The organism is Sphingomonas xinjiangensis, assembly GCF_014199255.1.
Lineage (GTDB): Bacteria > Pseudomonadota > Alphaproteobacteria > Sphingomonadales > Sphingomonadaceae > Sphingomonas > Sphingomonas xinjiangensis.
The window spans coordinates 1-54,381 of record NZ_JACIJF010000016.1 but is presented as its reverse complement, the minus strand read 5'-3'; the positions used below and the strand labels follow the sequence as shown (position 1 = coordinate 54,381).

Below are 54,381 nucleotides of genomic sequence, written 5' to 3'. Positions count from 1 at the left end.
AGCGGCTGATCGCTGTCGCGCACGCGGAGCCGCTTAGCGGTGAGGGTAGCGCGGGCTTTCTCGATAAGTGCCGCAGCGCTGCCGATTGCAGTGCCCTCCAGGATGATGAGAAACTCTTCGCCGCCCCAGCGCCCCACTAGGTGCGGCGCACAGCAATCTTCGAGTGTTGTCGCAAGCAACTTGAGGACACGATCGCCGACGCCGCTGCCATGGACGTCATTGAGCTGGCGGAAGTGATCGATGTCGACCAGAGCCGCGCAGCAGCTTCCCTCGGCCGCTGCAGCAAGGTTCCGCTCGGTGCCTTCCCGGTTGTATAGTCCGGTGATGGGATCGCGGTTCTCTCCCCGCCCGATGGAGCTAAGCTCATCGCGGAGCGCCTGTGTGTGGCGGATCGCCTCTTCCAGCTTCTTCTCAGCCTCTGCGGTCTGGAGGATCATCGCTGCGACGATCGCGCGCGTGTTCAGATCCGGGGCGTCGAGTAGCGAAGCCGATGCCTGCACCAGGTTGCGGTTGAGCAGCGAGGTAGCGTCGAGCGTACCGCGGATGATGTCGAGCAGCCGCAGCGTGACCTGATCGAGCTTCGGTATAAGCTGACCAAGCGGGATTTCCGATGAGGGAGCCTCATTGGCGAAACTCGCGAGGTCTTCAGCGCTGATCCGCGTTCGGCGGTCGATCAGGTCATGGACCTTGGACGAGAAACTCGCCTCATCCCCGAACAGGTGGCGGTGCGCGAATGTATAGTGGGCTGGCGTGTGCTCCAGCTCGTGGTCGTCGAGGAAGCGCAGCACCTGCACCCCTGGTGCGTCGGTCTTCTCATTCATGGCTTCACTCCGGTTTCGAACGACGCTTCAGATCAGGCTACGAGGGCCAGAACCATTTCGGGTGCGGCGGGCCTTTCTGCTGCAACGCGGAAAGGCTGCATCGGATTGCCAGTTCCGACGACGAACTGATCGACACCGCTGGCCTCGCGGATCCTCACTGCGACGGCGTAGGCGTTCTCCAGGGAAGCAAGGCACGCGCGGCGCGGAGAGGGCAATATGCTGCTCATACGGGGGTCCTCATCAATGAGATTGAAAGGTAGGCTGGGGTAGGTGATGAACATCATCGAGCGCTCAGCGTTCGTTGTTGAACCTTCGCATACCGAGGGCTCTTTGGATGGATGGGGTCGGAAGCACTGCCGTGGCTTCCGGCCCCATCTGCTTTCTGCACCTCGCGTCGCAAGTTCGTGCTTTCGAGTACGATTACCCGGGTAGCGGGAAGGCTGGTCAAGAGGGCCGGAGCAGCTCCAATGCCGCACAAGCTTCAGCTGGGTAGGCGCTTGTCAGATTGCCGTGCAGTTTCTGGAAGTCCGCGAGGGCGAAGCGCCCGTCACGTCCAGGCCGAGTGATAAGCAAGGCACTGATGATGATGTCCTGGAGCTTCCGCACGTCCTTGGGCTCGCCGTCCTCACCATAGGTGACCGGAGGCGAGAAGCCCGCCTCGAGCCAGGTGCCTAGCCCTTCCTCGACAACGTTCAGATAGTCGGCTGCAGCGCCGATGCTCGCGTCATCGTCATCAACGCGAACGCCAAGCGTGAAGTAGGTCCCAAAGTCGTGAGGGTTTCGCAGCTCTACCAGAGCGCAGCCCGCCGGCGGCGAACCGTACTGCGCGATGATCGCGGCACGATATGCTGCGACCTCCAGCTTGTTGATCCGCTCGAAATCCGGTGTTTGGCCAAGTTGCGCGCAGGGTTCGCTCGCTGGCGCGCCGCCGATGTCGATAACACAGGGCATTGGGCTTCTCCCGGATCACCATGATCCGGCCATCCCCTCCCCCTCCACTCCGTCGCTAAAGTCGTGTACGCGACGCTGAGATGTCGTTGCGCTCATGCATCGATCAAGATCTTCTACAGACCTTGGGGTTCGACATGCTTCATTCCATCATCACGCTGGTTGCAGCCTTCCTTACACCATCGGCAAACGCGGCAGGGCCAACGTTCCCGTCCAAGTTCCATGGCGAATGGGCCCGTGTTCTGACGGACTGCAACTCGCGCGGCGGCGAGAATGTGTCAGGACTCACGGTCCGGGCCTCTTCGATCACCTATTACGAAGAAACCATGGAGCTGCAGCAGGTCCAGGTGAGAGGCGATAGCCTGACGTACACCGGCAAGTTGATCTGGGCTGACGGTGAGGACACGTCTAGCGGCAAGCTTCGCCTTTCAAGCGACGGTAGTCGCTTGTTCGGCGCATCTGACACCGAGAGCCTTGTGCGCTGTCCAGCGTGATGGTGAGCCAATAAGCGTGCTGGATGGCGTTGGAGGTTCAGATTGGCATTCACATAGAAAAAGGGAGAGGCCGAAGCCTCCCCCTTTGTTCAGCTGAACAGCTTCAGAAACGCTGGCGCGAGGCCGATCGCTGCGAGGATGAAGCCTACCGAGGCGATGACCCAAGTCTGCGCCTTTAGCTGGGCTTCTACGCCTGCGTTCGCTTCCTTGATTTTCACTGCCAGATACTCCTCAAATGCCTTCACAACCTCGGTTGCCTGATCGTCGCTCAAGTTAAGGGACTTCAGGGCTTTAAACAATGCGATGTGCATTCGGTTCTCCTTCTCGATGATTGGAGGTGAACACACGGCATGGGCTCCGGCGCTGGCTGTCAGGGACCGCGAAGCGGCCGCGCCAGCGGGGAGTGGGGGAGCCGATTTGCGCAGCAAATTGGGGGAACCGCTCATCCTTGATAGGCAGCGCGCACCCATGCCAAACTGCCACATTCAATAGAGAGAAAAACCACCACGGACGGTGGATCAGCCCGATCGGCAAAGCCGATCTGCCGGCAGCGCCGGCACGATGCGGTGCAAAGTACTTCAAACGTTCTGCTTGCGAGCGTCAATGTCTAGGGTCATCGTGTAAGCTATGCTGACGAATATATCAGTGCACGACTTCCTGACTGGAATGGCGGGAGGGTCGTTAAGCGTCCTATTGGTCGCTTTCGCGGGGCGCTACGTGACGTCCAAGTTCGCGCCCACGCTAGACACAAAGATCGTGGGTTTCTGTTTGGCCGCTGGAATGATGCTGGGCGGCGGTACTATCATTCGAGGTTCACCTGACCCGTCCGAAGTGGAAATTGCTGGCCGAGGAATCGCCTCCTTCTTGGTGCTCGCGACGCTATGGTTCGCGTGGTTTAAGCGACACGCAAAGCGGAACATCGAGTCACAATAAAGCGACACGCGCATCCAGGAACTCGTGGCGAGTTGATGCCTCAGTCCGAAATCAGGATTTCTTCGGGCTCGCCCGAAGCTGCTCTGAACACTAAAACGCGGCTGTAGTCGTTGGAGATTAGCAGCCGATCGGCACCTGCGGGAACGACGAAGGTCTGCTCGGTGCCATGCACCTGCTCAATCGTCTCCTGGGTCGGCTTGGTCTCGCCGCGCTCCACTCGCATCTCGGAGCACTTGTCCCATGCGACATACATGAACGGCTCGCCGTCACTCCAGGTGCCGCGGATGGTGCACACCGTCTTGTCTTTACCCTCAAGCTTCTGCCCAGCGACGTTAAACGTCTTGGTTGCTTGTGCAGGAACGCCTCCAAGGCCGAGGACCGCTGGGATCATCATCAGAAAGTACATCACTGATCGTCCTTAGTGGGCTCGTGCAGAGGGTGGTGAGGGTTGCTTAGATTTGCCGACTAGGTGGCCTTGAGGGTCCATCGGCATAATCTTGAAGCAGCTTTGCGCGCGTTCCCTCCGGTATGGTCGCGAACGGCTCCACCACAGCGATCGCCGCTTCAGGGGTGCGGAGCTCCCCATAGTCTGCGCCAACCCACACGATCGGATCCTCATCGGGAGACGCTGTGCTGAACACCTGTGCGAAGAACGTCTCCAGCGGTCGATCCCATCCGACAATGGCATGGTCCACGTCGTTTCGGTCGGCCCTCGGCTCAAGCTTGTATCGGCTCATGGTGCTCCCTCCCAAACGTCAGACTCAATAGTCACTCACCAGCATGATAGTCATCACGCGGCGCGTGACTGAAGCGTCGGCGGGATCTTCCGAGCCATACTCCAATGCCGGATCATAATAATCGATTTTGAAGCAGATCCGTTCGCCCGCGAACTCTAGTGAGCCGTAGTCGCGCTCAGGGCCGTCCCCTGGCTTGAACTCGTAGCGGCGGATCGCCTTCAGCAGGTTGGCGCCGGCGATCAAGCCGGTGACAGTATCGCCGCCGCCAATGCTCGCAAGACAGTTCTGGGTGAACATCGTCTTGGAGGTTCGATCTAATCCCACCCGGCATCGGTCATTGAGGTTCGCGATCAGGGTGATGCGGCAAGGTGCTGTCGTGTTCATGCTGCCTCCAGCAGGCCTGCGTTGAAGCGCTCGAGCCAGTCTTTCATCGTTGGGCGGTTTTCGAGCGGGAGCCGTGCGGCGGCGGCCTGAAACTCGATTAGTTGGGTTGGAGCCTGAGCGATGATCGTCTCGATCTCAGCCTCAGGAAGCAGGTTCTCGTGGCGGATGAACTCGGTCATCGAGCCTGGCCGAAAGCGCGTGCTGCGTCGCCAGAGCCCTTCGGCAGTATGGAGCCTGGGTGCCGCGCGTGCCTCCACAAGCACGATCATGCGGAAGCACCATGGTGGCAGGGCACGGACCTCTTCCGGTGTCATGCCGATGCAGATGAAGCAGGAAGACTTCGGCGGCACTGGAAGCCCTTCGGCCTCGATCCGAGCTTTGCAGCGGTCTCGGTTCCAGCCCCAGCGCCGCAATGGGTAGTCATAGTCGTAGTGCGGATCGTGAATCGTGACGGCATGCTGGTACCGGCGCGTGTCCTGTTTGCCGGCATCGAAGCCGATCAAGCGGACAACCTTCTCCCCACGGGCCCAAGCATCGATCGCCGGTTGCCAATTCCGCAAGAAAGCGTCCTGCGGGGCTTTCTTGTACTTCAGGCTGCAGCTCGATCCGCCCAGGCTCTTGCTCGGCACCGTCGCGTTGGTGAGGCACATCTCGAGGAGTGAGTAGTAGGGCGGCCAATGCTTGAACCGCTTGGGCGCGTAGCTGACGATCTCAAACTGGATACCGTGAGCGGCCATCCATGGTCGGATGATGTCCAGATAGGCGTAGGTAAGCGGGTTCTCGACGCCGGTGTCGGCAGTCAGCACCAGATCGGGGGCTTCACCCCGCGCGACTAGCTCGATCAACAATGCGGTGCTGTCGACGCCAACGCCGTAGGCGAGCACGGTCGGAGGGCGATTACGGATCATGAGCAGGCTCCTGCTAGGCTGACAAGATCACCAGCGCTGCCCGCGCCCTCCCCCTCCCCTCTTTTCCGGGCCTCGTGTCGAATCTGTTCAAGCGGGACGGCGGGAGGTCGCCTAGGGGAGCGCCGCGACCCGAGGGGTTCACTCGTTTTCGGTGAACCTTTTTACCTGAAGGCCTGGCAGCCCTGCTGTCGGGCCTTCTTTTTGCGACGTCATGTGGCGAGGCGTGTCGCCCCGCCAAAGGTGCGGAGGGCCTTCGCCATCTCCTGCCGCAGGCGGGCCTTGTTGCTGATGACGATCGCCGGATCGAGGATCTGACCATCGCTGCCAACAAAGCCATCTGCCGGCGCGCCGTCGGGCAGCTCAACCAGGATCAGGTGGCCGCGTGATGCGGCAGGGCCGGAATAACGGACGGTGAACTCGGCGAGCTTCCCGGTCAGGCCCTTCGCCAACTTGCTCCAGCGGATATGACCCGCCCCGACGTTCTCGCCTTCAGCAAGACCACGGTCGAGCCAAATCCGCAGATGCGTGCGTTGCTGTAGAAGCGTGTTGCGGGTGCGCTCCTGCGTCCGCGCCAGCGGCAGTGCAGCGCTCGCAAGATCCAGGATGCGCAGATAGTCGCCTTGTGCCGTCGTGAGGATGTCCTCGACCTCGCGGCCGTGCAGCAGCTGCCTGAGTTGTCGCAGGTGCTCGTCTCGATCAACGGCTCTGAGCGCGGCCGCCGATTGTCCCTGTGCCTCGCTCACGTCGAGGAAGCCCAAGGCCAGGCTCAGCACAATGATCGACATATCGGCAGCCGCGCGGGTGTTCAGGACCTCGCTAAGAAATCCGGTGCCGCCCGCGCCGACTGCCTTCACGTCATCGTCCGTGAGCATGATGAGCCGGTTTGACCAGCGTGTCGGCCGTGGCTGATCGGTAGGCTTTGGCCAGCTGCTCGGCAGCGGTCGTGCCGAGATCTCCGTCGGGGCGCACTGTGGCTGATTGCTCCCTCGCACCGCAGCCGTGAAGGACCGGCGAGCTGCATCAAACAAGTCGCCAATGTCGCCGCCGCCTTCGCGAAACCCTCGGTCGTAGGCTTCCCGGAAACTCACTTGCTCGCGGTGTGGCCAACCTGCGTGTGCAGCGTACCATCCATCGGCGTAGCGTAGGGCTTCGTCCCAGTCATAGCCGTGCGCGTCGCGACCTCGCAGGATTGCGAGGTCGCGCGCATCGATCGAACCTGAGGTCGCTTTCGCCTCAACAAAGGCGAAGTTGCGGGCACGCCGCTCCCGCTCTGACCTTGCCTGGATCTCCTCGTTGAGCGGCCGCATCGCGCAGGCACGCTCGCGTATGCGCGCCATGCGGTCCTCGGCTGCGGCGCTCGGCGGTAGGTCGGGGAATTCCGTCCAGATCCGAGCCAAGGCTCGCGCGTGATCCGCTGACCGGCCTCGCGTGAGCCATGTGGCCGGATCTGTGACGCAAAAGGGCTGAGCGTCCATCGCTAGTCCCTCCGGTAGCGGTCGCGTTCCTGTCGCGCGTGCTCACCAATCGCTCGATCGATGAGCGGCGTCGCTCTCGCGATCAGAAGTGGCATGTCTGCCGCGGCGAGGTGCGACATCGAGGCGGGCAAAAGCGAGTGGGCTTGGTGTCTCAACCGCCGTCCCACTTCGCACCTGAGCATTGCGTACACGCCAGTATCGCTGCGGTTCTCCCCGCAGGCGCGCCAGAACAGCCGCACCTCGATGAACAGCTGGGTCGGATCCTCTTCGTGACGATTTGTCAGCTCGAGGAGGATCGGTGCCCCAAAGCTCACCGATCGCAGCACGTCACTCGTCCACCAGGAAAGAGCGCGGGGATCTTGCTTCCAGCTATGCCGATCGGGCCCATCGATCAGCTTCAGACGACGGTAAGCGGCTTCGTACTCGTCCTGGATGCGACGGGCGAGCGCCTGCTGCGGTTTCAACGGCTCGGTCATGTCGGACACTCCCGGTCAGGCGAAGAGGGGTTCGGCGCGGTCGGGCAGCGCAATGTCGAGCTGCAGCTCATGCACGAGGCGCGAGGCGAACCGATCGGTATCGAGCAGGTCATTCACACCGGCGAAGTGGTTGCGGCCGCCGGTATAGTCGGTCCGGCCTCGGCAGGTCCTGAACAGGACCTCCTTGTCCATGCCGCACAGCCCGAGGCTCAGCTGGATGTAGAATTGCTCGGCGTGGAGTGTGATCTCGCCCGAGACGGCAATGCCGCCCTTGTTGGAGCGAACATCGTAGGTTCCCGATGCCAGGCCCATCACTTTGGCGAGCCGGCGCATGGCTTTGAGGCCTTCATTGTGGAAGAGCGCCTTGGCGGGTTCGTCATAGCTGACACCGCGAACCGCGAGCGTCGCCAGAACTGGGCTGCGCCGGAGATCGTTGATCCGGGTCATGCACGATGCGCGCAGCTGCGTTTCATCGGGGCGGGTGGCGCAAACCGACGAGAAGTGGCGCGCGAGCATGACGACAGCCGGATCGGTCTCCGCGTCCAAGCCGGCGTTGCGGCAATCCTCCATTGCCTTGGAAAGGGCATGAAGGGTCGTGCCGATGGTGATCAGTGCGCTAGGATCGAGGGCCTGCTGGTGGCGGAAAGCGACGTCGAACGACATGAGCGGTGCTCCGGGTTTCGAGCGCCCAATCGCGCTCTCCCGCTCTCGCCCCTCTCTCCTCTTTCACCTCGGAAGCATCGCGCTTTAACATCCATTTGCGATGCAAATGGGCGGCATGCGTTATCGCCTCTGGCCTTTGCGCTCGCATGCTAGCCGCTCGTCTTTTCGCCAGCGGCTAGGCTCGATGAAGGTGCCAGCATGAACGCCCAGGTGCTTCGCGCCCGCCTTTTCATATGCGGCCTCGTAGGCTCGTGCCCTCTCAGGGTCGTTCTTGAGGAATGATGTCGCAGGTACGGCGAAGCCTGCAGAGATCATCGCTTCGCCCATGTCCTGGCCGTCGACCGACACACTCGCGACAGGTCGGCCATAGCTCTGGTCGCCTGTGAGGTGGATCGTCGCGGTGCCTCGCTTGAGGAAGCGGGAGGCATAGTCCTGGGCGGCCTTGCCGCACGGCCAGCAGGATCCGTCACGCTCGCACATGGCGCGGCGTTCAACGGCATCGGCTCCAAACAGGCGGAAGTCGATCGACACGGTGTCGCCGTCGATCGCGCGGGCCTTCGCCTTGAAGTGGTCGGTGTCTCCGAATGAGCCTGCAAGTGCTTCGGGAAGGCGGGCGTCGCAGGCGCTCGTTGCCAAAGCGAGGAGGGCCGCGGCCACGCGAATAGCCGCTCGTCGTTGGGTGTTCATATAGCCTCACTGTTCTAGCTCATTGGGCGCGTGTGAAGACGGTCTTGTGGACCTTCGTTTCGGCGATCGCGCTCCATTGAAGCTGGCGGACGCCCCGGATGGAATAAGGTCCGTGTCCATCGGGACGGCGGAAGCGCAGCTTTCCACCGATCTTCGCAACGGTGAACTCATCACCTTCATACCCATCGATGAACGTAAGTGGCGAAGCGAGCTTGATCCGCATGCCGTCCTTCAACTCGCGCCGGCGCAGCGCAAGATTGGCCCGGCACCTGGCCCGCCATTCAATCGCATGAGGGTAGTTGGTCGGCGTCAGCAGATCCAAGATCCGCTCGGGGCACTCGGCCTCGCACGGTCCGACGGTTTCATCCATGTCCTTAAACCCAAAGTGCTCACCTGATCGAGCCTTGGGGTTCCAGCGCACCAGGCAGACAAGGGCTACAATGTCGCCCTGCTTCCCGTTCTTGATGACCTGGGCTGCGGCGTACCAGACCCGATTGTTGAGGCAGGATGAGGCCAAGACCTTCATTCCATGGCTTTGGCCTGCGCCAAGATCGCGGTGATAGGTGAACTGGTCATCGAGATACGCTTTCGGCGTGGCGTGTCCGCCCATGCTGAAGCGGGACATGAATAGCCATCCCATGTTGCTCTCCTGAAGTTAGGCGGCGGTCGCCAGCGCCTCACGCGCTGCGCCAAAATTGCGAAGGAAGGTGACAGCCTGCTCGGCCTTGCTCGACGCCAAAAAGATCGCAGACTTGTCCGCTTTCAAGACGTCGATCCAATGCCCGATGTAGCTGGCATGGTTCTCGTGAAGCTCGGTGGGCAATCCCAGCTCGGCGCAGACCATCGCGCTAGATAATTCGGCTACGAGTTCTTCGACCGCGTATGCCTTGTCGCCGAGGCGCTTGCCGAATGTGCGATCAAGTCTCGTCGGTCCGCCCGACCAATGGGCCGTTTCATGCGCTCGACACCCCCAATAGGCATCGATCGTGCGGAACGTCTCCGGCTTCGGCATCTGAATGCGATCGGGGAAGATCGCGTAATAGGCTCGGTCGCCACCGTGACGAACCTCGGCAGGGATAGGGTCGAAGAAGGCGCTGATCGCCTCCTGCCGCTCCGAAATGAGCTGCGGTGTCGGAGCTATGTCGCGGGGGTAATACCAAGGCGGCAAACCGTCGATCTCATCGGCATTGTAGACCAGGTAGCTTCGCAGGAACCGGATCATGCGGGAGGTCGCCTCGCCGGTCAGCGGAGATGTTCCGGCCTTACGGAAGGTCGACGCGTAGATCGAGATCGTGGGCGTGGCTCCACTGCGGACGCAGCCGCCAAGCTCCTGGGCTTGCCGCGCTGTCATCCAGTAGCGGCTCCGATAGCCGTGAGCGTCCGCCATTGCCCAAAGCCAGGGGCAGTTTATGCCGGTGTAGGGGGTGCCTTCGTGACGAAGGGGCCGGCCTCCCTCGCCGGTAAGCGCCCAAGGGCGCTGCCAGGGCACGACACCCTGTTCCAGCTTGCGGACCATCAGCCGGGTTACCTCGCCGGCGATGTCGGTGATCGGTCGCGTCATGGCGCGGTCCTTCCCAAGCAAAAAGGCACCGCCGGCGGGTGACAAGGCCGCCGGCGATGCAGGTGTTCCAGAAGGAGGCTGGAAGCTATTCGGCGGCGACGAGTTCGAGGTGGTCGTTCACACCCGGATCCTCGGTGTATTCACGATCGTCGACACCATCCTCCTGGTCATCGACACTGAGCGAGAGATCCTCATCATCAGGGTTCAGCTCATCCTCGTCCGTGACGGACAGGCCGAGATCATCACTGTCATGGTCGAGATCGCCCTGTCCTTCGGCCTCGGGCTGCTCTTCGAGCTGCGCCTCGGCTTGCGCGGTCACCGTCTCGATGAACTGCATCGCCGGTGGCACCCAGGCTAGCGCAGCTTCCTTCACATCGGCCTCGATGATGACATCGCCGGCAAAGAGCTTCTCGCACGATGCCGAGATCTCAGTCTTCTTCTGACTGGCATGTCGACCCGACAGAGCCGGTCCGCCAATCTGGTCGAGCAACGTCAGCACCGCGCCCTTGGACACGCGGTCGAAGTAGTTGACCGAAGTCGGCCGCCACCAGGATGCGACATCAATGTCGAGGATGCTGGCAAGGCGGTTCTGCATCGCGTTCTGAGCCGGCGCGCCGTACTCGTCCTTGGCATTGAGCGAAGTCGCGACAACCCAGGCCATCCACTGCGCCTTGGCTTCATCATCGAGCGCGCGGAACGCCTCGAACCGTCCGGTCTTGCTGCCGGCGTCCTTCCACGTGTCGTTGAGCGCCTCGGCGAACTCGTCGATATAGTCGCGAGCGCGCGAGGCCGGCATATTCGTCGCTTGGATCGGGTCCTCGGGACGGGAAGCGCGAATGGTCGTGCCCGACTTGCCGTCATAGTTGTGGCCGCGATCGTCGATCATCGCGAACAGCATGTAGTCGAGCGCGAGCGCAGGGTTGCTGAGCAGCGCAGCCCCAAGCACGTCGCGCCGCTGGATCGCCAGCTGGTCGAACAGCACCTGGCTGAGCGCCTTGCCATCGGGCGCCGCAGCGGTGGTCTTCACCGGCGCAGAAGAACCGCCGCTCGTCGGAGCTGGGCCTTCCTCGATCTGCCAGCCCGACACCCGGCCTGGTGCTGCCACCACGCCTTCGCCATCCTCGCCATCGTCGAGTGGTTCGGCGCCGCCGGTTGCGTCGGCATCATCCGCAGGCTCGTCTTCGACGATAGCCGTCACCCGGATCGGGGTCTCGCTGTAGTAGGTCTTGTCGAGCACCATCTCGCCCTGCTGGGTGAGGGTCAGGAAGGCGCCAACACGCGGCTTTAGTTCCTCGGGCAGGATCTTGGGGCGCGCGAGGATGGACTGACGTTCCTCGTCCAGGGCCTCGTACTCGGCCTCGAGCGCCTCGTAAGCAGCCGGCTCGAGCTCTTCGTTCTCCGGCTCGTCCTGCATCGCTTGGAGCCGCTCGTTGATTTCGCTTAGCCGGGCCTGCTCGGCCTCGCTCATCGGCTCTTCGGGGAGGTTCACGCGGTGGAGCGTGCGAGCCGCTTCCCAGATGCTGGTCGACGCAACGGGACGGATCCAGGCCAGGCGAAGCTCGGTGCCGAGCCTGCCGGCCTCGTCTTCCAGAAGCTTGGCCGCGATCGTCTCAGCGATCTCGCGGTTGAGCCAACGATCCCCATTGTCGCTGAACAGGTCGGCTTCGATCACGCCGCCAGCTGCGACATAGGCCTCGGCACCCACGAGAAGTGCGACAGGCTCGGTCGACTTCATGGACTCATTGGCGATGACGCGCCGGATCGTATCGGAGCCATAGTGCTGAGCCTTGCCGTACTGGTTCCAGACCATCAGCTGGCGATCGTGGCTCGCGGTAGAAGCGTAGGCCTTAGCGACGTCCAGGGTGATTTCGCCTGCCGCCAGAGCCTGGAAGATGGGCTCGGCGAGCGAGGCGAGACGCAGACGCCCCTCGACGAACTTGCGCGTAAGGCCGAACCGCTTGGCAACGCCGTCGATGTCGACGTCCTGGCCGATGAAGTGCTGGAAGGCGCGGCATTCATCTGCCGGCGACATTGCCAGGTGCTGGAAGTTTTCGGCGAGCGAGGTCTCGGACAAAGCTGCCTCGTCGGCTTCGATCACCATCACCGGCACGTCGTACTCGGCCGCTGCAATCTTGCCCTGCTCGACCAGGAGCATCAGCGCGCGATAGCGCCGGCTGCCGGCGATCACGGCGAAGGTGCCGCGCGGCTTCTTCTGAGGCGTAACGATGAGGTTCTGGATGACGCCGCGGGCGTCGATGTCGGCCGAGAGCTGCTCGAGCAAGTCGTTGCCGGGGGTGCGGACGTTGATTTCAGACAGTGCCAGCTTGGCCAGCTTCACAGTCTGGATCATGGGCTTGGTCATGGTCGGACTCCTTCTGGTATCCGGCTTTTTCCGGACACCTTCCCTCCACTCCCTCCTCTCTCTTTGCCTCTGATCGTTTGCGAACGCTTTGCAATAAGGCCTTATTGCGATGTGATCGCAGTCATATCGGCTCGCAGGGACTCCTATTTGTTCCCATGATGTTCTACATAAGCGGCATGTCGAGTCTGTTTAGCTTCTTGCCGTCCACCGGTCCGGATTGGTCGCTTGCCGCTGGCAAGTGGGTGATGCTGGTAGAGGACGAGCCGTTCCGGCGACCTCACAACCGCGTGATCGATTTGCAGCCGTCTCAGATCGAGGACGGAAAGCTCATCGTCGACCTGTCACCCGGAACGCGGTTGGTGTTGAGCCGGCTCGAGAATGAGCGACACCTCATCCATGGCAGCATCTATTGGGCCTCGGAGGTGCCGTTGCCGGAGGGCGACCCGGCCTTGCTTTGGAAAGAACTAGAAGACGTCGAGGTGGACGATCCTCGCTTCGACGATCTTCCTGGTTGCGACCCGGTGCTGCTCATCCGTGATGACGTCGCGGACGCCATGTTTGTTGCTAACGACCCCTGATCTCGGCTCATCGTGCGCTGGCGATTGCACGAAGTTGCCGATCGTGGAGGCCGGTCAGGACCAGGAGTGCCGTGACTGCCCCGATTAGGCACATCAGCATGTCCCACTGAGTGTCCCAGACATCTCCCTGCGTGCCCAGGAATTCGTCTGCGCCCTGGCCGAGCAGCATGGCAGCCGCGAACTCGATCAGCTCATAAGCAGCGCTTACCGCTAAACAACAGGCCGTAACGAGCGCCGTTAGAAGCTTGCCGGGCCCGATGCCGCCAAGGCGAACGAAAAGTTCGCGAAGGACGATGGCAGGTACGAAGCCCTGCATGAAATGGCCGAAGCGATCGTAAGGGTTGCGTGATAGTTCGAGCCAGTCCTGAACGGCGAAACCGAGCGGAACACGAGCGTAGGTGTACGCTCCGCCAACGATCAGCACGATGCCGTGAAATGCGATCAAGAGAAGTGCGAGATCGGTGAGGGGGAAACGGTTAGCCGACAGCCACAGCACTGGTAGCGCTATGAGCACGGGAGCGACCTCCATCCACCAAGTGGCACGATCGTAGGGCTGCCAACCCGAAGCGGCGAGAGACGAAAGCCAAATGGCTGTCACGATCAGGAGCAGCTTCCGGCGGTTGAGTGAACGCAGCGCATTTTCCATGATGGATCCCCCTTCGAGCGGCCGTATCAGCCCAGGCTTAGGATGCAATCGACGGACATTTGATGTTCGGAATCACGGCCAACAGCGCTGTTAGGCTGACGTGCTGCGGCGCAGCAAAAATTCGTTACAAGCTGTTTAGAGAACGTAGTTCGAGAGCACCTATCTAAGTCTGCGCGCAGCTCCGGATCGGGGTGTGCGCCACGCAAGGCAACGATGGTGATAGTGACATGAACGCGATGCCAGGTCTCAAAGCATCCCTGTTCTACTTCTGCTTTGGCTTGTCGGTCCTCGCCTTTCTGGTCGTGCTGGAACGCCCAGAATGGTTCAGCGAGCGCCCAGCGACGGTAATTGCCGCTACCGCGGCGAAGGCCAAGGCCAAGGCGGTTAGCAGCGAGGCACAGCCTGTTTCCGATCGGCGCCAACGTCTGACCTGATAGCCGTCCCGGTCATACTCTCAAGATGCTGGCGAGCACCGCTTCTGCGGCCTCGCCGACGGGGCAGAAGAGCCGGGTCTTGTAAGCGACGATTTCGGTGAAGCAGCCGAGCGACTTGAACCAGGCTAGCTGTCCTGCCGGCGCGTTGATGATCTCAATCCGCTGATTGCCGTTCACCAGCGCCCGCCGGATCGTCATGGGGAAAGGCCGCGTCACGTCGACGCTTCTGCCCGAAAGAACCGACCGAACGATCGCGTCTGCCGGCATGTCCTCGCTCTTGGCGATACCAAGCTTGGTGTAGAGGTTCACGACGTGCTGCTCGAAGACGAGGCGGCCGAGCCACGAGTTACCGGCCTTGTCGACGATGCGGTTGACCGCAAGATGGTCGTCGGGAAGCGCGGACCAGATCGGCAGCAACAGACCCGTTGCGAGGCGCACCGTCTCATAGTCGAGCTGCGCTTCGGCCTCGGTGACTTCCTCGATCCACTTCGCCTCGAACGTGGCGCGATCGATCACTTCCCATGCGCTCTCCAGTAGGTCGCGCTCGCGCATGAACTCGCGCCGGCATGGACGCTGCAGTTCATGCCGAACGATCGGCTCGCCGTCGTCGCTCATCCACGACATGGCAGGCCTGCGCAGCGCCACGCGACCTGACTTGCTGTTGAGCACGAACTCAGCGGTTTCGTCCTCTCCCGCCCATTTGAGCACGCGGGCTAGCGCGATCGGGTTCTTCTTGCGGGCGATTTCGATGGTGAGAAGGTGGGACGTTGCGCCGGTGCGCGGATCAGTGCGCAGCAGAGTGTCGTCGATGACGGCGGCATGCTCGGCTATGATCGTCTCGACGCCGACGTCGAGCGTCCCGGCCTCGCGGGCGGCTTCGACACGGGCCTCCACCAGTGCGAGGAACTCCTCAAAGATCGCGTTCTGGATGCCGATCGGCAGCGCCAACAGGCGATTGAGCCAGCGCTGGATTGGCGGGAGGTCATCCTTCAGCACACCGTCATTGTCGCGGAGCTCAAGCCCGGTGCGGGCGCAGAAGTCGACATAGCTGGTGCTCTTGAGAGCCCCGCGGTTCAGGAGGTGAAACCAGGTGATGAGGGCGTCCTTGGCATAGTCGCTCTCCAGATTGTCCTTTGGGTCGAACAGGTTCTGACCGCCGGTCTGGCGCTGACCGCGTGTAAGCGCGCCAAGCGTGTCGAGCCTGCGGGCGATCGTCGAGGTGAAGCGCAGCTCGCCCTTGCAGTCTGTCGTCACCGGCCTGAACAGCGGCGTAGTGGCTTGATGGGTCCTGTGCGTGCGCCCCAGCCCCTGGATCGCGCGATCAGCGCGCCACCCGGGCTCCAGAAGGAAGTGGACCCGCTGCTGCTGGTTCGGGGCATCGAGGCTTGCGTGATAGGACCTGCCGGTACCGCCGGCGTCGGAGAAGACCAGGATCCGCTTCTCGCCGGCCATGAAGGCGGCCGCTTCCACCTGGTTCATGCGGGGCGAGCGGGTCTCGACCTTCTGGCGACCCTCTGCAGTGGAGACGAGCCGCTTCGTGCGTCCCGTCACCTCGGCCACCTTGTCGGTACCGAAGTGATCGATGATCGCGTCGAGCCCGGTCTTGATCGGCGGCAAGGCGCAGATGTGCTCAACAAGTTCGTCGCGGGCAGCCAGGGCGTCCGGGTTGTGGACCGGGGCCCCGTGCTCGTCGAACATGGGCTGCGAAAACGGATTTCCGTTGGAGTCCGACATCTCCTGCATCTGGGCGGTCGGAAAGGCGCGCATGAGATAGTCGACGCACATCTGCGTGGGCGAGAGGTCCAGCACCGGATCGGCACGCTCCTCGGCCGTCATCTGGCTGAGCCGACGATCGAGCAGCGCCTCGGCTGTAGTCACGAGTTGGAACACCACCGACTGCCCTTCCCTCAGGTGGCGCTCCACCTCCGGGATGACGGTTGGCATCTTCATGCTGAGCAGGACCTGGCCGAAGAAGCGCTGCTTAGCCGATTCAAGCCGCGAGCGTGCTGCGGCCTTGGCGCCGCTGTTCAGCGTCTTGTTCTCGAGCGCGTCAACGACGCCCGTCAGCTCGAGCGCACGCTCCATGTTCCGGTTGATGACGCTCCAGGCCTGCGAGTAGGTGTCGTAGATCTCGATCTGCGCTGGCGTCAGGCTATGCCGGAGCACCTCGTACTCGACGCCGGCGAAGCTGAGTGCGCGGGCGATGTAGAGGCCGAGCGCCTTGAGATCGCGGGCGACCAGCTCCATCGCGGCGATGCCACCTTGGCGAATGCTGCTGATGAACGCCTCGCGATTGGCAAAGGCGGTCTCAGGTCCCCACAGGCCAAGGCGAACCGCATAGGCGAGGTTGTTGACGTCGGAGGCGCCGGTTGCCGACGCATAGAGCACGCGCGCGTCAGGAAGATGGTTCTGGAGCAGCACCCCGCATATGCCCTGCTGCGAGCCTTCTTTGGGTCCAAGAGCACCCTCGCCGCCGGCAACGCCGCCCATCTCGTGTGCCTCGTCGCAGGCGATAACCCCGTCGAAGTCGTCACCAGCCCAGGCGAGGATCTGCTGAAGCCGGGTTGCGTCGCCACGGTTGGAGCGAAGCGTCGGGTAGGTGACGAACAATATGCCCTCGGGCAGAGAGATCTTCTCGTCGATCTTCCAATTGGAGATCGGCTGCACGTCGCCCGAAAGCCCGCCCAGTGCCGTCCAGTCCCGCCGCGCATCTTCGAGCAGCGGCTCGTTCTTGCTGATCCAGATGTGACGCCGGCGTCCCTGGAGGCGCTGGTCGAGGATGCAGGCAGCGATCTGTCGCCCCTTCCCCGCTCCGGTGCCGTCGCCAAGGAAGAAGCCCATCCGGTACTCCCGGCCTTCAGCATCGAGCTTCAGCTCCACACCCTTCTCGGCGGGTACAAACTTGCCCGGCAGATACTGCGACCAGGAGTGACCGGCATAGACCACCGTTTCCAGCTGCGATGCCGAGAGGCGGCGCTCGCTGACGGTGCGCTCGGGAAGCTGGGGCACATGTCCTGGCTTCGGCATCGGGATCGATCCCATAGCCACCGATTCCACCAGCGACGTCGGATGCTCCCCGGCTGTGTCGAAGAGGATGCGGCTCGGCCGATAAGGCAGGTAGATCCCGACCTGATCGCCAAGCGGCGCCGGCGCGTCGAGCGCTTGATACCCGACGGGCAAAACGGCATTCGCCTTGGGTGCATCGATCTTTCGGGCCGGTGCCTGCTTCACGCTCCGTGCTGCGCCGAACAGCGATGCCCCGATTGAGCGGGTGGGCACGATTGCCGGCGAAGCACCCTCGGGAATGAGGTCGGCTCGGCTTGGGATCTCGATCGCGTCGAGGAAGGCAGCAACGCTTGGCCGCTGGATCGTCACCGTTCGGATCTGTCCCGGAAGCTTGTCGATCACGTAGAGGCGCACAGCCACGTCCGTGCCTTGCTTCCGGTAGCAGCTCTCGAAGCGGAGCGAGGTTCGAACGCTGGTGCCGGTCAGGACCTTGGCATAGGCTTCCCGAAGCCGCGCGCTGTCGGTGAACCAGTCTGGCATGATGGCAACCACACGGCCGCCTTTGCGCACACGCCGGATTGCCGCCTGCAGATGACGCGCGGCTGCCAGATCGTCGGCGCCGCGGCCAAGGCTGCGCGAGAACGGCGGGTTCATCAGCACCACGCTCGGTCGCGGAAGGTCTGCGTGGAGCGATACCAGCCCTGCTCCGTCGTGCCCGGTTACAAGCGCCTCAGGGAAGGCGACGGAGAGCCGGTCGCGCCGCTTTGGGTCTAGTTCGTTGAGATGCAGAGCAACGCCCGTGATACTTTGCGCAACCAAAAGGCCGTTACCGGCGCTTGGTTCAAGCACCAGGTCATCGCTTTGGATGGCTGCCAACAGCACCGCGATCGCCGCGATGTCGGCAGGCGTTGAGAACTGCTGATAGTCGATCTGCTCTTCGCTGCGCACCGTCTGCGTCGGCAGCCGGGTCATGAGAGCGATCGCGTGACGGACGTCCTGCAGTTGCTCCAGGGCGAACGGCCGACGCCGGAGGTGGAGGGCAAGTCCACGTTCCATTGCCTCGAAGCTGTCGCGCTGCGTCCAGAGGCCTTGCGCGTCGGTTCCACCGAGAGCCGCGGTCATTGCCGCGTTCAGATCCTGGCGGGTGATCGCTTCGCTGCCGGCTAGAAGATCGGCGATCGCTGCGGCGGGATCTGGCACTGGCTGCGCGGCGAGGTCGATGAGGTCGAGCATGGGGGTCTCCTGACTTCGGCCACACCCACGCGCAGCCTCACCCCGCTACTCCCTCTCCTCTCTCTTTCGCCTCGAGCACCTCGGCCCAGTCGTTGAACCCCTCAGGCGGGAAGTCTACGAGCACGATCCGCTTGTTGGACACGTACCGCTTAATAGCCTTCGTGACGGCTAAGCGCCCTGGGCCGTCATTGTCGCCAGCAAGGACCAGCGTGGTGACGCTATCGGGAATGCTCGCCAGATCGAAGCGGCGGCTACCAAGGGGTGACCAGCAGGGGATCCCCTTCAGGCGTGAATACGCGGCCGCGCTCTCAAAGCCTTCTGCCCATCCGATCGTCGCGGCCAATCCGCCGCCCTGCCAAGCACCGCTGGCGAGGAGGCCGAGGGTAACCTTCTCGGTATAGTAGGCGGTCTCGCGATCGAGGAAGATCCTCTGGATCGCAATCAGCCGGTTGCGTTCGCGAACGCCGACAAGCAGCGCTGGCTTGAACTTTGTGTGCGGCTTGGGTCCGTGCGCGCATCGCGGGTGGAACCGCAGGTCATTGGACGGTGGCAGTAGCTGGCGCCTTTCAAGGTAACGCTCCGCGAGCGATCCTGCGACGGGCATCGCTTCCGACCAGATCCGCTCGACGTTCGCGGTGCCGCCTTGTCTCGCTGCTTGAGGTCGCGGCACGGGGTGTCCACCGCTTAGCGGGATGCGACCGAGTTCGCGAAGTACGTCTTCTGCGTCGCAGCCGGCGAAGCAGGTCACGAGGATATCGCGATCGCCTTGGCGCAGCGAGAGGCTGGGGGTGCGATCCTGGTGAGCAGGGCACCGGCACATCGCGACATGGCCGTCCCATCTGCCACCCAATGCGGCGACTAAGTTCACCAGATACTGGCTTGGGGAGCGTGCGAGGAGGGCCATCAGTTGACCCCCCGGAACAAGCCACCAGCATCGACGGGGCCGAGAGGAACGTCGCGACCGACTTCAATAATCGCGTACTCGGTGTCTTCCGAGGCGAAGTACGTCGTGACAGCATCCTGCGGATACGCATGCGCTGATCCGTTGGTGTTCAGTCTCGCGACGACATATTCTTCAAGTGCCTTCACGGCGGCATCGTGGCTTTCGTAAACCTCTGCCGATAGCGGTGCGTTCGCATCCCTGATTAGAAGTACGATGCGGGTCATGATCGAGGACCTTCCCAGTGCGGGGACGGTGATCCGTCCTGTGGATCGGCTCAGCCTCGGGATTTCTCCCGCGCCAGCTCGTCATCCCTTTCCCTCTCCTCTCTCATTTGCATTGTTTGACCCGTTCCAACCGCGGAACGACTATAAGGGCTTAGGAACTCTCGACATGGCGCGCCTGTTAGTGATGCGACTTGTCTCAGACGCGAGGTCATTGTGGCGCACCTGACGGCGATCGAAATCAGCAATTGGATTGCGATCTATGTTGCTGCGGGGCTTTGTTGCGCCATCGCGATGGTGCTGTCTGTTTCGATGGCGCTTCATGGGCTTTGGAAAGAACGTGCCTGGACGGACATCGGCACAGTCCGGGGCGCCGTACTCTTCATTCCCAAGGCGTGGTGGCGTTGGCAGAAGCTCTACTTCCTGTCGACGCCCGTGACGTTGGGCATTGTTGGTTCGTTCGCGGCGTCCCTGAGCTGGGCCTGATTCCTTGGTCCGACCGCTAAAAAAGTGGAAATGCCCGCTAAATAACTGGAAATGGAATGACGCGAGCTGGTTACTGAGAGTGCAGGCTCCCCGCTCAGAGGCTGTTATGGGGGCTGGCTAGAGGATGTTCGGAATCGTACGCTAAGCGCGACGGTACCGATTGGGATCGAGTTTCGGGAATGTCCGGGTTGGGAATAGCCGCACGTCTGGTTTTGATTAGCGACCTCGCCAATAATCGGCATATTGCTATCGATGGCGACGATAGATGAACATTTGCGGTTGGTGTTGGCGCGGCACCGTATCGATACCAGCGCCCTATCTCCGGTTCGTGGCGTTCAGTCGGTTGTTGAGCCGACCATACGCCAATGGGGCGGACCGTATATTGTCGACATCGGGCCAAGCGGTTCGTTCGCAAAAGGGACCGCGGTTGGTGGCGGCACCGACATCGACATTTTCGTGTCACTATCCTCGTCCGTTCCGGACCCGCTGAAGACGATATATGAAACGCTTTTTACGGCGTTCTCCAATTTGGGTTTTCAGCCGAGACGCCAAAATGTTTCTATCGGTCTGAGTGTTGGCGGCTGGAAAGTCGATGTGACCCCAGGGCGTAGGCAAGACCAGTACGGAAATTATCATAGCCTGTGGCGTAACAAGACCGGGAGTTGGTTGCAGACCAACATAAAGGAGCATTGCCGGGTTGTGTCCGGCTCAGGCCGTCTCGATGAGATTCGGCTTATCAAGATTTGGCGTAACCGATATGGGTTGAGCTGGCCTTCATTCTATCTCGAAATGTTTGTCATTGATGCGCTTCGCGGCGCTCGGATCGGTAACTTGGAGGCTAACATAATTACCGTGCTGCGAGCGACTGCCGATACACTGGCGACAAGAAGGCTAATCGACCCAGCCAACACTAACAACACCCTTTCTGAGACACTTGATGCCAACGACAAGTTTCACGTCTCGCAGACAGCAAGGGCAGGATTGAACAGCCCTTGGAACGTGGTGTTCCAATGAGCGCCGGATGGTCACTAGAAAAACTCTTTGCCGATTTTCATGAGAAAATTGCACGCGAGTTGGCCAGCGCTAGGATGCTTGGTCATCCTACCGCACAAGGCGACGCTAGTGAGAAGACATGGAATGAGGTTTTCAATCACTATCTCCCGAAGCGGTATGAAGCACGACCCGGATTTGTGGTCGATTCGGCAGGTCAGTTCAGCCAGCAGATCGATGTCATCATTCACGATCGGCAATACTCGCCGTTTGTGTTCAGCTTCAAGGGCACCGACGTCGTTCCGGCTGAAAGCGTCTATGCAGTATTTGAGGCGAAGCAGGAGCTAACAGCCGATTATGTCGGCTATGCAAAGAGCAAGGCTGCATCAGTACGCCGATTGCATCGGACTAGCCTGCCAGCGCAGACCATCGATGGAATGTCGCGGCAGAAGCCACTTCACCATATCTTAGGCGGAATACTTACCCTCAGCTCCGTATGGAAGCCTGCCTTGGGCGAAACCCTGCGCGGCCATTTGCAGGGGGGCAGCGCTGACGACATTCTTGATATCGGCTGTGTGGCAGACGCCGGCTGGTTCAATCGTACCAGCGACACGGAGTACGAGCTTCATTCCGTTACGATGCCTGCCACTCGGTTTTTATTCGAGCTGATCGCGCAGCTTCAGGCGATCGGAACAGCCCCGGCGCTCGACGTTCGCGCTTACGCATCATCAATCTAAACGCGCTCTCGCCGCAAAGGCTCAGGCCTAGGGGCGGTTCAGAACATCCTCTCACCGGTCCCCGAGATGGTCTGTGGCCTACAGCGACGGCGACTGTTTCCATTTTTTCTGTGACGAATTTCTAAGTTAGAAAAACCTGAAGCCGATCTACCGGAGCATTTTCAACTATCTCGCGGACGGACCATCCGCACCTTCAGAGATTTAGTGCCGCCATTAGCTTCTCGCGGCCAATGCCCGAAGTCACCTCGTCAGCAGAGATGGTCAAGAGTGCACCAAGATGGCGCATCCGTGGGTGGGTCACTGCCTTGGAGGAGTGATAGGCTTCGTCGTCCAGGCCCATCACCTCGACTACGAGGTTGCCGATCTCTCCAGTGATGCGGGACCGTGCCTCTAGCATGAAGTCGGGACGGCACGGTCCATCCCGCGTCATTGTGTCGAACAAGGGCTTGCGGATCGCGAGGTCGACGCGACGGCTGTGAAGTTCGCGTTGGACGGCCAGGATCTCCCGCAACGCTTGCCGCTCCAGCTCCGAATCGACAGGGACGAACAGGCGTCCGTTGAAGATCGGCTGCGCATACGCCCGTAGCGGAGCGTAGCCATGAGCCTCAGGATACTCGCCTGCCACAATGAGCGTTAGGTATGGACCCGCGGTTTTGTTTCCGCGCATCGAGGGTGACTGAACTCGGTTCGCGATGGCGACGGGTTCACCACCGGGCACATAGATCTCCTGGCCTTTGAACGATGGTGCATAGAGGAGCACGAAGCCTTGAGGCGCGTGCCCAAGCGGCCACTCAGGAGCTAGGCGGCGCAGCGTTGCGTAGACGGCGTTGGCCTGGAGCGGGCGCGGGTGCGTCCAAAAGGCACGGGCAAGCTCCAGCCCCGGCGCTATCTCGATCTTTGCCGCGGAGTATCCAATCGCAGAGAAGTTCGCCCGTATCGACCACTCTTCCCCGGCAGAGAGTGGAGCGATCACGTTCACGCCACTTGTGTCCATCAGCCGCCAAAGCAGACGTGCTAGCCTCGGCACCGAGCCGCTTCTGGTCCGATCGTCGATGCTATCGCTCTCGGGCTGCTGGGCGAGCTTTTCCGGGGCCGGCTTCAGAACCTCAAAGAAGCCAGCGGGCGGATCGGTCACAGCGTTTGGCGAGCGCACCTCGCTGATCCTGTTCGTCACCTGGTCTCTGAAGAACGGGCAATCGGCTCGGTGCTCGGGACGCTTGGTGCTGGTCAGACGGCGGAGATAGTAGGTTTCTGCCTCTGAAAGGAATGCTGGCGTTAGGATCGGCGGTGCCTTTTCGGCGCCTAGGCAGTCGCAGGCGATCCACTTGTGACCAATTCTGGCGTTCTGAACGAGCGTTATCCCCGCGGCTTCGTCATGGTGGGTCCCCTCGCCGACGTACCACCGCACCAAAGCCTGGCGCAGCACCGCCGGGAGCGGGATGCGGCTCTTGTCCTGGCCGTGCGTATCGCGATCGATCAGCCACATCGAATTAGGGCTCCGAAGCTCATTTGAAGGAAGTCTCTCCGGATCTCCCACGCTTGACAACTCCCAACCACTCGACCTCAACTTTAAGAAGTTGATATTGGGAGGGCAGTTGATGCGCCGTTTTTCTCTGTTCGTCGGTCTATGTCTTGCAGGGGGCGCCGCTTCGGAGCCTGCCTTTGCTCAAGGGCAAGCGGGTGTCAGGCAGGTGCAGTTGATCCGAATGTCCGCTTCGCCCCCTGAACCAAGCCAAGCCGAGGTCCCGCCCATCCAGCCTAGTGCCTCTGTTGGCGCCTTTCGGATGCACGATCTAAGTCGCCAATATGTTGAGTTTCGTATGGCGAATGACTTCTCCGGCATGAGCCAGGAAGCCGTTCCAAGCGCCGGGTCTGAGCAGGTGCCGCAGCTGGTTGCAGCATCCTCATCCATCATGGTGCCGGCGTGGATGCGGCCGGGGGGCGGCTCCTTTGCGCCGGTCGCCTATGTACCTGGTTGCTCACCCGTGGCCTATCAAACGTCCGGCCTGCTTAGCTCGACTGCAGAACAGCGCCGCGCGTCTTACTACGGGATGATGAGCTCGATCGCCTGCGAGCACGGGATCCCGGTCGGTCTCTTTGACGCGATGATCATGCGCGAGAGCAGTTATAACCCGCTCGCGGCCTCTCCGAAGAACGCGTTTGGGCTAGTGCAGCTGATGCCAGGCACCGCCGCGGGCCTTGGCGTGAACCGCTACGACGTCGTTCAGAACCTTCGCGGGGGCGCGAAGTACCTGCGCCAACAGCTCGACCGCTTCGGGCAGGTCCACCTTGCGCTCGCCGCCTACAATGCCGGACCTGGGCGAGTGAAAGGGGCCGTACCGCGGATCCCTGAGACTCAAGCTTATGTGGCGAATATCCTCTCGAATTGGTCGCGGTTGAGCCATCAGGCCCCTACCCCAAGGATCCAGCAGGTGAGTGTTCGAACAACGCCAAAGCAGCGGGCTACGGGCGCGTCGGTTTCGCTATTCTGAAGCCGACGCAGGCTCCAAGGAAGCAGCAGGTGGACAACAGAATCCGCATGCTCCTCTCGGGAGCATTGTGCTGGCGTAGCCAGCACTCCTGTTCGAGCCTTTCGCGGGTCGGCTTTTAGGTTTTCGGCGGTTTCCCCATGCTCGCCGTCAGGCGGAGTGTTGTTGGCCGTCGAGGCCAACTCCATCTGAGCCATTTAAATAAGACTTGGTGAGCGGTTGCGTATCTTTCTGATACTCACGCTCGCGGTCTAAGTGCGCGCCGATACGTGACAGCACCTTTCCAAGCTCGCCCCCAACAATCAGCTTCGCAAACTCGCTCGAAGGCAGGGCCTCCACCATCACGCGAGTTTCCTCAACGACCGCCTGCCGGCGATGTGTGTCGTCGTCGGGGAGAGGCGCGGGCTTCATCCAGCGAGGGAGATACTGTGCAATCCGCGCCGGCAGTTCGAGGCGGTAGGCGTTGGAGGTCTGCTCCCAGCGAGGCCCGGGGCCTTCGGCCTCGATCTGCTTGAAGCGGCGTTGGCGGATCAGCAATCCCAGCTGCTCTAGCAACTTCAGTGCCCTCGCGACGGTGGCGCGGCCAAGCCCTGTAGCTTCTGCTAGGTGCTCGTAACTCGGGTAAACCTTCCCCGCGTTCAGCCTCGCGAGTGTGGCTAGTTCCTCATAGACGCGGACGAACGACGCCGTGAGGGCCGTTAACAGGCGTTCATATGCAGTCAGGGCGCGCGTGCCGGCGCGTTCCTCACGTTTCAAGCGACGACCATTGTCGAGCAGCCGCCGCGCAGCGCTTAGCGCTCGATCCGTCTCCCCTTTGGAGGGCTTCACGAAAAATAGATGCTCGAAGCTTCCTGCCTCGATGCTCCCGCCCAGCACGCGCGCTCCCGTTGGGTGCCGCGATCCGGACTTTGCTTTCTTCTTCCTCTCGAGGGGAATGCCGGAAAGGGCCATCCGAGCGGCCTCTCCTACGCAAAACGCTCCCATCTTCCTTCCTCCCTATGGAGGCCGGGACCAGGCAAAGAGATTCCGTGGCGCGAAACGCGCATCCTTGATCTGCCTGTCGGGATCGACTAAGTCGGATCTCGTGTGATTGAGACCGTTGGCGTTTGGCGACGCTGACTTAGCGGATCGGAGACGATCCAATCTGGGATGCCCGGCCTCGTGCCGGGCTTTCTTTTATCTGATCACGGCGAACCACTCCCGGTTTGTTAAGTCCAGCATTCAGCCTGGCCGTCGGCCTGATCGAACGCAATCACGCACGGCAAGGACGCTTTTAGGAGCTCCGCCGCCTTTCGCACCTTCACCGGGTATCGGCGGGACCTCAACACGTTTGAATCGTGTTTTCACACGGTAAACCTCAGGATCATTCGTGCTTTCACGCGGAAAACTCCGGATCACTCGGGCCGCCAGCGCTATTCCAAAGGCCTAGCAGGCCGCACACCCCCCTATGTGGGCCCGTTGAAGGCCTGAAAACGACCTTCCTTGGGGGCTACGAGCTTCTTCGTGCTTTCACACGGAAAACCCCGATCAGCGACTATCCCGACGATGCGAGCGCTGGCTGCTGCGTCCACTCGCGAGCCCTGAGAGCCACGATAGTGTTGAGCTTCGGTCGCCCGCCCTTTGGAGACGATATCTTCTCTTCGCTTAGGGAGATCGTGTACTCGGGCAATGAATCACGCTCCACGATATCTCGTAGATGCTTTTTGAAATACTCGAGCCCCCGTTTATCAGTTGCACAACCAACTCTCTCGCCAAGCGAATTAAGATCTACCTCAAAGCTTGTGTCTCCGAGGCAATTGAACTTCGCCAGCTCATAAAGGCGCCGCTCGATAGGACCTAGCTTGAAGAAGTCCAAGTGATAAGCCGCTATGCGGCGGTCAGTCAAAATCGCTCGATGTAGCCAGTCACAAACCATGACCTCGATCCGCTTGACCCGCCGTTCTCCTGAGGGGAGACGAACGTACTTTATATCGGCTTTAAGCAACCACGAGAAAGCGCTGTCAGATCCCTCTCCCCCGGTCTCGATGTTGGTGATGATCTGAGTACCTTGCAATCTGTTCAGTGACGCCTTGAGGGAGGTGTATGACCTCGCTGAGGGATTAGTGCTTGTCACCCTGAATAGATCGTTAGCGGTAAAGCTTAGGACGCGATCTACAGACTCACCAGTTTCCATTCTCTCTGCCATTAGGCTCGCGATGTAGAGCAGGATTTCCTTGTCATAGATTGTCGCCACGCCCGTTTTGCTGGGGTTGATCTCGATGCGGGCGTCGCCGCTTTCGAAAACCATAGGCGTCATCTGCGCCTTCTTTGACAAAGCGAAGAAAGGGAACTCAGCCACGGTTCGCTCGCCCTGGACGTCGCCGTAGAGAGGGCTGTCCAGTTGGAAGAGATCTCCCTGCTTCGTCGTGATTTCCGTCATCTCGCGCACTTCCACTAAGAGTGTTCGATTGTCGCTATCGGTGGCGCTCTGTCTACCCGCTCCTATGCGTTGACAGGGTTTTCCGTGTGAAAGCACGAGGATTTGCGTTCTTGGACGCGTCTGCAGCTGCCGCTGCGCCGGCGCTCTCAGGACGCGAGTGCGCAGATGCCGGAACGGACACGTTTTCGGGAAAGGAAACAAGGCGCGAGGGCATGCGCTCGTGCTTTCACACGGAAAACCCCCCTTGGGGACGTTCGTTGCTGTTTAGCTTAGTTCTGCGCTCGCTATGCGAGGCGGGGCTTGAGGCGCTCTAGCGGCTCTCAACTCAAGCGGAAATGATTGCGACCCGAGTGTAACGTTTTATCTTTGTAGTTCTTACTTCAGAAGTCTCTGCCGAAAGGCCCTAGCCTTTCGTCTTTTCGTCTAGCCATGTCAGCATAGACCATCGTGTAGTTCTGTATCACGATTCGTTGGATAGCTAGGCCGTGCTCGTCCTTAACATCGGATTGATCTAGACCATTGATGTGCTCGAACGCTTCGCGGAAGAGTAACGGTAGGTTGCTCATCGCTACTGCGGCTACCTTGATGAAGGGCATATGCTTCTCAAGGGTAGCGGCCGGCGACTCTCGAATCATCTCGACTGCTAGGGCAAAATGATAATGGTTGATTTTCAGCGCTCGTAGAATTTCGTCAACCTCATCCATCCGGATCGCTGATCGTTTCTCAAGATTGCGATGAAGTATCCGACCTACGCGGGTAAGATTGAGGCGCCCTTCCGACGCCTCCACGAGGTCCCTTAGTGTGGCTCCGCTCGCCTCCATCCATTGCAGGATGAAATCTATAAAGCTGGGCGGTGAAGCTGCCCCTCCTCCCTCTGGAGTAAACGGCTCGGTCGATACCATCATACAGTGACCCCCCGGAACAGACTTCGGAAAAGTACCTAGGCACGACACGGCTTGGCAACCCTTATTGCAAGTCGATCTGATTAAACGTGCTGATTTACCGTAGTGGTATCACATTAGACGACTTGCGTGTCATCGCCCCGCGATAGGCCTTGGCCTCCTCGGAGGTAAGGCCTAATTTCGTGAGGACCTCTGTCTTATTCTCCTCAACGATAAAGTCGAAAAGTAACAGGGATATGGCAGAGGCGAGACTTACGGAGTCTCCGATCACCTTCTCAAGAGTCGGCAGGGCGCCATCAAGCGACGCGGCACTGGTTTCAAGGATAGTGATACTGATCGGTACTTCGCCATCCGTCGGTATAATTTGAAGGTGCTCCTTCAGGTCGGAAGCCTCATAGTGATCCGGTATTTCCTTAAATGACGGAGCCCGATCATCGATGACTTCGGAGAACGAGGCGAACCGACACATTTTGTTTGAAAATAGCCGAACACTTTCCGTGATGAGCCGGAAGTAGGTTTTCGACACTTGCATTGAGATTGCGCGACCGTCTTTTGTCATTTGTCCCCCCCAAACCTCCTCAGACCTAAACATTCGAAACGATGTTTAACTACACCCGCGAAGCGAACGCGGGTGAGGAAGGGCGCGGTTATAGACGCCCTGAACGTAGGGATCGAATCGGATTTTGAGGCTCTGTCTCACCCGTGTGAGACAATGATCGGAAATCCTGTCTCACCCGTGTGAGACAAGCGAACGTCGAATCAGCGCCGACATTCCGCAAGTGGCCCCGTTTCGCATAAAACTGATTAAGAATTCGGTGGTTCCGTGGTGCGCCGCTTGCTGCGCCGATTCCGCGGGGTCAGCCTTGGATTGGGCGCACTGATTGCGTTCATCCAAGGAGACCTTTGTCATGAAGAACCTGCTTAAGGCTCGTCGTCTCGAAACGGCTGGTCTGGTTTCGGCGGCGGTTGTTGGCGCGGCCATGCTGGCCGGTCCGGCATTCGCCGGCGCCGACACCACCTTCGACACCGCGCTGACTGCCTTCACCGGCTTCCTCGAGGGTTCGGGCGGTAAGATCATCACCGTTCTGTCGCTCGCTGGTGGCGTGGTCGGCCTGGCTTCGGGCCGCTTCTCGCTCGGTCAGGTCGCGATCCCGGTCGGCGTGGGCGTCGGCGCCGGCACTGGCATTCCGATCGTCACCTCGACCGTCACCGCGACGATCTGACCGCACGCGCCGGCGAGGACGGCAGCCTCGCCGGCGCATTTCGGAGGGTGGCGCAAATGGCAGACAAGTACGTGATCCACGCACATCTGGATGATCCTGAGCTGATCGGGTTTTGGACGCTGGATGAATTTCTCGCGATGGTGATCCCCTTCGTTTGGGGGATCCTCGCCCAGCACATAGTCATCGGCATCGCGTTAGCATTCGCGGGCTGGTGGTTGCTCCGCAAGGCAAAGGCTGGGCGTGCCGGATCTTGGCTGATCCATTTGGCCTATTGGCATTTGCCGGGTGGCTTTCCGTCACTGCGGGCCACGCCACCTTCCTACCTTCGAGTGATGGTGGGCTGACATGGATTTTACCTATCAGCATGGGCAGAGCCAGCGCATCCTGCGCCAGCGCAACCTGCTCGGTATCTCGGTCCTCGTCCTCGCGGCGGTGATCGGCGTCATGCTTCTGGTCTCGGCGACACGGCCTCGCGAGATCGTGCTGCAGCCGGTCCTTCGCTCTCCGCTCACTCTCAGCAGTGCCGGCGCTTCGAGGGAATATCTGGAGCTGGTCACCCGCGATACCGCGGTGCTCATCCTCGATCGCTCGCCGAGCAACCTCGACTATTGGATGAACACGGTTCTCGCGCTGACCTCCGAGCGCGCGCACGGGAAGATCAAGGCCGACCTCCTCAAAGTGGTCGATGAACAGCGCAGCTCCTCGATCGCGCAGTTCTTCACGCTTCAGTCGATGACAATCGATCCCAAGAACCTGCGCTCCACGGTCACCGGCCAGCTTCACACCATCGTCGGCCAGAAGGTCATCTCCAAGGACACCCGCACCTTCCAGTTCGACTGGGAGTACAATGGTGTGTCCTTGAAGCTCGCGGGCTTCGGGATGGTCGCTGACGAAGCCAAGACCCGAAAGGCTCTGTCATGACCGGCTACCTCGCTTTCGGCTCTGCGGTGCTCGGTACCGCGCTCGCCGCTCGGCTCTGCATGCTTAGCCGGTTGTTGGGCGCTGCCCTGATTGGCCTCGCGCTCTTCTTCCTGGCCAAGCCTGCCCTGGCAGCAGCAGATCAGACGCTTCAGGCCTCGGACGGCAGCCAGGTGTCCTGCAGCGCGTCGGCCAAGGATCTCACCCGGATCAGCCTTGTGGAGGACGAGTTCGCCTCGGTCTCCAAGATCAACACGGGCAACGCGGCCGACGACTTCAGCGTCGTCAACGAGCCGGTGCGCGGCGACATCTATCTGTCGGTACCCGACGGCTTTGCGCGCCCTGCCCTTTCCTTCTTCGCCACCAGCAAGCGCGGCTACGTCTACAAGTTCGTCTGCCGCGTCGCAGGCGATCAGGCGGTTCAGGTCTTCATCTCGAACCCGGCAATCGCCAAGGCAGAACTGGCCGAGAACGGCCCAGGCAAGCCGCAGGTGACCTCCGAAGAGGCCGCCGTCGATCTCGTGCAGGCGATGTACGCCAACCGGGTCTCGGACGGCTTCGAGATGCGCCAGCGCTCCTTGCGCCCTGTCTATGTCGGCAACCTCAAGGTTCAGATGATCGCCGAGTATCGCGGCGACGACCTGACGGGCCGTGTGCTTCGCATTGAGAACAAGGGTCCGGCTGAGGCCGTGCTGACCGAGGCAACGGTCGCGCCGCCGAGCACGCTGGCCGTCTCGATCGTCGAGCCCAAGCTCGCCGCCGGCAAGGTCACCACGGCCTATCTCGTCTCTCGAACCACCGGGAATTGACCCATGGCTCTCACTGACATGTTCTCGCGCAAGCGCCCCGCGCTTGATCCGGCTCCGGTAGAGGGCGGTGTCTCCCCGGTCGCCGGCGATCTGGGCGGCAACGACGCCGTTCAGAAAAAGCAGCGCCTGATGCTTGGCGGCGGCGCCATGATCGGCCTGGTTGCAGCCAGCTTCTGGGTCTTCTCAGGCGATAGCGACGACAAGAAGGTCGATCCCGACAAGCCCGCCGAAGTTTCGGTGTCGACCAAGGACATCATGAACCGCAACCTCTCCGAGCAGGAGTGGATGTCGCTCTCGGAGAATCGGTTCCAGTCCACGGAGAACCAGCTCAAGGCGGCAAACGGCACCAACCAGCGTGTCGACCAGCTCCAGGCTCAGATCGAGCAGCTGCGCGGTCAAAACCAGTCGATGAGCGCTGACGGCCAGCGTGTCGTCAGCGCCTATCAGTCCGAGAACGATCAGCTGCGCCGCCAGCTCAACGACCGTGCCGCTGCACCGGCGCCGGTAGCTGGGCCTTCGGCAATGTACGGCGTTGGTGGGCAGCAGCTGTACCAGCGGCCCGACGGCAAGGGTGCGCCCGAGGGAACGGTGGACGTGCCTCCCCCGGCTCGGCTGAATGAGATCAAGCTGGTCTCCTTCACCACGGCGGACACGGGCAACGCCAAGAAGGTCGAGAAGGGCAACACCGTCTATACGGACAGCCCGAACTACCTCCCGCCTAACAGCTTTGCCCGCGCCAAGGTCATCGTTGGCGTGGACGCGGCTGCCGGCGTGAACAGCCAGACAGATCCTCTGCCGGTGGTGCTTCGCATAACCGGCCCTGCCCGCTCGGTTTACCAGAACGGCAAGCTGCTCACGACGAAGATCCAGGGCTGCCTCATCAACGGCGCGGCGCGCGGCGAACTTTCCAGCGAGAAGGTTTACGTCAAGCTGCAGAAGATGACCTGCCCGCAGCCGGGTGGGCGCTACGCGGTGTCCGAGGTGAAGGGCTTCATCGCCTTTGGCGGCAAGGCCGGCGTGCGTGGTCGAGTGGTGAGCCGCGAAGGCTCGCTTGTGAGCCAAGCGTTCATCGCCGGCCTTGTTGGCGGCTTTGGTCGAGGTTTCTCGGCGAACGCGAACGCATCGCTGATGCAGCCCAACGTGATCGTGAACGGCAAGCGCCAGCAGCTTGGCCTGGGTGACATCGCGCAAGGCGGTCTTGGCGAAGGCGTCGCTCAGAGCGGCGACATGGTCTCGAAGTACCTGATCGAGCGCGCCGAGCAGTATCAGCCGGTCATCGAAATGCCGACCGGCGTCGACGTCGAAATCGTCTTTTTGGAGGGCGTTCATGTCCGCAACTAAGCCACGCTTGGCGGAGCGCTTCCGCGCGCTTCCGTTCTACACCGTGCCTGCCGCTTTCGGCCTGGCAGCAGGGTTCATGGGTGCCGCTTATGCAGCGCCATCGATCATGCCCAAGATCCTAGGCGACGGCGGCCAAGGCCGCGTCGTCGAGCTTTTGAAGGCGCGACTGCCCAAGACGGAAGTCTCCAAGGTCGACTGCGCCAAGGTGCAGGGCCTTTGCGAGGTGACCGCTGGGCGCAGCCTCTTCTACGTCGACAAAGGCGCTCGCTACCTCGTGATCGGTCGCGTCTATGACATGCAGACGCAGCAGGACCTCACGGCGACCCGTCTCCTCGAGATGAACCCGGACATGCTGGTTGGCGGCGCCGCCAAGGCCAGCGCAGAGGGTGACGGCGCTCCGGCGCCGAGCGCGCGGCCGGCCTCGGCGCCAGCGCCGGCTCCGGTGAAGCACCTTGACGTTGCAGGCCTGCCAGCCTCGGGCGCCATCGTGTGGGGCAACTCAGCGGGTCGGACGGTCACGGTCTTTAGCGACTTCCGCTGCGGCTACTGCCGTGCGCTGACCAACACGCTTCGCGAGCTGAAGGTGCGGGTCATCGAGCGCCCGATCTCGACGCTAGGCAGCCGCGATCTCGCCAATCAGGTCTATTGCGCAAAGAACCGCGAGAAGGCGCTGCACGCGGCCTATGCCGGCGAGCAGATCACGTCGGGCGGCACCTGCGACACCTCCGGCTTGGACGCGAACGAGAAGTTCGCCCGCGCCCATGGCCTGGGCGGCACGCCGGTCATCGTTCGTTCGGACGGTGCGGTGATCGAGGGCTACCGGCCCAAGGAGTTCCTCTCCTCCTGGATCGCGGGAGGCCGTTCGTGAGCCGCCGCCTCGCCGCAGTCGCGCTTGCTTTAGTCGGCGTCACCTCCCTCTCGGGCTGCATGTCGCTTGGCGGCAACGTGAAGGGCAACTTCGCCTGCGTTGCGCCTGACGGCACCTGCGCACCGAGCATGTCGATCGACGATCGAGCGCTGGCGATGATCGTGGGGGACGCCGGTGACACCACCCTCTCGCCCGCTGGTCCCTACAGCGCGCCTCGCCAGGACGGCCGTGGCTATCAGGCGGTCGCAGCCAATCCGGCGCGGACCGGCGAGAAGGTGCTGCGCATCGTGTTCCCCTCGCACATCGACGGCGCAGGAAGGCTGCACGACACGCGCGCGATCCATGCCGTAGTCGACAACCCAAACTGGCAGAGCGCCTCGGCAGCTGAGGCCGTTGCCGCAAGTCCGGCAGAGGTCGCCGCCCATACCGGCGGCGATACCCTTCTCGCCGCTGTCGAGCGCGTCGACCCGCCTGTTGGCACCGTCGATCCTGACCTGCCGCCCGCCGAGGCCGTTGAGGCTGCGCGTGCGCGGGCTCAAGATCCCGTCGGGGCGATCCGAGACGACGTAGCACGCAAGCTCGCTACCGCGCCTCGCACCAAGGCACGGAGCCCCGTCGCTTCGCTCAAAACCAACGCACCTACCGCTCGCGTCACTTCCCCGGCGCGGCCGCTGAGCACAGCCGCGACGACAACGCCTGCCACTTCTTCCGCGCTTTCTAACCGGCGTGTCGTGGCGCCTCTGCCCGCTCGTGTCGGCACCATCGTTCCCAAGAACGCTACTGAAGAAGGCAAGGCCGCCATCAAGTCGGTGAACGAGAGCGCCGCGCTTCAGGCGGCGTCGAACACGCTGGAGACGACCGCACGGGCCGGCGCCAAGTCGGCCCCGCTTCCTACCGTGCGGGCTCCTTCCTTTCCTGGTGTCTCGGGAGCCGATCGATGAGCTTCTTCTCTGACCTGCTCAGCCTGATCCTGGGCGATACCAAAAAGCCCGAGGCGGCGCGCCCGTCGACGGCGGTTCCACGGTTTTGCAGCTGGCTCCCGTATCGAAGCTACGACGCCAAGCGGAAGCTGTTCTTCAACGCCGGCTCGCGCGGGTTTGTGCTTGAGGCGGCTCCTATGGTGGGTGCCAGCGAGCGCACCGGTGAGATCATCGCGCAGTTCCTCTCAGAGGCGGTTCCATCGCCGGGATCGCTGGAGTTCCATTCTTGGCAGAGCCCGCGTGTCGGCGCTCGGCTGTCCCAGTGGTACATGCCGCGCTATAGCGCTGGCGGCGTCTATGAGCGGATGGCCAAGCACCGCACCGAGTACCTCCAGGGCGGCGTTTGGGAGACGCTCTCCAACTCCGCCCCCTTCCATCTCCGCAATCACCGGCTGCTGATTTCTTACGCCACGCCGGAGAACAGCCGGGTCAGCACCGAAGAGATCGCAGCGGCGCTTGATGCGATGATCGCGTCTCTGGAGTCGATCGGCATCAATGCCCGCGCGCTAGACCCAAGCGGCCTCATCGCTTGGATCGACGACATCATCTCGCCCACCACGGCGCCGGGTGACGATACGGTGGTCTACAATCCATACGACCCCATCGCTGACCAGGCTGTGCGGCAGGATCTCGAAATGAAGATCGAGCCTGACCGCATATTGCTGCGCACCGAGCGTTTCCGTCCCACGGGCCGGACCGTCGACAACGCGCCGGAGATCGGTGAGATTTACCCCGACGTCTTCGACGTTCGCTCGTTCTCCGTTCGTAATCTCCCCAAACGCTGGGCTCCCTGGGACACCGGCAAGCTGATTGGCGATCTGTTTGCCGATAAGCTGCGCTACCCCTGCCCTGTCTCCACCAACCTGTTGATCGATTTCCCTGATGCGGAGGGCCAGAGCCAACGCGCAGGGCGCAAGTTCCTTCGGACCACCAGCCTTGCCGATTCCAAATCGGCCCGGATGCTCCCGCAGCTGAAAGAGCAGTCCGCCGAGTGGCAGGACGTCACCGACCAGCTCAAGCAGGGCAATCGACTGCTTCAGGTGTTTTATTCCGTCACGGCCTTTTCGCCGCTAGGCAAAGGCGACGCCAACGAGCGCGTGATCAAGTCGATCTACCGCGCTGCCGGGTGGGATCTTCTCGATGACCGCTACCTGCAGGTGCAGGGGCTCCTCGCTGCCATGCCCATGACCATGAGCAATGGCCTTTCCTATGACCTGCGCAACATGAAGCGGATGCGCACGATGCTCAGCGCCACGGCGGGCAATCTGGCGCCGCTGCAGGGCGAGTATTTGGGCGGCAACATCCCGCACCTGATGCTGATCGGCAGGCGTGGTCAGCCCTTCTATTGGTCGCCGTTCGAGAACACCGCAGGCAATCACAACGTAGCGGTCTTCGGCAAGTCGGGCTCGGGCAAGTCGGTCGCTTTGCAGGAGCTTTGCGCCGCCATGTGCGGAGCCGGTGCCAAGGTCGTGGTCATCGACGATGGCCGCTCCTTTGAGCACTCGGCGAAGCTCCAGGGTGGCTCCTTTGTCGAGTTCACCATGTCCTCGGGCTTCTGCCTCAATCCATTCTCCATGGTCGATCCCGTCATGGCGGAGAACGATGAGGACTATCTGCTCGATTGCTTCGCGATGCTGAAGTCGATCATCAGCCAGATGGCTCGCCACATCGACAAGCTGAACGACACCGAGCGCGGCCTCATCGACGGTGCGGTCAATCTCGTTTGGCAGAATAAGGGACGCGCCGGCTCGATCGACGATGTGATCGAGGCGCTGACTGCCAGCGAGAGCGATCTTGGTCGCGACCTTGGCATCGCCATGCGGCCGTTCTCCTCTGCCGGCACCTATGGCCGGTTCTTCCAGGGTGAGGTCTCGTTCCAGCTGACGGCCGACCTGACGGTCTTCGAGCTTTCGGACCTGTCCTCGCGCGAGGAGCTTCGCTCGGTCGTGCTCACCGCGATCATGTTCATGGCGTCGCAGATGATGCGCCGCGTGGACCGCTCGGTCCCCAAGGCGCTGCTGCTCGATGAGGCCTGGCAGATGCTCAAGGGCGGCTCGATGGCCGACTTCATCGAAGCCTATGCCCGCACCTGCCGCAAGTACGGCGCGTCGCTTGTGACGGCCACCCAGAGCCTCAACGACTATTACAAGTCGGACGGCTCGAAGGCCGCGCTCGAAAACAGCGATTGGTTCGTGATCCTCCAGCAGAAGGAGGAGACGATCGCCGACTTCAAGAAGCACGATCGCTTCGAGATGGACGATCATACCGATGCGCTGCTGCGCTCGCTCAAGCGCCAGGGCGTCGAATATTCCGACATCCTGATCAAGGGCCCGGACATGCTGGCGACGGGGCGCCTCGTTCTCGATCCATACTCGGCAACCGTCTACTCTTCGAGCCCTCGTACCTTCGCCGAGATCAAGGCGATGATGGCGCAGGGTCTCACGATGGATGCCGCGATCGAGCGGATCGCCTTCCCCGAAAATCCCGAAAAATGGAGCGATGCCGACGATGGCATCGCGCTTGCGGCGGAGTAATCGACATGGCCACTGCATTCGACAATCGTTGGTTCGAACGGCGCTCGGCTCGCTCGAACACGGTAGCTGCGGCGCGTGGAGCACCGATCGACTATCGGTTCATGGCGTACTTCATGCTGCACACGATGGGTTTCCTCGTAGTCACGCTGCTGATGACCTGGGGCCTCTTCGTCCTCGCATTCCTCGCGATCGGCGGCTTCTCGATCGACGGGATGATGCACCACCTGGCCAACATGTCGGCGCGCTACGTCGCGGCCGATCCGGCCAGAATCGCCAGCTTCAAGACGATCATCATCGTCAGCCACATGCTGTTCGCGGCGGGCATCGCCTTCTTCCGGCGCCACTCGATCCTGCCGCCTGTCTCTTCGGTCGCCGGAGGTCACGCCAATGACTGACACGATCGAAACCCCCGAGCCCGCCGCGATTGCAGCCCCCCCGCGGCGGGCTCAACCCCTCTTCGCCGGCTACACGCTGGGCCAACTCCTCGCCTTCGGCGTGCTGCTTGCGCTCGCGGTCTGGGCAGTCTGGGTGACGCACACGCTGATGAGCCCACGCGAACAGCGTATCGTGCGCGCAGACCTGTCCAAGATCGTCGGCGAGTATGTGCAGGCGCAGGCGCGCACCACGACACCGCCCGAGAAGGTCCAGGCCGAGATGCGCCAGTTCATGGCCTCGCTCGATGCCGAACTCACGCGGCGCGGCGAAAAGGGTCAGGTGGTCCTCGTCGGCGAGGCCGTTCTCTCCAAGAACGTTGTCGACGTGACCGCCGACGTCGCGAAGGCCGTCTACTCGTCGGGCGTTCCGATGCCCAAGCCTGCGAGCGAAGCGGAGATGCGCCAGCAGCTCGGCCGCCAGCAGGCAGCCGATGCGGCTGTCTCTGCTCAGGGTCAGGCCATGGCGCTCGCTCAGGCGCAAGCCGCTGCACAGGCACAAGCCGCACCGGCGGCGGCTGCAGGCTCGGCCTTCGGGCCTGAACCGAGCGGCAGCGCCTTCGCGGCTCCCGCGCCAGTCGAAGCCGCAGCGGCACCCGCCGCCGGCGCGTCCACGATGAGCTTCGGAGGCCCCAATGGCGGCGGCTATTGAGGCGACCCCGGTCAAGGGCTGGCGCCCGAACAAGGCGCGCTGGACGGCTGTCCTGCTCCTGATCGGAGGTGGTGCTGCTTATCAGGGGCTGACGGACTGGCGCGATAACCACGCCTTCCTCATCAATCGCACGGACTCGCTCCCGGTCTGGGCCTTCTGGATCCACAAGAACCAGGCTCCCGAGCGCGGCGAGTATGTGTTCTTCAAGCCACCAGCCAACGCGCTCGTCGCCCGCCACTTCGGGACCAAGCCGGAGATGTTCGGCAAGATCGTTTACGGCATGCCGGGTGACGAAGTGCGCCATCAGGGCCGCGATGTGCTCGTGAACGGACACGTCGTCGCTCAGATGAAGCCGATCACCAAGGCTGGCGAGCCGCTGACTGCCGGTCCAACCGGCAAGATCCCGCAGGGGTGCTTCTATGTCGGCACGCCGCATAAGGACGGCTTCGACAGCCGCTATGCCGAGATCGGCTATGCCTGCACGAACAAGATCATCGGCACCGGAGTGCCGGTGCTGTGAAGCGCGCCGGTGAGACCTTCGCGATCGTCGCCATGCTCTCGGCGGGGCTCACCTCGTCCATACAAGCGCGGGATCACGGCACGGTTGCCCAGACCTTCCCCATCATCGAACCGGACCTTCTCGCCACGATCGAGACCCGCCTGAAGGGCATGGAGTCACGCGGCGAGATAGACCGCATGAACGCTCTGTTCGCCAAACGCGCCGAGGCGAAGATCCGCCGGCCAACGCCGGTGTCTGGTATCTCTCCCGCGACCGACGAGCGTGTCTGGAACTACGATCCGACCATCACGATCGACAAGGACGTGCGCGATCAGAAGGGCAATGTGATCGCCCGCGCGGGGCAATCCGTGAACCCGCTCGACTTCGTGACAATGCGCCAGGCTCTCGTCTTCGTCGACGGCGACAGCGACGCCCAAATGGCCTGGGCGACCAAGCACTATGGCGACCTCAAGGCCAAGATCATCCTCGTGAAGGGCTCGCCCATCGAGGAGATGACCGCGCGTCAGCGCCGGTTCTACTTCGATCAGGAAGGCCGCCTCACCGGCAAGTTCGGCATCCGGCACACGCCCGCCGTCGCTGAGCAGGCTGGCCGGGTGGTGCGGGTGTCTGAGGTCGTTCTCAAGGGGGCCATCTGATGCCGCTCTGGCTCGATCTTCTGCGCACTCCTATGGCGGCTCCCGAGACGCCGGAGCTGCGGCGCGACCGCAGGACATGGCAACTCCTCTGCGGCGCTACAGCATTGATGTTGCTAGCTTTTGATGCCCTGCATCGTGCTATCGGTAACAGTGTCGCCGCAGTCGTCGCCGCCTTGCTGATCGTCACGGTGTTCAAGACCGTGGCCTACGTAGCCCGTAAGAAAGCAGCCGACGACGCGTACCTCGATGCCGTCACCGGAGAGGGCGCTTGAGCGCCTTCCGCCTCCTCATTCTGGGCGTGGCCGCACTGTTTGCGAGCGCTACGCTCACCAGCTCGGCAAGTGCGCAGGTGCCGACCGGCAATGCCTCCTGCAACGGCAAGTTCGTCAACCCGATCACCGACGTCTGCTGGTCGTGCCTGTTTCCGCTCTCGATCGGCGCCCTGCCGATCTGGCCAAGTGCTCGGCCAGACACCAACAACCCGGATCTTCCGATTTGCGCGTGCGGCTCGCCCGTGCCGCGCATCGGAATCTCTGCCGGCTTTTGGGAGCCTGTTCGCCTCGCCGACGTGTCCACAAAGCCGTGGTGCTTCGTCAATCTTGGTGGCGCGAAGATCTCGCCAGGATTCGACATCGGAAAGGGCTATGTCGAAGGGCCAGCCCAGGTCGGCGGTCGGAGCCAGAATACGTCGAAGTGGCACGTCCACTGGTACGTGTACCCGCTCCTATACTGGATGGAGATCCTGACCGACTTCCTCTGCTTCGAGCAGGCATCCTTCGACATCGCCTACATGACAGAAGTCGATCCGCTCTGGCAGGACGATACCCTCACCACCCTCATCAACCCGGAAGCGGTGCTCTTCGCCAACCCGATCGCGCAGGCGGCATGCGCCGGCGACTGTGTAGCGGCCACCGCCAAGCTCGCGCTCGATGAGACCTTCTGGTGCTCGGGCTGCCAGGGACCGATGTACCCGGTGAACGGCAACATCCCGGCTCATGTGGATCACGTTCAAGCATCCCGGCTCGCGCTCAGCCGCTTTGCCTTCAAGATCCATCGTGAGGGCCTGGCCTGGGGCACGATGGGCAGCAAGGGCCTGTGCAACAAGTACCCGATGCCGCTGCTGCGTAAGCAGCAATACCGCGTCCAGATGGTCAACCCGATCCCAACCGTCAGCGGCACTGCGGCATGTCAGCCGCTCGGTGCCTCAACGCTCGATCCCAGAACAGGCCGAGCCTTCCCCGTGAAGGGCGAAGACATGGGCTACCTGGTTTGGCGCAAGCGCAATTGCTGTGTTCTCTAAGGGGAAATGACGTGCGCCGCTTCCTGATCGTCCTCGCAGCACTCGCCACCGGCGCCGGCATCCAAGCCGTCGCCCAAGACATGCAGGACCTGGACTTAGAGGCCATCAAGCGGCGCTCGGCCGCCATGGAGGCGGACGCGCAAGCCTTTGCCGAGCATGTCCGCAATCGAGGCGAGGCCTTCCGCGAGGAAGCCGTCCAGATGCGCGACAAGCTGCCTGAGACGCTTCGCCAAGTCGCCAAGGCCGATCTTCCAACGGGCCCAGATGGTCCGATCGACTTCAACGAGATCATCAAGGGTGCCGGCGCGAATGGCACTGCCTCACGCGGCGAAGCGCCCCAGCTCATCGCCTTCGCAAGCCTGTCCATGCCACCGGCGTCGCTCCGCCAGCTCATCGCGGACGTGACCAAGGCAGGCGGCATCGTCGTCTTCCGCGGCTTCCCGAACAATTCGCTCAAGGAGTTCAGCGCGCGGATGACCCAGGTGGTGGGTCAGGGCGACAAGCTCTCGGGCGTCGGCATCGATCCCCGCCTTTTTCGCGCTTTCGACATCAAGGCCGTCCCGGCTTACGTCGCCGTTTCGTCGGACTTCGACCTGTGCTCGGGCTTCTCCTGCAAGAACCAGCTGCCGCCGTTCGATCGCATGACCGGCAACGTCACGACGCGGTACGCGCTCGAGACCTTCTCTGAAGGACGCGGCCCAGGTGCTGCGGTGTCCAAAATCGCGCTCAACAATCTGGTGAAGGCCGGATCGTGAAGCGCCTCGCCCTCACCCTCCTCGTGTCGCTCGCGATCGGATCGGCTGCCGGCGTTGCGCAGGATGCCGTCCAGCAGGCGCGGGATGAGGGCAAGGAGTTCGGGAAGGCCAAGCGCGCCGATCTGAAGGCACCGTCGCAGGCGCAGCTCGGCGAGGTGCCTGGCTACGCCGGCACCGATCTGCAGCAGTCGACCTATTTCGATGATCCCGACCGGCTTGCAACCGACGGTGCGGTTCAGGCGACAGGCAATGAAGCCTTCCAGACTGTGACCGATCAGGGCCACACCCGCCCGACGTTCACAAACTCGGAAATCCTCGACACCACTGAGCGCGCCACGAACATCGCCGACAATCCCGACACGTATTTGGGCGGCGAGCAGCTCGGCGGATCCTCGGGCACCTGCGTGCCCTTGCCACCAGGTGCTGGGCAGAAGGGCTATTATGAGGCCACCTGCAATCAAGGTTCCAAGCTGACGGAGACGCCGCAGACCTGCGCTGGCCGCATGAATGCCGTCGTCGTCAATACGCTGCGCTATTTCTACTACGGCGTACCCGCCAACCAGACCAGCTACGGCTTTGCGTCCACGACGGTGCTGAACGCCAAGGTTTCAGCAGGGATCTGCCGTGTAGAGCCGGTCAGCCGTCAGATCTGCGATGCGCAGGTAGAACTCGGCGCCGGCGGCACCAATGTCGCCGCCTATCTGAGCTTTTGCCGCAGCCGCGTGCGCGGCAATGCGCAGCAATATTCATGCGCGAGCGAGATCCCTCAAGGGGAGATCCCCGATCATCGCAACACCGCCGCCGGTACGACGTACCTGAAGAAGGAGGGCTCCTCCTCCGTCACCGTCACCCGCCTCGAGGGCACCTGCCCTGCCCTGCTGGCTGACACCAGCTGTGTGGCTCAAGGTCCAGAGGTTTGCACCGAGGGGCCAGAGACCCGCACCATCGACGGCGTGCCCGTTACGCAGGCCTGCTGGGCCTGGTCGCGCCCGTTTGTCTGCCAGCGTATCACCCCGGCCAACGACTGCACCGCCCTCGAGGCAAACAAGCAGTGCAGCTTCCTGCGCGAAGAGTGCCTCGACGATCCACGAAGCGGCGCGTGCAAGGTAGCACAGCGCGTCTTTAGCTGCCCGCTGCCCGACGAACAGGCCTCGGGCGACAAGCAGTATATCTGCGGCAACGACGTCTACTGCATGAACGGCAATTGCGAGCCGATCGAGCGCGAGGCGTCGACCGAGTTCAAGGACGCGCTTGTTGCTTTGAACGCCCTTGGCCAGGCCGGTAAGGAGTTCGACGAGAACGAGCTGACGGTGTTCTCCGGCGAGCGCGACACCTGCAGCAAGAAGATCTTCGGCGCGTCGAATTGCTGCTCTGGCAAGGGCGTCCCGCTCCTCACGCCTTGGCTGTGCAGCTCGGCCGAGAAGCAGCTGGACGAAAAGGACGACAAGGGCCTCTGCTACAAAGTCGGCTCCTACTGTTCCGACAGCATCCTTGGCGTCTGCGTCACCTCCAAGGACGCTTATTGCTGCTTTGGCAGCAAGATCAGCCGCATCCTTCAGGTTCAGGGCCGTCAGCAGATCGGCAAGGCCTGGGCCAAGCCCAAGAACGAGCAGTGCAAGGGCTTCACCATTGCCGAGTTCCAGCTCCTGGACCTCTCAAAAATGGATTTCACTGAGGTGTACGCCGAGTTCACCGAGGCCGCCAAGCTGCCCGACGAGGTGCAGACGATGACCGACATCCAGAACAAGATTCAGGCTTATTATGACCTCCATCGCGGCCAATGACCTGCCCGTGCCGCCCTCGCGGCATCAGTGCGCCATCGACATGACGGTGCTGGAGCTTGCCACGTTTCTGCGCACTTACCGCTCGGGCGTGCCCAGCAGCACAGGTGAGATCGCGGCGACGCTTGGCAGCTGGTTCCGCTGCGACATCGATCTGGGCACGGTCTCGGGCGCGCTCTCAGGGATGGTCAGCCGCGGTTGGCTCACGAGCCACGCCTCTGGCTTTCGCGCGACGCGGGCGGGCCGGCGCCATGCCCGCGGGCACCTCCAAGGCATCGTCCGGATGCTCGACCAGGGCACCAACTACTTCGACGTGGCCGTGATGATGTCGATGCTCGGCATCGCCAAGGCCGAGCTCGATGGCGAGCACGACGATGAGAATCTCGATGATTGATCTAGCCGGGAAGGATCTCGTGATGCGGAAACTGGCGGGCATGGGCTTTGCCCTCCTTATGACCTTGGCAGCACCCTCGCAGGTTGCCGCGCAGTCGTTCGAAGAGGCTGTGATGAGCAGCAGCGCGCAGGAAGAGACGGAACAGGAGGCGCCGCAGGCCCTCGATGGTCCAGGGCAAGAGGGCGACGACTTCTACTGCCGTGAGCGGCGGCTTGGGCAGTGGTTCTACTGCGAGCGTCCCAAGGCCGCAGAGCCAAAGGCCCCTGCCCCGTCGGCTCCGCAGCAGTCGGCTACCGAGCGCCTCGCGGCGATCACCAAGCAGCTCGATGAATTGAAGGCCCGCGCCGTGCTCGAGCCGACCGAGGCCAACATCATCGCCTATGTCCGCTTCCAGCGTGAGCAGCTCGATCGCGCCTCGCTGTTCTCCGACACCTGGCAGCGTGCGCTCTGGCAGAACCCCGACATCGACTACACGCTCCAGCGCCCCGTCTCGACGGTCGGCAAGCGTGCCTGGACCGACAACCGCAAGGCCGATCGCGCCCAGGTGCTCGCCCAGCTCAGCCAGCGTTACGGCATGTTCTACTTCTTCGCGCAGAGCTGCGGCGCCTGCGATGTCTTCGGGCCGATCCTGCGGTCGGTCGCCGACAGCAACGGCATGGCCGTGATGGCGGTCTCGATGGATGGCGGGCCGAGCAAGGACTTCCCGAACTACGTCGTGGATTCAGGGCAACGCGCCCGCATGGGCGTCCCCGGCAACGCGACGCCGGCGCTGGTCCTCTTCGACACCCGCACCAAACGCACCGTTCCGATCGGCTTCGGCATCATGACGGCCGACGAGATCATGGACCGGATCTTCGCCCTCACCGCAACCAAGCCCGGGAGTGACTACTGATGCTTGCCTCCCCTTCCCCTCGCCCCTCATACTTCCGCGCCTTCCGCAGGCGGCTTGCCGCCGGCATCGCGATGGTTGCTGCCGGTGGCCTGATCCACACCGACATCGCGCGTGCTGATGTTGCGGGGCAGATGAACAACTTCTTCAACGAGACCGGAGGAGCCGCCAACGTCACAGGACCTTCGGCCTATCAGGGCCAGTCAGCCGGCTATTACACTGGCGGCAACGTTTGGACCCGCTTCCCCCAGAAGAGTGTCTCGCCGTTCAACCTGCAGCTGCCCAGCGCACGCGCAGGCTGCGGTGGCATCGATCTCTTCACCGGGTCCTTCTCCTTCATCAATGCCGCCGAGATGGTGGCGATGTTGAAGGCGACCGCGAACAACGCGCTTGGCTTCGCCTTCAAGCTGGCGATCGACAGCGTGAGCCCCCAGATCAGCAAGGTCATGGGCGAGTTTCAGCAGGCCGCCCAGCAGATGAACCAGATGAACATTTCGTCGTGCGAGGCAGCGCAGGGCCTGGTCGGCTCGGTCTGGCCTAAGATGACGGGCGCGCGCTCGACCATCTGCACCTCGATCGGCAACTCGCAGGGCAAGTTCTCGGATTGGGCGAGGTCGCGTCAGGGTTGTGGCAGCGACGGCGAGATGGATTCCATCCTTGCCAGCAACACCGACCCCAAGATGGCCGAGCACATCCCCGGCGAGCCACGAAACTACACATGGGAAGCCATCAAGCGGTCGAACAAGTTCGGCGGCACCGACACCGAATTTTCCGAGTACCTCATGACGCTTGTCGGCACCGTGGTCGTCAACACTGATACCAGCTCTGCGGAGGGTGCCGCCTCGATCCGTTACTTTGGACCTGGTGAGGAAGCGGTGGTGACTGCACTGCTCGATGGCACCCAGGGCACGCCGGTGAAGATGCTCAAGTGCACGGACACCGAAAAGTGCCTGAATGTCACCGAGCAGAACCTCAGCATCTCGAAGGCCCAAGGCCTGCGGGAGCGCGTGAAGACGATGATCACGTCGATGAGCAGCAAGATCCGGACGGATACGGCGCTGACCTCGGCCGAGATCCAGCTTCTGAACATGACGTCCCTGCCGCTCTATAAAATCCTCGCGGTCGAGAACCTTGCGCACCAAACCCCTGACGAAGCCAGCCAGGATAGGCTTGCCGAGATCGTCGCAGTGAGCCTTATAGGCTCGATGATCGACAACATGCTCGATCGGGTGACGCAGGCTCAGGTGCAGTTCCAGCCCGCCGATCAGGCAACCGCGGCCACATGGCGCGATCAGCTGCGCGAGGCGCGGGAGAAATACTCGCAGCGCCAGTACAAGCTGAAGGACACGATCGACGTCACCGAGAAGATCGTGAACCGCACAATGATGCTCGAAACCACGCTCCAAAACTCGATGTCGCCGGGAATGGCGGCATCGCTGAACTTCTCGCGCGGCCTCAACGCCCAGGGGCTCAACTAAGGGAGATTGGCTCGATGGTTGAGGTCTTCACGATTGGCGGAGGCGAGTACATCGTCAACACGTTTAACGCGGTTGCCGCGTGGACGGGTGGCGGCGGCTACAAATCTCTAATCAAAGTCGTGCTGGTCATAGGCTTTGTCTATGCCCTTCTCGCCGTCGCATTCACTATGAACGTGCGAGCTTGGCTGAACTGGTTCCTCGGCTCCACGCTCATCTATTCGTGCCTCATGGTCCCGACGGTGGACGTGAAGGTCACGGACCGGATCAACCCGAGCCTCGCCCCTGCAACAGTTGCCAACGTTCCCCTTGGGTTGGCCACCATGGCGAGCTTTACGAGCCAGGTCGGAGACTATCTCACCACGACGGCCGAGACCGTCTTCGTGATGCCCTCGCAGCTAAACTACTCGACCAACGGCATGATCTACGGATCGCGCCTGTTCGATGCGACGCGCAACTTCCAGATCCGGGACGCTGAGTTCGTCACCAACCTACAGCTTCACTTCAAGCAGTGCGTGTTCGGCGACATCATGCTGCATCAAAAGTCTTTGACCGGGCTCGCATCGTCTAAGGACCTTTGGCAGGACCTCGGACCAGGTTCGGCGGCACGCTCCCAACCTTGGCTTGATAACTCCGCAGGATCGGTCACGAGCAGCATCATCACCTGCCGTCAGGCCTATGATCTTCTATCCTCGCGATGGGGGCCAATCCTTGATGCTCATGCTGGGCTTTGGGGCAAAGAGGCCTACCCTCGCCTTTCGACCGCTGTTGCCGCAGCGAAGCTGCGTGCGGACGTGCCGATCGCCAACACTGCCTTCACCGGCGCTTCGAGCGACTACGCTGGGACAATGCGCCAGATGAGCGCGATCAACGCGTTCATGCAGGCCCGCGACGCCATGGCAGGCGGCGCCGGGTCAGCCGCGATCGACACCTTTGCGACCACGCGCGCCGACATACAGGCCCGGAACACCTACAACTCGATCGCGCAGCAAGCCATGAGCTGGGTGCCGATCCTGAACGTCGTTCTGACCGTCGTGTTCTACGCCATGTTCCCGGTGATCTTCCCGCTTTTCCTGATGCCGCAGACCGGCGTTGCGGCGCTGAAAGGCTATGTCACCGGCTTCTTCTATCTCGCGTCCTGGGGACCGCTTTACGTCATCCTCCACATGATCTGCATGTCGCGCGGGCAATCGGCCGCTCAAGGTATGGCCGAGGGCGGCGTGGCGCTTAACACCTTTGCTGGGATCGGTGCGGTCAACGCCGAGACCGCGACGATCGCCGGCTTCATGCTCATGAGCGTGCCATTTATCGCTGGTGGATTGGCGCGAGGGGCTCTCAGTGTTTCCAACCAGGCAACGTCGATCCTTGCGCCGGCACAGAATGCGGCTGAGGCCGCAGCGCTGGAGCAGACTACTGGCAATTACTCCTATGGCAACGTCAGCTTCGCCAACAGTACCTCTAACATGCGTCAAAGTAATCAATACTCAGATGCGCCAACGTTTTCAACGGGACAGCCTGCGTTCTCTTATAGGGGCTCGGACGGGTCAGTTTCCACGACTTTCGCCGATGGCCACACTGCAATCGACTCGACGCCGGCAATCTCGCGACTTCCGTTCACCCCCACTGGCTCTCGAGCGGCTACAGCGACTGAAGCGCAGAATGCATCGCTGTCGTATAGAATCGCCGAAGGCTTCGAGCGGGCGGCGCAAAATGCCACACAGCGTCTCAATTCAATCAGGAACTCGTCTGTTCACTCTATAGAGAACGTTTCAGGGAACGGCAGCAGTTCAGGAAGCCGCTCCGGCACTGGCACCGAAGCTCGGGCGCAGGCGTCGCTCTCTGAGCGGAACTCCATCGAGAACCGCGCATCGAGGGGATCGGGAGTCCGCACTCACAACGATACGGCAGAGACCACTAACTATGCTGATACGTGGTCGGGAGGCGTCGGAGGACAATTAAGCGCAAACGCAGGTCTTAGCGCCGGAGCTCCGGGAGCAGGGCCAAACGCTGGCGTCGGCGCAGGTGTCACCGGCAAGCTGGGCTGGGATCGCAGTTCTACGAACGCCGACACCACGTCTAAGGGAAGGTCGGAGCACACCAGCGTCGACAACAGTGTCGCGCAAACGAAGGGAATCTCGGGAGAACAATCCCTGAGCCTCAGCGGCAGCGCCACTGAGGGTACGTTCTCGCAAGCTGAGCAGTTTAAGCGATCCTCAGTAAGCGATGTGCAGTCTAAAGCTATCGAGGAGACGCTGAGCAAGATTCAGTCGTACACCGAGCAGGCAAAGCATTATCGTGAACTCGGTCGCTCGTTGGAGCAAAGCGCTAGCTACTCAGAGTCGAACGGCTTTGCCATCTCACAGAACCTCTCAAATGAGTTGCAGGAGTTCTATCGGAAAGCGGAGAGTGAGGGCGCCGGTAACGGGTTCCTACCCCCACTCCACGCGACTGGCTTGGATGTAGTTCAAGAGGGGGCTCGTAACGCCGTTATTCAAAGGTTTCTAACCGAGCGTAGTAATAGTATCCGGGCTGACCTGCAGGAGGCACTAGCCGATCCAGCGCTCAAGGATATGGTCATCCCCGATGTAGGTCAGGCCGGTGATGTCGAGAAGCTCTATCGGGGCGGCGGGCAAGTCGGTGCACCGGATGTTTCCAATATGAACGACGGAGGTCCGGGCTCGCGCTCGGCGACCTTTCCCGTCGGGCGTTCGACGCTCGCGCCCTTAGAGTCCATCCGCGACAACGGCTTGTCGGTTAAAGGATCGGCTGATGTCGACTCCCTAGACCCAAGGATCGTTGCAGCGCTGCCCGCGATCGCCTCGACCGCCGAGAGATTGGGACTGCCGGATCCGGTCATCACGTCGGGGAATGATAGCAAGCATAAAGCCCACAGCCGGCACTATCAGGATCAAGCCGTTGATCTTCGCGCCAACACTATTTCAGTTGCTGAGGGGCAGCAGTGGGCCGCAACGCTGCAACGGGAGTTGGGGAGCGGCTACTTCGTGCAGTACGAATACGACAGGAAGAAGCCCGACAATCGGCACGTCCACCTACAAACAGCAGGTTAATGACTCCTGACAAAGGCATAGACGGCATAAGCCGCAACGCTAAACAGCAGGAGGAGCACCGGCGTGGCAACTAGCCAAAACGTTTTCCAGCTGACGGTTCGCCACGCGGTGTTTTGAAAGCCGGTCTGGTTCGACTCCATCCATGACAACGGCGGGCGCTCATAAAACAGCACGTCATTAGTTGTCGGATCGTTATTGCGAAACACGGGGCGCATTGAGTCAAACGTCATACCCACCTCCACAAACGGACGGGGCGTGAATCTACCGAAATGTAGAGCTTTTGCCAATAAGCGTGAAAGGATAATGCGCCGATGGAGAAACACTTCTACCCAGAAGCGCCACGTAGCCCTGTTTTGTTTTTCTCGTGGCTACTTGTTGGCGTAATGGGCCTTATGCCTCTCGCTGAGGCGTCGCTGCGCCGAGCACCGTCGATCGGTGCGCCAACGGCAATTGCCTTTTTCGTGGCTGTTGGTAGCGGCATCTTGCTGAAGAGGCGGTTCAGCTGGCTCAGCGTCGTCTTTCACATCTACGGTCAAATCTCGATTTGGCTCTCGCTCTTTGTGGTGTCTTTAGCACTCGTTCTATTCCTAAGCGGGCAGTGAGCTGCAGGTGTAAACCGCCTACGGGATGCACGTAGACCTCTAGGCCGTGCACATGACATCTAAGCCGTGGGTTGGCCTAATCGGCGCGCCCGCGTTTGATGCGGCTCGTACTAAGCCCGCGGCCCCCGGCATACGAGTGTCGCCTGCCCCTGTTCCGCGATGCCTTTCATATCCTTTTAACATGCAATACCTAGTTGTGGACCGGAAGTGTTTACGTTCCTCCCCTGCCCCGCCTGCCCTGCGTAGACCTACCGCCATGCATTGCGAGGCCCCCACCGAAGCGGCAATGAACCGCTCGTGTTGAAGCTTCATAAGCGTCACGCCGCCTCGTCTAATCTGCGAAGCCGATGGATCAAAGTACGTTACCTGCACGTGCTTCCGAGGTTATTTTAATATTACATGGCGTTCTCCCCAATATCCATCGTCCGACAAACGTGTTGTAAAGGTGGAGAGAGGTTGGAGGTTATTCTGTCTCAGCCGGCGAGAGGTGGCAGCAGGGATCTTCGGAGGGCGTGCGCGCGGGGTAGACGGCACCTAAGGAGTGCACGCCATCATCTAAGCCGTGCACGGGAAATGATTCGTTAGCACGCCGCGCAGCCGGCGTGGACTGGTGCTACCCATCTGCAGGCAAATTGCGGTATGATTGTCGTTGTTCGGGATGTCCTGGCGCTTGGCTGGTATGTCGCGGATTAAACTCAAGGCGGTGGAGCAACCCGATGCGTGCTTTGGAAGCGGCAACCTTGGTGTTGGGTCTTATGGTCACACCTGCGGCGGCGAACGCCGCTCCAACCACCCCGGGAGTCCAATCTCCGGTGAGGATCGAGTGTCGCTACGCTGACTTTGAGTTCGCTGGCAGCGGTGACACCGCTGATGTGGTGGACCGCGCTTTCAAGGATGATCCGTTTGACGGCGTGGCTACGGTCCGGGTCTCACCAAAGAAGTTCGTGATCGCGTGGGAGAGAAGAATGTCGACCCTTGTTGGCCCTCGTGTCATGCGAAACAACTACGCAATCGACCGAGTGTCAGGGCATGCGCTAGTGCAAACCTCGGACGAGACCGCCGGCATACCGCCGATCGACACTGAGAGCGAAGAGGAATGCCGTATCTCGTCCTGAGATCACGCGGCGCATATCCACCGATCGGTGCTCGAGCTAGCTGAGCCCGTGCGCAGCGTCTTCGCAGACACGTGCCCTCATAACGGCCCTTCGAGACCTCCGAACACGGTTATTTGGATCGCCTTTTAACGTCCAAACACGTTGCCTTCGAGGGCTTGGAAGATGGCGAGATTTATGAGCGCTGCGCGAGTTTGCCCAGTCTTTGTGGCTGTCTCGTCTACTCGCCTGAGTAGCTCCGGGTTGATGGTAAGGGTGATCTGCCGCTTGTTTCCCTTCTGAATTCCCTTCTCGTAGACACGAGGCAGAGGGGCGGGATCTGCGATACCGGTCTTTGATCCGTCAGGTGCTGCGCTGATGAAAGCCTCCGTAGCAGCCTCATCGCTAACCTTAGGGCGCTTTGTAATAGCCATGGTAATAGGACCTTCTTAGGACATGCTTTGGACATTAAACAAGGATGCAACTAATGTATCGAGTTCTGCTATGGCTTTCGGGTCTTTTGTGGGGAGCTCGGATACCGAGAGCCCCGCACCACCGGCGTTGCTGAACGCTTTTCGCCGTCGGATGGGGGAGGGGAGGTATTCGAACTGCGGTACCTCAGCCACCGCCGCAGCCGCGTCGGCGTTGTCCGTCGATTTGATTCCAGGATCCGCCTGATTCATCACAGCAAAGCAACGAAGGCCATCCCTGACGCTTCGGGCTTCATCAATGAGGGCCGCCATGTCATCCAGTGCCCAGACGTCATAAGACCTGGGTGCGAACGGAACTAGAAGGACGTCGGACAGGACCAGCGCGGCGCGAAGCGCTGTCGAGTCACGCCCCCCGGCGTCGATCACGATGTCCTGCCACTTCCCAACTTGCTGCTGGACCTGCCCTCGTAGCGCCGGCCCTTCGGGGTATTGGGCGCAGGCGATGCCTGGCTGCCGGCCCGCCTGAGCCCTTGCCGCTATTGCTGCGGCCGCGGTGCCTTGCCGATCGCCGTCGATCAACCACACGTCACTTCCGGCAATCGCCCGCGCGATAGCGATTTGCACCGCTAATGTGGTCTTACCGACGCCGCCCTTGGTGTTTCCTACCGTTATAATCATGGGTCCATCGTCTTTTAACATTAAAAGGATGTGCCCTGACTATCAAAAGGGCATTAGGTCCGTCAAGCGCATCCCACCTGCATTTACCGGTATTTTAATATCCAAATGGCTGTCGTGGTGGTAGCCTCATCGCTGCTGGATGGACCTGCCGGCGCAGATTACGCTTCAGGCGGTTCGATTTTTCGTCCAAATCGCGGTAGAGTGCTGGGGAGAGTTGGGCTCCATCGCAGTTCATCGTGCGCGTGCCTGCCCGATGAGGTTATGGTCCCGCAGGATGACGATCAAACGGATTCTTGCCTTCACCGCCCTCGTCGGAGCCGCGGCTTTGGCTTGGGGCTATTGGACGGCCACTTCGAGTCCTGTCGTCCGCGATGCTGAGGTCAACTTGGTGCCTCCCGGCAGTTCCGACAGGCAGCTCCGTGTCTTGCTACTTTCCGACATCCACGTGGGCGGCCCTGACATGTCGCCCACACGGCTGCTTCATATTGTTAAGCAGGCAAACGCCCTTCGTCCCGACGCAGTGTTGATCGCCGGTGATCTCATAAGCGACAAGCATTTCGCAACCAGGAGCTTCTCCTTCGGCGAGGCGGTCTCGCCGCTGCGGGACCTCCGCAGTCGCTTCGGCACCTTTGCCGTCCTGGGTAATCACGACCATTGGCGAGACGCCAGAGCGGCGGAGGCCGCTATGCTACGGGCCGGCATCAATGTGCTAAGCAACAACGCCGTCCGAGCCGGACCCCTGGTAATAGGCGGTCTGGACGACGCCTTCACCGGCCACGATGATCTGGGCGCCACCTTGCGCGCAATGGATGCTCTCGGAGGTGCGCCAATCCTACTGAGCCACAGTCCCGACCCGTTTCCGCACGTTCCTTCACGAGTTAAGCTTATGCTGGCAGGGCACACTCATTGCGGGCAGATAAGGCTCCCTCTCGTTGGTGCCATTTCCTACATGTCGGAGCATGGTGCCAAATACGCGTGTGGCGTCGTCACCGAGGATGCCAAAACACTCATTGTAGGGGCGGGCTTGGGAACGAGCTTGTTGCCGCTCCGATTTGGGGCTGTCCCTGACATGTGGATCGTCACCCTAAATTCGCCGTAGCACCCGACATGGTACCGTGACTGTCCGAAAGGGGATCGTTCAGCGGACACGGGGGAGGGGGCTAGTGCGGCACTGCCAGCCAGGAGGAGCCACGTCTCACATAGCTGGTACGATATCTTTCGCGTTGAAGGCCCCTTCTACGTCACGGGGATCGCACCGACGGCGACGCTCTCGCGGCGGTGTGCGTTGCCCATGCGGCCTGAGATGGAGAATGTCTGCTAGTGGGTGGATAGCTGCCGTTCCGCTTGCGGGTGGTCGGACGGTGTAAGCGCACCTGTCCACGAATTCGGCGGCAACAAACTTGCGCTCAGAACGCTTCCCCGAAGGAAGTGGGGCCGTCAATCGGCCGCCTAGGGAGTACGACTGAATGGGGTTCAGTCGCTCGCCCAGGGGGTCAATGGCGCTGAGCGCATAATTCATGCGTGGCGCCAGAGCGACGGCTTAGGTAGCTGTGTCGTATGACAATCAAGCTCATCTGCCTCGACGCTGACGACACGCTTTGGCACAACATGAGGCACTTCAACTCGACCGAAGATGCTCTGCTCGATCTTATTGCGCCGTTCGCTTCCCGCGATATCGCGCGAGAACAACTGAATGCGTGCGAAGCGCGAAACCTGAAGCTTTATGGGTACGGCGCCAAGGGATTTACCCTGTCGATGATAGAGACTGCGCTAGAACTAGCGGACGACCCGTTGCCTAAGGAGATGCTCGCCCACATTCTTGCTGCCGGTCGCGCATTGCTGTCGCATCCAGTTGAGGTTTTCGACGGAGTTGCGGATACTTTGGCCCAACTCGCTTCCAAGGGACGTCTCGTCCTCGTCACGAAGGGAGACCTGCTTCACCAAGAAGCCAAGCTGGCCGCGTCCGGACTCGGAGACCGGTTCAGCGGGATCGAGATCGTAAGTGACAAGACGGCTAACACATTCCGCCGGATCTTCAAGAAGGAGGGCGTAGCTGCTGAAGAGGCGTTGATGGCGGGGGACTCGCTCCGCTCGGACATCACCCCAGCGCTTGAAGCGGGAGCCTGGGCAGCTTTCATCCCGCAAGAGGGTGCTTGGGTCCACGAGAAGGCGGCAGTGCCAGCCAATCACCCTCGCTTCCGGCAACTGAACAGCCTCACGGAGTTGCCTGATTTGATTAACACCATTCGTTAGAGCGCTAGCGTTTACCTCTCGACGTGCGGATCGGGTGGTTGTCTGCTGTTAATCTTCGGCTAAATAAAAACTTCGTTTCTTGGAGGAAACGATATGCACATCGTTGTCACATTTTTGATCGCTTTGCTGCTCTCAGTCCCTGCTGCGGCACAGGTACAGGTACAGGCCACTCCGGAGACAAGCGTTAAGTTAGAGCAATGGCGGTCCAGGTGGGTGCTGCCGGTGACGATCGCGGGCAAACCTCGCCGCCTATTGTTCGATACTGCAGGTGGCTTGACCTTGCTGTCACGGGACACTGTGACGCAAGCTGGCTGCACTCCATGGGGACGCTTGACAGGCTTTAGAATGTTTGGAGATCGGGGTGACACCGCCCGCTGCTCAGAGGTTGCTATCGAGCTACCTGGCTATCGCGTAGCGCCACCTGCGGTAGGGCTTATCAATCTTGGTAAACTCAACCCACTCGATGCTGAACTCGACGGCCTGGCATCGCTCAATATGTTCGATGGAAAGGCCATCACGCTTGATCTGGCGAGCGGAGAGTTAACGATCGAAAGCGAGGCCAGTCTCTCGCACCGTGTCGCATCGATGAAAGCTTTAAAGGTGCGACTAAGCCGGGAGGTACAGGGGCTCGCACTAGCTGTACTAGTCGAGGTGCCCACGTCGAAAGGTCCGGTGTGGATGGAACTGGATTCCGGAAACGGGGGTACTGTGCTCGTGGGCAAACACGTCGCTGAGTTCGTCGGGCTGGATCCGAACAAGCAGACGAAACAGCGGGCGCGGTTCGCTATCGCTGATGGTGTCGAGGTGCAGACCGCCGACGCGTTCACGCCCGATATTATACTCGATGGTAATCTAGGCATGCCATTCCTGAAGAATTGGATCATCACCTTGGATCTCCGTCGAGGCTTGGCTTGGGTCGCTGCTGCCAAGCGAAGCGCCCAGCAATAACAACCAACGGCTTGGCTGCTTCGGCCGATTCTTCTCGGCCGATCTCAGCCGGAACGGAACCTGCGTCAAAGCGCGCCGCGCCTATCGTTCTGATTCGGATCGAATGAACGAATAACCGCTTTCGCGAGCCGCGGCGAACGTCCTGAACGTCGGGTGTTGGGCGGAAGCGGAACGGCCGCTTCTCTATCGCGGCCTGAGTCAACAGGCGAAGGCTACTCTCCGCTGCCGCAAGGGCACCGGTGTGGTGGATTGGGAAGCGACAATACATTACT

General features: G+C 61.4%; 58 protein-coding genes (1 of these 58 only partly in view). 32 read left to right on the top strand and 26 right to left on the bottom strand.

The features are described from left to right. The 3 genes from FHT02_RS17690 to FHT02_RS17680 all read right to left on the bottom strand — a co-directional run. Positions 1-821 carry the 5' portion of a GGDEF domain-containing protein gene (locus FHT02_RS17690; protein WP_184090828.1) on the bottom strand. 160 nt of this gene lie to the left of the window's left edge, so 821 of the gene's 981 nt are visible here — the first part of the coding sequence; its start codon is at positions 819-821; its stop codon lies beyond the left edge, outside the window. A 32-nt stretch (positions 822-853) separates the two neighbouring features. Continuing rightward, on the bottom strand, positions 854-1,105 hold the full coding sequence (locus FHT02_RS17685) for a hypothetical protein (RefSeq protein ID WP_246352501.1): 252 nt from the start codon (positions 1,103-1,105) through the stop codon (positions 854-856). 160 nt (positions 1,106-1,265) lie between these two features. Continuing rightward, positions 1,266-1,772, bottom strand: a complete 507-nt coding sequence (locus FHT02_RS17680) for a hypothetical protein (RefSeq protein ID WP_184090826.1) — start codon at positions 1,770-1,772, stop codon at positions 1,266-1,268. A gap of 134 nt (positions 1,773-1,906) precedes the next feature. Here FHT02_RS17680 and FHT02_RS17675 point away from each other — a divergent pair, with 134 nt between their 5' ends. Next, entirely contained in the window at positions 1,907-2,263 is a 357-nt protein-coding gene (locus FHT02_RS17675; protein WP_184090824.1) for a hypothetical protein, read from the top strand. Between the two features lie 89 nt (positions 2,264-2,352). Here FHT02_RS17675 and FHT02_RS17670 read toward each other — a convergent pair whose 3' ends face one another. The 12 genes from FHT02_RS17670 to FHT02_RS17615 form a co-directional block, all read right to left on the bottom strand. After that, positions 2,353-2,574, bottom strand: coding sequence for a hypothetical protein (locus tag FHT02_RS17670; RefSeq protein WP_184090822.1), 222 nt, complete (start codon positions 2,572-2,574; stop codon positions 2,353-2,355). Positions 2,575-3,236: 662 nt separating this feature from the next. Then, positions 3,237-3,602 carry a hypothetical protein gene (locus FHT02_RS17665; RefSeq protein WP_184090820.1) on the bottom strand — a complete coding sequence of 122 codons (366 nt, stop codon included), beginning with the start codon at positions 3,600-3,602 and terminating at the stop codon, positions 3,237-3,239. A gap of 46 nt (positions 3,603-3,648) precedes the next feature. After that, positions 3,649-3,933 (bottom strand): hypothetical protein, encoded by a 285-nt coding sequence (locus FHT02_RS17660; RefSeq protein WP_184090818.1) that lies wholly within the window; start codon positions 3,931-3,933, stop codon positions 3,649-3,651. A gap of 24 nt (positions 3,934-3,957) precedes the next feature. Then, positions 3,958-4,317, bottom strand: coding sequence for a DUF3768 domain-containing protein (locus FHT02_RS17655; protein ID WP_246352500.1), 360 nt, complete (start codon positions 4,315-4,317; stop codon positions 3,958-3,960). Then, positions 4,314-5,225 (bottom strand): hypothetical protein, encoded by a 912-nt coding sequence (locus tag FHT02_RS17650; protein WP_184090815.1) that lies wholly within the window; start codon positions 5,223-5,225, stop codon positions 4,314-4,316. The genes FHT02_RS17655 and FHT02_RS17650 overlap by 4 nt, the downstream gene beginning before the upstream one ends. Before the next feature lie 209 nt (positions 5,226-5,434). Further along, positions 5,435-6,532: a hypothetical protein gene (locus FHT02_RS17645; protein ID WP_246352499.1), complete on the bottom strand. Its 1,098-nt coding sequence runs from the start codon at positions 6,530-6,532 to the stop codon at positions 5,435-5,437. Between the two features lie 170 nt (positions 6,533-6,702). Next, positions 6,703-7,176, bottom strand: coding sequence for a hypothetical protein (locus tag FHT02_RS17640; RefSeq protein WP_221239548.1), 474 nt, complete (start codon positions 7,174-7,176; stop codon positions 6,703-6,705). A 15-nt stretch (positions 7,177-7,191) separates the two neighbouring features. Further along, positions 7,192-7,839, bottom strand: a complete 648-nt coding sequence (locus tag FHT02_RS17635) for a hypothetical protein (protein ID WP_184090807.1) — start codon at positions 7,837-7,839, stop codon at positions 7,192-7,194. 120 nt (positions 7,840-7,959) lie between these two features. Next, positions 7,960-8,496: a thermonuclease family protein gene (locus tag FHT02_RS17630; RefSeq protein WP_343056988.1), complete on the bottom strand. Its 537-nt coding sequence runs from the start codon at positions 8,494-8,496 to the stop codon at positions 7,960-7,962. 49 nt (positions 8,497-8,545) lie between these two features. Beyond that, a complete protein-coding gene (locus FHT02_RS17625) occupies positions 8,546-9,166 on the bottom strand; it encodes a DUF6927 domain-containing protein (protein ID WP_184090801.1) in 621 nt (206 codons plus the stop codon). Between the two features lie 15 nt (positions 9,167-9,181). Beyond that, entirely contained in the window at positions 9,182-10,087 is a 906-nt protein-coding gene (locus tag FHT02_RS17620) for an ArdC family protein (protein WP_184090798.1), read from the bottom strand. An 85-nt stretch (positions 10,088-10,172) separates the two neighbouring features. Continuing rightward, on the bottom strand, positions 10,173-12,449 hold the full coding sequence (locus tag FHT02_RS17615; protein WP_246352498.1) for a ParB/RepB/Spo0J family partition protein: 2,277 nt from the start codon (positions 12,447-12,449) through the stop codon (positions 10,173-10,175). Between the two features lie 155 nt (positions 12,450-12,604). Here FHT02_RS17615 and FHT02_RS17610 point away from each other — a divergent pair, with 155 nt between their 5' ends. Then, the gene (locus FHT02_RS17610) at positions 12,605-13,027 is read left to right on the top strand and encodes a hypothetical protein (protein WP_184090795.1); all 423 of its coding nucleotides are present in this window, start codon (positions 12,605-12,607) and stop codon (positions 13,025-13,027) included. 7 nt (positions 13,028-13,034) lie between these two features. Here the strand turns inward: FHT02_RS17610 and FHT02_RS17605 are convergent, their stop codons facing one another. Beyond that, positions 13,035-13,673, bottom strand: coding sequence for a DUF2238 domain-containing protein (locus FHT02_RS17605; RefSeq protein WP_221239547.1), 639 nt, complete (start codon positions 13,671-13,673; stop codon positions 13,035-13,037). Between the two features lie 227 nt (positions 13,674-13,900). On the opposite strand from FHT02_RS17605, the gene FHT02_RS17600 reads away from it, so the two are divergent. Beyond that, positions 13,901-14,107 (top strand): hypothetical protein, encoded by a 207-nt coding sequence (locus FHT02_RS17600; RefSeq protein WP_184090792.1) that lies wholly within the window; start codon positions 13,901-13,903, stop codon positions 14,105-14,107. 12 nt (positions 14,108-14,119) lie between these two features. Here FHT02_RS17600 and FHT02_RS17595 read toward each other — a convergent pair whose 3' ends face one another. The 3 genes from FHT02_RS17595 to FHT02_RS17585 are packed head-to-tail and all read right to left on the bottom strand — an operon-like array spanning position 14,120 to position 19,513. After that, positions 14,120-18,346, bottom strand: a complete 4,227-nt coding sequence (locus FHT02_RS17595; RefSeq protein ID WP_184090789.1) for a strawberry notch family protein — start codon at positions 18,344-18,346, stop codon at positions 14,120-14,122. A 37-nt stretch (positions 18,347-18,383) separates the two neighbouring features. Then, positions 18,384-19,250 carry a DUF7146 domain-containing protein gene (locus FHT02_RS17590; protein ID WP_184090787.1) on the bottom strand — a complete coding sequence of 289 codons (867 nt, stop codon included), beginning with the start codon at positions 19,248-19,250 and terminating at the stop codon, positions 18,384-18,386. Then, positions 19,250-19,513 (bottom strand): hypothetical protein, encoded by a 264-nt coding sequence (locus FHT02_RS17585; RefSeq protein WP_184090784.1) that lies wholly within the window; start codon positions 19,511-19,513, stop codon positions 19,250-19,252. Before FHT02_RS17585 ends, FHT02_RS17590 begins: the two co-directional genes overlap by 1 nt. A gap of 213 nt (positions 19,514-19,726) precedes the next feature. Between FHT02_RS17585 and FHT02_RS17580 the strand changes: the two genes are divergently transcribed. The 3 genes from FHT02_RS17580 (at position 19,727) to FHT02_RS17570 (ending at position 21,723) form a co-directional block, all read left to right on the top strand. Continuing rightward, positions 19,727-19,996 (top strand): hypothetical protein, encoded by a 270-nt coding sequence (locus FHT02_RS17580; RefSeq protein WP_184090779.1) that lies wholly within the window; start codon positions 19,727-19,729, stop codon positions 19,994-19,996. Positions 19,997-20,248: 252 nt separating this feature from the next. After that, a complete protein-coding gene (locus tag FHT02_RS17575) occupies positions 20,249-21,010 on the top strand; it encodes a nucleotidyltransferase family protein (RefSeq protein WP_184090776.1) in 762 nt (253 codons plus the stop codon). Continuing rightward, a complete protein-coding gene (locus FHT02_RS17570; RefSeq protein WP_281393275.1) occupies positions 20,989-21,723 on the top strand; it encodes a DUF6602 domain-containing protein in 735 nt (244 codons plus the stop codon). The genes FHT02_RS17575 and FHT02_RS17570 overlap by 22 nt, the downstream gene beginning before the upstream one ends. A 193-nt stretch (positions 21,724-21,916) precedes the next feature. On the opposite strand, the gene FHT02_RS17565 is transcribed toward FHT02_RS17570, so the two are convergent. After that, positions 21,917-23,209, bottom strand: a complete 1,293-nt coding sequence (locus FHT02_RS17565) for a hypothetical protein (protein WP_184090773.1) — start codon at positions 23,207-23,209, stop codon at positions 21,917-21,919. A 298-nt stretch (positions 23,210-23,507) separates the two neighbouring features. Here FHT02_RS17565 and FHT02_RS17560 point away from each other — a divergent pair, with 298 nt between their 5' ends. Next, on the top strand, positions 23,508-24,215 hold the full coding sequence (locus FHT02_RS17560; protein ID WP_246352497.1) for a lytic transglycosylase domain-containing protein: 708 nt from the start codon (positions 23,508-23,510) through the stop codon (positions 24,213-24,215). 147 nt (positions 24,216-24,362) lie between these two features. Here the strand turns inward: FHT02_RS17560 and FHT02_RS17555 are convergent, their stop codons facing one another. The 4 genes from FHT02_RS17555 to FHT02_RS17540 form a co-directional block, all read right to left on the bottom strand. Next, on the bottom strand, positions 24,363-25,163 hold the full coding sequence (locus FHT02_RS17555) for a helix-turn-helix domain-containing protein (RefSeq protein ID WP_246352496.1): 801 nt from the start codon (positions 25,161-25,163) through the stop codon (positions 24,363-24,365). Between the two features lie 583 nt (positions 25,164-25,746). Next, positions 25,747-26,631 (bottom strand): replication initiator protein A, encoded by an 885-nt coding sequence (locus FHT02_RS17550; RefSeq protein WP_221239546.1) that lies wholly within the window; start codon positions 26,629-26,631, stop codon positions 25,747-25,749. Positions 26,632-27,011: 380 nt separating this feature from the next. Continuing rightward, a complete protein-coding gene (locus FHT02_RS17545; RefSeq protein ID WP_184090764.1) occupies positions 27,012-27,536 on the bottom strand; it encodes a hypothetical protein in 525 nt (174 codons plus the stop codon). A gap of 94 nt (positions 27,537-27,630) precedes the next feature. Further along, positions 27,631-28,092: a hypothetical protein gene (locus FHT02_RS17540; RefSeq protein WP_184090761.1), complete on the bottom strand. Its 462-nt coding sequence runs from the start codon at positions 28,090-28,092 to the stop codon at positions 27,631-27,633. A gap of 421 nt (positions 28,093-28,513) precedes the next feature. Here FHT02_RS17540 and FHT02_RS17535 point away from each other — a divergent pair, with 421 nt between their 5' ends. The 20 genes from FHT02_RS17535 to FHT02_RS17440 all read left to right on the top strand — a co-directional run bounded on the left by FHT02_RS17535 (position 28,514) and on the right by FHT02_RS17440 (position 48,106). Then, entirely contained in the window at positions 28,514-28,756 is a 243-nt protein-coding gene (locus tag FHT02_RS17535) for a hypothetical protein (protein WP_425506457.1), read from the top strand. 56 nt (positions 28,757-28,812) lie between these two features. Further along, positions 28,813-29,100, top strand: a complete 288-nt coding sequence (gene traL / locus FHT02_RS17530) for a type IV conjugative transfer system protein TraL (protein ID WP_184090756.1) — start codon at positions 28,813-28,815, stop codon at positions 29,098-29,100. A gap of 1 nt (position 29,101) precedes the next feature. Further along, complete coding sequence (locus tag FHT02_RS17525) at positions 29,102-29,677, top strand: type IV conjugative transfer system protein TraE (RefSeq protein WP_184090753.1); 576 nt, start codon at positions 29,102-29,104, stop codon at positions 29,675-29,677. Further along, positions 29,674-30,483: a type-F conjugative transfer system secretin TraK gene (locus FHT02_RS17520; protein WP_184090751.1), complete on the top strand. Its 810-nt coding sequence runs from the start codon at positions 29,674-29,676 to the stop codon at positions 30,481-30,483. Before FHT02_RS17525 ends, FHT02_RS17520 begins: the two co-directional genes overlap by 4 nt. A gap of 3 nt (positions 30,484-30,486) precedes the next feature. Beyond that, entirely contained in the window at positions 30,487-31,824 is a 1,338-nt protein-coding gene (locus tag FHT02_RS17515; protein WP_184090749.1) for a TrbI/VirB10 family protein, read from the top strand. Continuing rightward, positions 31,811-32,692: a DsbC family protein gene (locus tag FHT02_RS17510; protein ID WP_425506456.1), complete on the top strand. Its 882-nt coding sequence runs from the start codon at positions 31,811-31,813 to the stop codon at positions 32,690-32,692. The genes FHT02_RS17515 and FHT02_RS17510 overlap by 14 nt, the downstream gene beginning before the upstream one ends. After that, on the top strand, positions 32,689-33,633 hold the full coding sequence (locus FHT02_RS17505; RefSeq protein ID WP_184090747.1) for a TraV family lipoprotein: 945 nt from the start codon (positions 32,689-32,691) through the stop codon (positions 33,631-33,633). Before FHT02_RS17510 ends, FHT02_RS17505 begins: the two co-directional genes overlap by 4 nt. Next, a complete protein-coding gene (traC, locus tag FHT02_RS17500; protein ID WP_184090745.1) occupies positions 33,630-36,206 on the top strand; it encodes a type IV secretion system protein TraC in 2,577 nt (858 codons plus the stop codon). The genes FHT02_RS17505 and traC overlap by 4 nt, the downstream gene beginning before the upstream one ends. A 5-nt stretch (positions 36,207-36,211) precedes the next feature. Continuing rightward, entirely contained in the window at positions 36,212-36,601 is a 390-nt protein-coding gene (locus FHT02_RS17495) for a hypothetical protein (RefSeq protein WP_246352495.1), read from the top strand. Beyond that, complete coding sequence (locus FHT02_RS17490; RefSeq protein WP_184090742.1) at positions 36,594-37,289, top strand: TrbI F-type domain-containing protein; 696 nt, start codon at positions 36,594-36,596, stop codon at positions 37,287-37,289. The genes FHT02_RS17495 and FHT02_RS17490 overlap by 8 nt, the downstream gene beginning before the upstream one ends. Then, entirely contained in the window at positions 37,273-37,809 is a 537-nt protein-coding gene (locus FHT02_RS17485; protein ID WP_184090739.1) for a S26 family signal peptidase, read from the top strand. Before FHT02_RS17490 ends, FHT02_RS17485 begins: the two co-directional genes overlap by 17 nt. Positions 37,810-37,841: 32 nt before the next feature. Then, positions 37,842-38,444 carry a type-F conjugative transfer system protein TraW gene (gene traW, locus FHT02_RS17480; RefSeq protein ID WP_184090861.1) on the top strand — a complete coding sequence of 201 codons (603 nt, stop codon included), beginning with the start codon at positions 37,842-37,844 and terminating at the stop codon, positions 38,442-38,444. After that, positions 38,444-38,716 carry a hypothetical protein gene (locus FHT02_RS17475; RefSeq protein WP_184090736.1) on the top strand — a complete coding sequence of 91 codons (273 nt, stop codon included), beginning with the start codon at positions 38,444-38,446 and terminating at the stop codon, positions 38,714-38,716. The genes traW and FHT02_RS17475 overlap by 1 nt, the downstream gene beginning before the upstream one ends. 35 nt (positions 38,717-38,751) lie before the next feature. Then, positions 38,752-39,744 (top strand): conjugal transfer pilus assembly protein TraU, encoded by a 993-nt coding sequence (gene traU / locus FHT02_RS17470; RefSeq protein ID WP_246352503.1) that lies wholly within the window; start codon positions 38,752-38,754, stop codon positions 39,742-39,744. Positions 39,745-39,755: 11 nt separating this feature from the next. Further along, positions 39,756-40,499, top strand: a complete 744-nt coding sequence (gene trbC / locus FHT02_RS17465) for a type-F conjugative transfer system pilin assembly protein TrbC (protein WP_343056987.1) — start codon at positions 39,756-39,758, stop codon at positions 40,497-40,499. Continuing rightward, positions 40,496-42,283: a conjugal transfer protein TraN gene (locus FHT02_RS17460; protein WP_343056986.1), complete on the top strand. Its 1,788-nt coding sequence runs from the start codon at positions 40,496-40,498 to the stop codon at positions 42,281-42,283. Before trbC ends, FHT02_RS17460 begins: the two co-directional genes overlap by 4 nt. After that, entirely contained in the window at positions 42,261-42,674 is a 414-nt protein-coding gene (locus tag FHT02_RS17455; RefSeq protein ID WP_184090730.1) for a hypothetical protein, read from the top strand. Before FHT02_RS17460 ends, FHT02_RS17455 begins: the two co-directional genes overlap by 23 nt. A 112-nt stretch (positions 42,675-42,786) precedes the next feature. Beyond that, complete coding sequence (locus FHT02_RS17450) at positions 42,787-43,566, top strand: conjugal transfer protein TraF (RefSeq protein ID WP_184090854.1); 780 nt, start codon at positions 42,787-42,789, stop codon at positions 43,564-43,566. 71 nt (positions 43,567-43,637) lie between these two features. Next, positions 43,638-45,041, top strand: a complete 1,404-nt coding sequence (locus FHT02_RS17445; RefSeq protein WP_184090852.1) for a conjugal transfer protein TraH — start codon at positions 43,638-43,640, stop codon at positions 45,039-45,041. 14 nt (positions 45,042-45,055) lie between these two features. Next, positions 45,056-48,106: a conjugal transfer protein TraG N-terminal domain-containing protein gene (locus FHT02_RS17440; protein ID WP_184090727.1), complete on the top strand. Its 3,051-nt coding sequence runs from the start codon at positions 45,056-45,058 to the stop codon at positions 48,104-48,106. On the opposite strand, the gene FHT02_RS17435 is transcribed toward FHT02_RS17440, so the two are convergent. Next, positions 48,103-48,336 carry a hypothetical protein gene (locus tag FHT02_RS17435; RefSeq protein WP_184090724.1) on the bottom strand — a complete coding sequence of 78 codons (234 nt, stop codon included), beginning with the start codon at positions 48,334-48,336 and terminating at the stop codon, positions 48,103-48,105. The two genes, FHT02_RS17440 and FHT02_RS17435, sit on opposite strands and share 4 nt — an antisense overlap. A gap of 81 nt (positions 48,337-48,417) precedes the next feature. On the opposite strand from FHT02_RS17435, the gene FHT02_RS17430 reads away from it, so the two are divergent. Both FHT02_RS17430 and FHT02_RS17425 read left to right on the top strand, forming a co-directional pair. After that, positions 48,418-48,708: a hypothetical protein gene (locus FHT02_RS17430; RefSeq protein ID WP_184090721.1), complete on the top strand. Its 291-nt coding sequence runs from the start codon at positions 48,418-48,420 to the stop codon at positions 48,706-48,708. Positions 48,709-49,424: 716 nt separating this feature from the next. Continuing rightward, positions 49,425-49,823, top strand: a complete 399-nt coding sequence (locus tag FHT02_RS17425; RefSeq protein WP_184090718.1) for a hypothetical protein — start codon at positions 49,425-49,427, stop codon at positions 49,821-49,823. Positions 49,824-50,248: 425 nt separating this feature from the next. On the opposite strand, the gene FHT02_RS17420 is transcribed toward FHT02_RS17425, so the two are convergent. After that, the gene (locus FHT02_RS17420; RefSeq protein ID WP_246352494.1) at positions 50,249-50,929 is read right to left on the bottom strand and encodes an AAA family ATPase; all 681 of its coding nucleotides are present in this window, start codon (positions 50,927-50,929) and stop codon (positions 50,249-50,251) included. A 253-nt stretch (positions 50,930-51,182) separates the two neighbouring features. On the opposite strand from FHT02_RS17420, the gene FHT02_RS17415 reads away from it, so the two are divergent. The 3 genes from FHT02_RS17415 (at position 51,183) to FHT02_RS17405 (ending at position 54,109) form a co-directional block, all read left to right on the top strand. After that, positions 51,183-52,007, top strand: a complete 825-nt coding sequence (locus FHT02_RS17415) for a metallophosphoesterase (RefSeq protein WP_184090715.1) — start codon at positions 51,183-51,185, stop codon at positions 52,005-52,007. 458 nt (positions 52,008-52,465) lie between these two features. Further along, positions 52,466-53,161, top strand: coding sequence for an HAD family hydrolase (locus FHT02_RS17410; RefSeq protein WP_184090712.1), 696 nt, complete (start codon positions 52,466-52,468; stop codon positions 53,159-53,161). A 93-nt stretch (positions 53,162-53,254) separates the two neighbouring features. Then, the gene (locus FHT02_RS17405; RefSeq protein WP_184090709.1) at positions 53,255-54,109 is read left to right on the top strand and encodes a pepsin/retropepsin-like aspartic protease family protein; all 855 of its coding nucleotides are present in this window, start codon (positions 53,255-53,257) and stop codon (positions 54,107-54,109) included. The last annotated feature ends 272 nt before the right edge of the window (positions 54,110-54,381 follow it).

What these genes read in the sequence shown, in the direction of transcription:
- FHT02_RS17685 (WP_246352501.1), bottom strand. Translation starts at nt 1,105, where the DNA reads ATGATGTTCATCACCTACCCCAGCCTACCTTTCAATCTCATTGATGAG.
- FHT02_RS17680 (WP_184090826.1), bottom strand. Translation starts at nt 1,772, where the DNA reads ATGCCCTGTGTTATCGACATCGGCGGCGCGCCAGCGAGCGAACCCTGC.
- FHT02_RS17675 (WP_184090824.1), top strand. Translation starts at nt 1,907, where the DNA reads ATGCTTCATTCCATCATCACGCTGGTTGCAGCCTTCCTTACACCATCG.
- FHT02_RS17670 (WP_184090822.1), bottom strand. Translation starts at nt 2,574, where the DNA reads ATGCACATCGCATTGTTTAAAGCCCTGAAGTCCCTTAACTTGAGCGAC.
- FHT02_RS17665 (WP_184090820.1), bottom strand. Translation starts at nt 3,602, where the DNA reads ATGTACTTTCTGATGATGATCCCAGCGGTCCTCGGCCTTGGAGGCGTT.
- FHT02_RS17660 (WP_184090818.1), bottom strand. Translation starts at nt 3,933, where the DNA reads ATGAGCCGATACAAGCTTGAGCCGAGGGCCGACCGAAACGACGTGGAC.
- FHT02_RS17655 (WP_246352500.1), bottom strand. Translation starts at nt 4,317, where the DNA reads ATGAACACGACAGCACCTTGCCGCATCACCCTGATCGCGAACCTCAAT.
- FHT02_RS17650 (WP_184090815.1), bottom strand. Translation starts at nt 5,225, where the DNA reads ATGATCCGTAATCGCCCTCCGACCGTGCTCGCCTACGGCGTTGGCGTC.
- FHT02_RS17645 (WP_246352499.1), bottom strand. Translation starts at nt 6,532, where the DNA reads ATGCGGCCGCTCAACGAGGAGATCCAGGCAAGGTCAGAGCGGGAGCGG.
- FHT02_RS17640 (WP_221239548.1), bottom strand. Translation starts at nt 7,176, where the DNA reads ATGACCGAGCCGTTGAAACCGCAGCAGGCGCTCGCCCGTCGCATCCAG.
- FHT02_RS17635 (WP_184090807.1), bottom strand. Translation starts at nt 7,839, where the DNA reads ATGTCGTTCGACGTCGCTTTCCGCCACCAGCAGGCCCTCGATCCTAGC.
- FHT02_RS17625 (WP_184090801.1), bottom strand. Translation starts at nt 9,166, where the DNA reads ATGGGATGGCTATTCATGTCCCGCTTCAGCATGGGCGGACACGCCACG.
- FHT02_RS17620 (WP_184090798.1), bottom strand. Translation starts at nt 10,087, where the DNA reads ATGACGCGACCGATCACCGACATCGCCGGCGAGGTAACCCGGCTGATG.
- FHT02_RS17615 (WP_246352498.1), bottom strand. Translation starts at nt 12,449, where the DNA reads ATGACCAAGCCCATGATCCAGACTGTGAAGCTGGCCAAGCTGGCACTG.
- FHT02_RS17610 (WP_184090795.1), top strand. Translation starts at nt 12,605, where the DNA reads ATGATGTTCTACATAAGCGGCATGTCGAGTCTGTTTAGCTTCTTGCCG.
- FHT02_RS17605 (WP_221239547.1), bottom strand. Translation starts at nt 13,673, where the DNA reads ATGGAAAATGCGCTGCGTTCACTCAACCGCCGGAAGCTGCTCCTGATC.
- FHT02_RS17600 (WP_184090792.1), top strand. Translation starts at nt 13,901, where the DNA reads ATGAACGCGATGCCAGGTCTCAAAGCATCCCTGTTCTACTTCTGCTTT.
- FHT02_RS17595 (WP_184090789.1), bottom strand. Translation starts at nt 18,346, where the DNA reads ATGCTCGACCTCATCGACCTCGCCGCGCAGCCAGTGCCAGATCCCGCC.
- FHT02_RS17590 (WP_184090787.1), bottom strand. Translation starts at nt 19,250, where the DNA reads ATGGCCCTCCTCGCACGCTCCCCAAGCCAGTATCTGGTGAACTTAGTC.
- FHT02_RS17585 (WP_184090784.1), bottom strand. Translation starts at nt 19,513, where the DNA reads ATGACCCGCATCGTACTTCTAATCAGGGATGCGAACGCACCGCTATCG.
- FHT02_RS17575 (WP_184090776.1), top strand. Translation starts at nt 20,249, where the DNA reads ATGGCGACGATAGATGAACATTTGCGGTTGGTGTTGGCGCGGCACCGT.
- FHT02_RS17565 (WP_184090773.1), bottom strand. Translation starts at nt 23,209, where the DNA reads ATGTGGCTGATCGATCGCGATACGCACGGCCAGGACAAGAGCCGCATC.
- FHT02_RS17560 (WP_246352497.1), top strand. Translation starts at nt 23,508, where the DNA reads ATGCACGATCTAAGTCGCCAATATGTTGAGTTTCGTATGGCGAATGAC.
- FHT02_RS17555 (WP_246352496.1), bottom strand. Translation starts at nt 25,163, where the DNA reads ATGGCCCTTTCCGGCATTCCCCTCGAGAGGAAGAAGAAAGCAAAGTCC.
- FHT02_RS17550 (WP_221239546.1), bottom strand. Translation starts at nt 26,631, where the DNA reads ATGACGGAAATCACGACGAAGCAGGGAGATCTCTTCCAACTGGACAGC.
- FHT02_RS17545 (WP_184090764.1), bottom strand. Translation starts at nt 27,536, where the DNA reads ATGATGGTATCGACCGAGCCGTTTACTCCAGAGGGAGGAGGGGCAGCT.
- FHT02_RS17540 (WP_184090761.1), bottom strand. Translation starts at nt 28,092, where the DNA reads ATGACAAAAGACGGTCGCGCAATCTCAATGCAAGTGTCGAAAACCTAC.
- FHT02_RS17535 (WP_425506457.1), top strand. Translation starts at nt 28,514, where the DNA reads ATGCTGGCCGGTCCGGCATTCGCCGGCGCCGACACCACCTTCGACACC.
- traL (WP_184090756.1), top strand. Translation starts at nt 28,813, where the DNA reads ATGGCAGACAAGTACGTGATCCACGCACATCTGGATGATCCTGAGCTG.
- FHT02_RS17525 (WP_184090753.1), top strand. Translation starts at nt 29,102, where the DNA reads ATGGATTTTACCTATCAGCATGGGCAGAGCCAGCGCATCCTGCGCCAG.
- FHT02_RS17520 (WP_184090751.1), top strand. Translation starts at nt 29,674, where the DNA reads ATGACCGGCTACCTCGCTTTCGGCTCTGCGGTGCTCGGTACCGCGCTC.
- FHT02_RS17515 (WP_184090749.1), top strand. Translation starts at nt 30,487, where the DNA reads ATGGCTCTCACTGACATGTTCTCGCGCAAGCGCCCCGCGCTTGATCCG.
- FHT02_RS17510 (WP_425506456.1), top strand. Translation starts at nt 31,811, where the DNA reads ATGTCCGCAACTAAGCCACGCTTGGCGGAGCGCTTCCGCGCGCTTCCG.
- traC (WP_184090745.1), top strand. Translation starts at nt 33,630, where the DNA reads ATGAGCTTCTTCTCTGACCTGCTCAGCCTGATCCTGGGCGATACCAAA.
- FHT02_RS17495 (WP_246352495.1), top strand. Translation starts at nt 36,212, where the DNA reads ATGGCCACTGCATTCGACAATCGTTGGTTCGAACGGCGCTCGGCTCGC.
- FHT02_RS17490 (WP_184090742.1), top strand. Translation starts at nt 36,594, where the DNA reads ATGACTGACACGATCGAAACCCCCGAGCCCGCCGCGATTGCAGCCCCC.
- FHT02_RS17485 (WP_184090739.1), top strand. Translation starts at nt 37,273, where the DNA reads ATGGCGGCGGCTATTGAGGCGACCCCGGTCAAGGGCTGGCGCCCGAAC.
- traW (WP_184090861.1), top strand. Translation starts at nt 37,842, where the DNA reads ATGCTCTCGGCGGGGCTCACCTCGTCCATACAAGCGCGGGATCACGGC.
- FHT02_RS17475 (WP_184090736.1), top strand. Translation starts at nt 38,444, where the DNA reads ATGCCGCTCTGGCTCGATCTTCTGCGCACTCCTATGGCGGCTCCCGAG.
- FHT02_RS17455 (WP_184090730.1), top strand. Translation starts at nt 42,261, where the DNA reads ATGACCTCCATCGCGGCCAATGACCTGCCCGTGCCGCCCTCGCGGCAT.
- FHT02_RS17450 (WP_184090854.1), top strand. Translation starts at nt 42,787, where the DNA reads ATGAGCAGCAGCGCGCAGGAAGAGACGGAACAGGAGGCGCCGCAGGCC.
- FHT02_RS17445 (WP_184090852.1), top strand. Translation starts at nt 43,638, where the DNA reads ATGGTTGCTGCCGGTGGCCTGATCCACACCGACATCGCGCGTGCTGAT.
- FHT02_RS17440 (WP_184090727.1), top strand. Translation starts at nt 45,056, where the DNA reads ATGGTTGAGGTCTTCACGATTGGCGGAGGCGAGTACATCGTCAACACG.
- FHT02_RS17435 (WP_184090724.1), bottom strand. Translation starts at nt 48,336, where the DNA reads ATGACGTTTGACTCAATGCGCCCCGTGTTTCGCAATAACGATCCGACA.
- FHT02_RS17430 (WP_184090721.1), top strand. Translation starts at nt 48,418, where the DNA reads ATGGAGAAACACTTCTACCCAGAAGCGCCACGTAGCCCTGTTTTGTTT.
- FHT02_RS17425 (WP_184090718.1), top strand. Translation starts at nt 49,425, where the DNA reads ATGCGTGCTTTGGAAGCGGCAACCTTGGTGTTGGGTCTTATGGTCACA.
- FHT02_RS17420 (WP_246352494.1), bottom strand. Translation starts at nt 50,929, where the DNA reads ATGTTAAAAGACGATGGACCCATGATTATAACGGTAGGAAACACCAAG.
- FHT02_RS17415 (WP_184090715.1), top strand. Translation starts at nt 51,183, where the DNA reads ATGACGATCAAACGGATTCTTGCCTTCACCGCCCTCGTCGGAGCCGCG.
- FHT02_RS17410 (WP_184090712.1), top strand. Translation starts at nt 52,466, where the DNA reads ATGACAATCAAGCTCATCTGCCTCGACGCTGACGACACGCTTTGGCAC.
- FHT02_RS17405 (WP_184090709.1), top strand. Translation starts at nt 53,255, where the DNA reads ATGCACATCGTTGTCACATTTTTGATCGCTTTGCTGCTCTCAGTCCCT.